Origin of the sequence: Leucobacter sp. NPDC058333 (assembly GCF_042726155.1) — a bacterium.
In the GTDB taxonomy this organism is placed as follows: domain Bacteria; phylum Actinomycetota; class Actinomycetes; order Actinomycetales; family Microbacteriaceae; genus Leucobacter.
Window position 1 is genome coordinate 102,790 of record NZ_JBHXHV010000001.1, and the last position, 57,671, is coordinate 160,460.

General features: G+C 67.3%; 46 protein-coding genes (1 of these 46 running past the window's edge). 22 read left to right on the top strand and 24 right to left on the bottom strand.

Annotation, left to right across the window (positions count from 1 at the left end; genetic code table 11):
* Window positions 1–142: 142 nt before the first annotated feature.
* Entirely contained in the window at window positions 143–1,174 is a 1,032-nt protein-coding gene (locus tag ACFWHR_RS00480) for an LLM class flavin-dependent oxidoreductase (protein ID WP_382446307.1), read from the bottom strand.
* A 212-nt stretch (window positions 1,175–1,386) separates the two neighbouring features.
* Here ACFWHR_RS00480 and ACFWHR_RS00485 point away from each other — a divergent pair, with 212 nt between their 5' ends.
* From ACFWHR_RS00485 to ACFWHR_RS00535, 11 genes are all read left to right on the top strand, one after another.
* Complete coding sequence (locus tag ACFWHR_RS00485; protein ID WP_382446308.1) at window positions 1,387–2,001, top strand: Pr6Pr family membrane protein; 615 nt, start codon at window positions 1,387–1,389, stop codon at window positions 1,999–2,001.
* Window positions 2,002–2,135: 134 nt separating this feature from the next.
* Window positions 2,136–2,348 (top strand): heavy-metal-associated domain-containing protein, encoded by a 213-nt coding sequence (locus ACFWHR_RS00490; protein WP_382446309.1) that lies wholly within the window; start codon window positions 2,136–2,138, stop codon window positions 2,346–2,348.
* A 2-nt stretch (window positions 2,349–2,350) separates the two neighbouring features.
* Entirely contained in the window at window positions 2,351–4,645 is a 2,295-nt protein-coding gene (locus ACFWHR_RS00495) for a heavy metal translocating P-type ATPase (RefSeq protein WP_382446310.1), read from the top strand.
* Between the two features lie 92 nt (window positions 4,646–4,737).
* Entirely contained in the window at window positions 4,738–5,574 is an 837-nt protein-coding gene (locus ACFWHR_RS00500) for a tryptophan synthase subunit alpha (protein WP_382446311.1), read from the top strand.
* Window positions 5,571–6,413: a GntR family transcriptional regulator gene (locus ACFWHR_RS00505; RefSeq protein WP_382446312.1), complete on the top strand. Its 843-nt coding sequence runs from the start codon at window positions 5,571–5,573 to the stop codon at window positions 6,411–6,413. The genes ACFWHR_RS00500 and ACFWHR_RS00505 overlap by 4 nt, the downstream gene beginning before the upstream one ends.
* A gap of 22 nt (window positions 6,414–6,435) precedes the next feature.
* The gene (locus ACFWHR_RS00510; protein WP_382446313.1) at window positions 6,436–7,938 is read left to right on the top strand and encodes a sugar ABC transporter ATP-binding protein; all 1,503 of its coding nucleotides are present in this window, start codon (window positions 6,436–6,438) and stop codon (window positions 7,936–7,938) included.
* Entirely contained in the window at window positions 7,935–8,918 is a 984-nt protein-coding gene (locus tag ACFWHR_RS00515) for an ABC transporter permease (protein WP_382446314.1), read from the top strand. Before ACFWHR_RS00510 ends, ACFWHR_RS00515 begins: the two co-directional genes overlap by 4 nt.
* Window position 8,919: 1 nt before the next feature.
* The gene (locus tag ACFWHR_RS00520; RefSeq protein ID WP_382446315.1) at window positions 8,920–10,410 is read left to right on the top strand and encodes an FGGY family carbohydrate kinase; all 1,491 of its coding nucleotides are present in this window, start codon (window positions 8,920–8,922) and stop codon (window positions 10,408–10,410) included.
* 98 nt (window positions 10,411–10,508) lie between these two features.
* Window positions 10,509–11,450, top strand: a complete 942-nt coding sequence (locus ACFWHR_RS00525; RefSeq protein WP_382446316.1) for a sugar ABC transporter substrate-binding protein — start codon at window positions 10,509–10,511, stop codon at window positions 11,448–11,450.
* 173 nt (window positions 11,451–11,623) lie between these two features.
* On the top strand, window positions 11,624–12,805 hold the full coding sequence (locus ACFWHR_RS00530) for a MarP family serine protease (protein ID WP_382446317.1): 1,182 nt from the start codon (window positions 11,624–11,626) through the stop codon (window positions 12,803–12,805).
* Between the two features lie 161 nt (window positions 12,806–12,966).
* Window positions 12,967–13,980, top strand: coding sequence for a putative FMN-dependent luciferase-like monooxygenase (locus tag ACFWHR_RS00535; protein ID WP_382446318.1), 1,014 nt, complete (start codon window positions 12,967–12,969; stop codon window positions 13,978–13,980).
* A 63-nt stretch (window positions 13,981–14,043) separates the two neighbouring features.
* Here ACFWHR_RS00535 and ACFWHR_RS00540 read toward each other — a convergent pair whose 3' ends face one another.
* Together ACFWHR_RS00540 and ACFWHR_RS00545 are read right to left on the bottom strand one after the other, a co-directional pair.
* Complete coding sequence (locus ACFWHR_RS00540; RefSeq protein ID WP_382446319.1) at window positions 14,044–14,661, bottom strand: TetR family transcriptional regulator; 618 nt, start codon at window positions 14,659–14,661, stop codon at window positions 14,044–14,046.
* Between the two features lie 225 nt (window positions 14,662–14,886).
* Window positions 14,887–15,348 carry a MarR family winged helix-turn-helix transcriptional regulator gene (locus ACFWHR_RS00545; RefSeq protein ID WP_382446320.1) on the bottom strand — a complete coding sequence of 154 codons (462 nt, stop codon included), beginning with the start codon at window positions 15,346–15,348 and terminating at the stop codon, window positions 14,887–14,889.
* Window positions 15,349–15,461: 113 nt separating this feature from the next.
* Here ACFWHR_RS00545 and ACFWHR_RS00550 point away from each other — a divergent pair, with 113 nt between their 5' ends.
* On the top strand, window positions 15,462–16,682 hold the full coding sequence (locus ACFWHR_RS00550) for an MFS transporter (protein WP_382446321.1): 1,221 nt from the start codon (window positions 15,462–15,464) through the stop codon (window positions 16,680–16,682).
* 42 nt (window positions 16,683–16,724) lie between these two features.
* Complete coding sequence (locus ACFWHR_RS00555; protein ID WP_382446322.1) at window positions 16,725–17,552, top strand: aldo/keto reductase; 828 nt, start codon at window positions 16,725–16,727, stop codon at window positions 17,550–17,552.
* Window positions 17,553–17,780: 228 nt separating this feature from the next.
* Here the strand turns inward: ACFWHR_RS00555 and ACFWHR_RS00560 are convergent, their stop codons facing one another.
* Window positions 17,781–18,164, bottom strand: a complete 384-nt coding sequence (locus tag ACFWHR_RS00560; RefSeq protein WP_382446323.1) for a DUF1801 domain-containing protein — start codon at window positions 18,162–18,164, stop codon at window positions 17,781–17,783.
* Between the two features lie 67 nt (window positions 18,165–18,231).
* Between ACFWHR_RS00560 and ACFWHR_RS00565 the strand changes: the two genes are divergently transcribed.
* Together ACFWHR_RS00565 and ACFWHR_RS00570 are read left to right on the top strand one after the other, a co-directional pair.
* Complete coding sequence (locus ACFWHR_RS00565) at window positions 18,232–18,672, top strand: MarR family winged helix-turn-helix transcriptional regulator (RefSeq protein ID WP_382446324.1); 441 nt, start codon at window positions 18,232–18,234, stop codon at window positions 18,670–18,672.
* A gap of 179 nt (window positions 18,673–18,851) precedes the next feature.
* The gene (locus ACFWHR_RS00570; protein WP_382446325.1) at window positions 18,852–20,402 is read left to right on the top strand and encodes an MATE family efflux transporter; all 1,551 of its coding nucleotides are present in this window, start codon (window positions 18,852–18,854) and stop codon (window positions 20,400–20,402) included.
* 212 nt (window positions 20,403–20,614) lie between these two features.
* Here ACFWHR_RS00570 and ACFWHR_RS00575 read toward each other — a convergent pair whose 3' ends face one another.
* From ACFWHR_RS00575 to ACFWHR_RS00585, 3 genes are read right to left on the bottom strand one after another with little or no spacing between them, the layout of a single operon-like run.
* Window positions 20,615–21,934 (bottom strand): P1 family peptidase, encoded by a 1,320-nt coding sequence (locus ACFWHR_RS00575; protein ID WP_382446326.1) that lies wholly within the window; start codon window positions 21,932–21,934, stop codon window positions 20,615–20,617.
* Window positions 21,931–22,560 (bottom strand): TetR/AcrR family transcriptional regulator, encoded by a 630-nt coding sequence (locus ACFWHR_RS00580; RefSeq protein ID WP_382446327.1) that lies wholly within the window; start codon window positions 22,558–22,560, stop codon window positions 21,931–21,933. Before ACFWHR_RS00580 ends, ACFWHR_RS00575 begins: the two co-directional genes overlap by 4 nt.
* Entirely contained in the window at window positions 22,560–24,038 is a 1,479-nt protein-coding gene (locus ACFWHR_RS00585) for an APC family permease (protein WP_382446328.1), read from the bottom strand. Before ACFWHR_RS00585 ends, ACFWHR_RS00580 begins: the two co-directional genes overlap by 1 nt.
* 186 nt (window positions 24,039–24,224) lie before the next feature.
* Between ACFWHR_RS00585 and ACFWHR_RS00590 the strand changes: the two genes are divergently transcribed.
* Entirely contained in the window at window positions 24,225–25,742 is a 1,518-nt protein-coding gene (locus ACFWHR_RS00590; RefSeq protein WP_382446329.1) for an SDR family NAD(P)-dependent oxidoreductase, read from the top strand.
* A gap of 42 nt (window positions 25,743–25,784) precedes the next feature.
* Here the strand turns inward: ACFWHR_RS00590 and ACFWHR_RS00595 are convergent, their stop codons facing one another.
* From ACFWHR_RS00595 to ACFWHR_RS00640, 10 genes are all read right to left on the bottom strand, one after another.
* Window positions 25,785–27,419: an MFS transporter gene (locus ACFWHR_RS00595; RefSeq protein ID WP_382446330.1), complete on the bottom strand. Its 1,635-nt coding sequence runs from the start codon at window positions 27,417–27,419 to the stop codon at window positions 25,785–25,787.
* A gap of 12 nt (window positions 27,420–27,431) precedes the next feature.
* Complete coding sequence (gene glsA, locus ACFWHR_RS00600) at window positions 27,432–28,427, bottom strand: glutaminase A (protein ID WP_382446331.1); 996 nt, start codon at window positions 28,425–28,427, stop codon at window positions 27,432–27,434.
* Window positions 28,428–28,528: 101 nt separating this feature from the next.
* Window positions 28,529–29,596 carry an alanine racemase gene (locus tag ACFWHR_RS00605; RefSeq protein ID WP_382446332.1) on the bottom strand — a complete coding sequence of 356 codons (1,068 nt, stop codon included), beginning with the start codon at window positions 29,594–29,596 and terminating at the stop codon, window positions 28,529–28,531.
* Window positions 29,593–30,363 (bottom strand): hypothetical protein, encoded by a 771-nt coding sequence (locus tag ACFWHR_RS00610; protein ID WP_382446333.1) that lies wholly within the window; start codon window positions 30,361–30,363, stop codon window positions 29,593–29,595. Before ACFWHR_RS00610 ends, ACFWHR_RS00605 begins: the two co-directional genes overlap by 4 nt.
* 188 nt (window positions 30,364–30,551) lie before the next feature.
* The gene (locus tag ACFWHR_RS00615) at window positions 30,552–32,837 is read right to left on the bottom strand and encodes a sigma-70 family RNA polymerase sigma factor (protein ID WP_382446334.1); all 2,286 of its coding nucleotides are present in this window, start codon (window positions 32,835–32,837) and stop codon (window positions 30,552–30,554) included.
* Window positions 32,838–32,903: 66 nt separating this feature from the next.
* The gene (locus ACFWHR_RS00620; protein ID WP_382446335.1) at window positions 32,904–33,740 is read right to left on the bottom strand and encodes a hypothetical protein; all 837 of its coding nucleotides are present in this window, start codon (window positions 33,738–33,740) and stop codon (window positions 32,904–32,906) included.
* A gap of 120 nt (window positions 33,741–33,860) precedes the next feature.
* A complete protein-coding gene (locus ACFWHR_RS00625; protein WP_382446336.1) occupies window positions 33,861–38,150 on the bottom strand; it encodes an SdrD B-like domain-containing protein in 4,290 nt (1,429 codons plus the stop codon).
* A 419-nt stretch (window positions 38,151–38,569) separates the two neighbouring features.
* Window positions 38,570–39,949, bottom strand: coding sequence for a CARDB domain-containing protein (locus ACFWHR_RS00630; RefSeq protein ID WP_382446337.1), 1,380 nt, complete (start codon window positions 39,947–39,949; stop codon window positions 38,570–38,572).
* Between the two features lie 93 nt (window positions 39,950–40,042).
* Window positions 40,043–41,386 (bottom strand): permease, encoded by a 1,344-nt coding sequence (locus tag ACFWHR_RS00635; RefSeq protein ID WP_382446338.1) that lies wholly within the window; start codon window positions 41,384–41,386, stop codon window positions 40,043–40,045.
* Window positions 41,383–42,189 (bottom strand): ABC transporter ATP-binding protein, encoded by an 807-nt coding sequence (locus ACFWHR_RS00640; protein ID WP_382446339.1) that lies wholly within the window; start codon window positions 42,187–42,189, stop codon window positions 41,383–41,385. Before ACFWHR_RS00640 ends, ACFWHR_RS00635 begins: the two co-directional genes overlap by 4 nt.
* 219 nt (window positions 42,190–42,408) lie before the next feature.
* On the opposite strand from ACFWHR_RS00640, the gene ACFWHR_RS00645 reads away from it, so the two are divergent.
* From ACFWHR_RS00645 to ACFWHR_RS00660, 4 genes are all read left to right on the top strand, one after another.
* Entirely contained in the window at window positions 42,409–43,656 is a 1,248-nt protein-coding gene (locus tag ACFWHR_RS00645; protein WP_382446340.1) for a sensor histidine kinase, read from the top strand.
* Entirely contained in the window at window positions 43,649–44,353 is a 705-nt protein-coding gene (locus tag ACFWHR_RS00650; RefSeq protein ID WP_382446341.1) for a response regulator, read from the top strand. Before ACFWHR_RS00645 ends, ACFWHR_RS00650 begins: the two co-directional genes overlap by 8 nt.
* Window positions 44,354–44,477: 124 nt before the next feature.
* The gene (locus tag ACFWHR_RS00655; protein WP_382446342.1) at window positions 44,478–45,056 is read left to right on the top strand and encodes a M12 family metallo-peptidase; all 579 of its coding nucleotides are present in this window, start codon (window positions 44,478–44,480) and stop codon (window positions 45,054–45,056) included.
* A 21-nt stretch (window positions 45,057–45,077) separates the two neighbouring features.
* Window positions 45,078–45,767: a hypothetical protein gene (locus tag ACFWHR_RS00660; RefSeq protein ID WP_382446343.1), complete on the top strand. Its 690-nt coding sequence runs from the start codon at window positions 45,078–45,080 to the stop codon at window positions 45,765–45,767.
* A 113-nt stretch (window positions 45,768–45,880) separates the two neighbouring features.
* Here ACFWHR_RS00660 and ACFWHR_RS00665 read toward each other — a convergent pair whose 3' ends face one another.
* Window positions 45,881–46,876, bottom strand: coding sequence for an NADP-dependent oxidoreductase (locus ACFWHR_RS00665; RefSeq protein ID WP_382446344.1), 996 nt, complete (start codon window positions 46,874–46,876; stop codon window positions 45,881–45,883).
* Between the two features lie 143 nt (window positions 46,877–47,019).
* Between ACFWHR_RS00665 and ACFWHR_RS00670 the strand changes: the two genes are divergently transcribed.
* Window positions 47,020–47,691 carry a TetR/AcrR family transcriptional regulator gene (locus ACFWHR_RS00670; protein ID WP_382446345.1) on the top strand — a complete coding sequence of 224 codons (672 nt, stop codon included), beginning with the start codon at window positions 47,020–47,022 and terminating at the stop codon, window positions 47,689–47,691.
* Between the two features lie 207 nt (window positions 47,692–47,898).
* Here the strand turns inward: ACFWHR_RS00670 and ACFWHR_RS00675 are convergent, their stop codons facing one another.
* Genes ACFWHR_RS00675 through ACFWHR_RS00690 form a run of 4 tightly spaced genes read right to left on the bottom strand, consistent with a single transcriptional unit; the run spans window position 47,899 to window position 53,550 of the window.
* Window positions 47,899–49,689 carry an acetyl/propionyl/methylcrotonyl-CoA carboxylase subunit alpha gene (locus ACFWHR_RS00675; RefSeq protein ID WP_382446346.1) on the bottom strand — a complete coding sequence of 597 codons (1,791 nt, stop codon included), beginning with the start codon at window positions 49,687–49,689 and terminating at the stop codon, window positions 47,899–47,901.
* Window positions 49,686–51,446: a carboxyltransferase domain-containing protein gene (locus ACFWHR_RS00680; protein ID WP_382446347.1), complete on the bottom strand. Its 1,761-nt coding sequence runs from the start codon at window positions 51,444–51,446 to the stop codon at window positions 49,686–49,688. The genes ACFWHR_RS00675 and ACFWHR_RS00680 overlap by 4 nt, the downstream gene beginning before the upstream one ends.
* Window positions 51,443–52,213, bottom strand: coding sequence for a LamB/YcsF family protein (locus ACFWHR_RS00685; RefSeq protein WP_382447733.1), 771 nt, complete (start codon window positions 52,211–52,213; stop codon window positions 51,443–51,445). The genes ACFWHR_RS00680 and ACFWHR_RS00685 overlap by 4 nt, the downstream gene beginning before the upstream one ends.
* 47 nt (window positions 52,214–52,260) lie before the next feature.
* A complete protein-coding gene (locus ACFWHR_RS00690; protein WP_382446348.1) occupies window positions 52,261–53,550 on the bottom strand; it encodes an NRAMP family divalent metal transporter in 1,290 nt (429 codons plus the stop codon).
* 153 nt (window positions 53,551–53,703) lie between these two features.
* On the opposite strand from ACFWHR_RS00690, the gene ACFWHR_RS00695 reads away from it, so the two are divergent.
* Window positions 53,704–54,381, top strand: a complete 678-nt coding sequence (locus ACFWHR_RS00695) for a GntR family transcriptional regulator (RefSeq protein WP_382446349.1) — start codon at window positions 53,704–53,706, stop codon at window positions 54,379–54,381.
* Window positions 54,382–54,713: 332 nt separating this feature from the next.
* Here ACFWHR_RS00695 and ACFWHR_RS00700 read toward each other — a convergent pair whose 3' ends face one another.
* Together ACFWHR_RS00700 and ACFWHR_RS00705 are read right to left on the bottom strand one after the other, a co-directional pair.
* Window positions 54,714–56,507 (bottom strand): FAD-dependent oxidoreductase, encoded by a 1,794-nt coding sequence (locus tag ACFWHR_RS00700; RefSeq protein WP_382446350.1) that lies wholly within the window; start codon window positions 56,505–56,507, stop codon window positions 54,714–54,716.
* Window positions 56,508–56,558: 51 nt separating this feature from the next.
* On the bottom strand, window positions 56,559–57,671 hold the 3' portion of the coding sequence (locus ACFWHR_RS00705; protein WP_382446351.1) for an FAD-dependent oxidoreductase. 588 nt of this gene lie beyond the right edge of the window; only the last 1,113 of its 1,701 coding nucleotides appear in the window; its start codon lies beyond the right edge, outside the window; its stop codon occupies window positions 56,559–56,561.

A 57,671-nucleotide genomic window follows, 5' to 3' on the forward strand; every position in this document is an offset into this window, starting at 1 on the left:
ACCCACCGCCACCCCGCCCCACACCCCCTCCCCCCCCCCACACCCCCCCCCCCCCCGGGGGCGCTTTTATGTTGAAACGACCTACTTGCGACCCACCCCCCCCCCCCCCCCCCCCGGGGGGGTGGAGGGGGAGAGACAGAGGCTAGGGGGTTCTTGGGGTCCAGCCCAGGGCGGGGCCTATACGGGTCGCGAGTTGGTGGAGGATCTGCTTCCAGTCAGCGAGCTCGAACTCGAACGGCAACTCAAACAGGTAGTCGTCGGCCGCCTGGAACGCTGCGTCGCCCTCGATGAAGGCGACGATCTCGTCGAGCGATCCGAGCACGTCGCGCGCGATGATCGTGTTCTTGCCGTGCACCTGCGTGGTGCGCGGGGTGCGCGCCTCGGCGTAGGCCCGGTACTTCGCGGCCTGCTCGTCGCTCGCGCCATCGGTCGGCACGATGACCCTGGCGACCGAAACCCGCGCCGCGTCGCCGCGTGGACTCGCGGCCCGAAACGTGTCGATCTGCGCGCGCTGCGCCGTCGAGAAGTCGGTGATGCCGTTCTCGGACGAGCTGATATTGCTCACCAGCCAGTTCAGGTCGGCCTCGCCCGCCCAGGCCGCTGAGCGAAGCGATCCCCCGCCGTACCAGAGGCGATCCGCCAGCCCCGCGCTGAACGGTTCGACCCGCGACGAGTCGATGTCGCCTCCGATGCCGGCGTATTCGCCGACCTCGCGCACCCGGTCTCCCGCCAGGAACGACCGCAGGCGCTCGATGCGACCGTATCCGTAGTCTTCCTCACGCCAACCCACGTCGTGCACGAGGTCATTTACGGCGTCGTCGCCGTATCCGGGCGGATGCACGCTCAGCCCCGCGTGCACACGACCGCCCGACAATACATCGGCGGTCGCAAGGTCTTCCGCGAGGCGGAACGGGTTCTCATGCCCGACCGGAATCACGGCCGTCCCCAGCGCGATCCGCTCGGTCGCCTGCGCGAGCGCCCCGAAGAGCACGGCGGGCGACGGCAAGCCGCGCTGCAGGTGACGGGTGCGCACCCAGCCGCCGTCGAGCCCCAGCTCCTCTGCGTAGCGAAACAGCTCGATCGCGTCACGAAAGCCCGCGGCTGGCGCATCCGCATCGAAGGGTACGAGGTGAATAAACCCCAGGTGGCGGATCGGGCGGCTGGCGACTGTCATGTGTGGCTCCTTCGGGGCGGCGCGACGTACGCGCCCACTTCACGCTCAGCCTAGGAACCCTCGCCCGCGCGAGCAACGACTCCCGCCGAGAGTGTCAGAGTGTGTCGGGCGGCCCGCCCGCAACCTCGCAGCGGGCGGCGCGGCAGCACCACCCGCACCAGCACCACCCGCTCCCGCAGCGCACCGCCAGGCCGCACTGCGAGAATGCCGACATGCTTTCGCCGACAACTATCGCTTGGACACGCATCGTCGTCGCCACCGCGGTATTGCTCACCCTTGCCAACAATTACCTGCTGGGCACCGCGGGCTTCAACCCGTTCGACTTCTTCGGGTACTTCACGAATCTCACCAGCCTGCTATCGAGCGCACTCCTCGTCACGATCGGGTTGGCGACGCTGCGGCGCGGCGGCGCCGACCTGGGCTCGAGAGTGCCGCTGGCCTACGTGCGCGCGGTCGCGGTCAGCTGCATGCTGATCGTCGGGGTGATTTACACCGTGCTCGTGCCCGGTACCGGTGCAGCGCCCCCCTGGGCGAGCGCGATCTTGCACGTCGTGTTTCCGGCGTACATGCTGCTCGACTGGATCTGCGTCGGCGATCGCCCGCCACTCGCGTGGCGGCGCGTCTGGCTCGTGCTGCCGTACCCGATCGTGTGGCTCGTCGTGGTGCTCGCACGCGGCGCGACAGATGGCTGGGTGCCCTACGGATTCTTGTTGCCGGAGCGCGGGGCCGCCGCCCTCCTCGCGACCGTCGCTGGGTTGCTCGGCGCGCTGGCAGTGAGCGGCGCGATCGTGTGGGGGCTCAGCAGGCGGCCGGTGAGACACACCTGAAAGTACTCGAGCGTCCAAAAGCCCCCAAAAGCCCCCAAAAGCCCCCAAAAATCACCCCTTGCGATATACCCCCCCTGGGTATATATTTGCCGTAGCGGCAACCGCCGTTGACCCACCGCACAAGGAGCATGTTCATGACCACCACTGAGTTCACCGTCACCGGAATGACCTGCGAGCACTGCGAGCGCGCGGTGAAGTCCGAGGTCGGCGAGATCGACGGGGTCACCGCCGTTTCGGTGAGCGCCGCAACCGGCCATCTCGCCGTCACCACCAACGCCGGCCCGGTTGACACTGACGAGGTACTCGCCGCCGTCGACGAGGCCGGCTATAGCGCAGAGGCGGTGTAGTCATGGCGATACCGAGCAGTACCGACGCGAGTTCGTATGAGCTTCAGATCGGCGGCATGACGTGCGCCTCGTGCGCCATGCGCATCGAGAAGAAGCTGAACAAGCTCGAAGGCGTCGAGGCGAGCGTCAACTACGCAACCGAAAAGGCGCGGGTGTCGGCACCGGCCGGGTTTGATCCAGCGCTGTTGATTGCCGAGGTCGAAAAGACCGGGTATTCCGCCGCCCTGCCGCAGCCACCCGCCCCCGCGCGCGGCGCTGCAGCTGGCGAAGCTGGCCGCACTCGAGGCAGCGACGACGGCGAAAGCGGTGACGACCGCGAGCTCACCTCGCTGCGTCAGCGACTCATCGGCTCGATCGTGCTGTCGGTGCCCGTGATTTTGCTCGCCATGATCCCGGCGCTGCAGTTCACATACTGGCAGTGGGCGTCGCTCGCCCTCGCTTCGCCAGTGATCGTGTGGGCGGCATGGCCGTTCCACCGCGCGGCGTGGAAAAATCTGCGCCACGGCGCCGCCACCATGGACACCCTGGTCTCCGTCGGCACCTCGGCGGCGTATCTGTGGTCGCTCTACGCGCTGTTCTTCGGCATGGCCGGCACTCCAGGCATGACGCACCCGTTCGAACTCACCATCACCCCGAGCGACGGCGCTGGCAACATCTACCTCGAGGTCGCCGCCGGCGTCACGATGTTCCTGCTCGCGGGCCGATACTTCGAGAAGCGCTCGAAGCGGCAAGCGGGCGCGGCACTGCGCGCGCTGCTTGAGCTGGGCGCGAAAGAGGTCGCGGTGCTCAGAGGCGGCGAAGAGGTCAGGATCGGGATCGACGAACTCAGCGTCGGCGACGAGTTCATCGTTCGCCCCGGTGAGAAGATCGCGGCCGACGGCGTCATCGTCTCGGGCCACTCGGCCATTGACGCGTCCATGCTCACGGGTGAGTCGGTGCCGGTTGAGGCCGGCCCCGGTGATGCCGTGACCGGGGCAACCGTGAACGCGAGCGGACGACTCGTCGTGCGCGCAACGCGCGTCGGGTCTGACACGCAACTCGCGCAGATGGCACGGCTCGTTGAAGACGCACAGTCGGGCAAGGCCGACGTGCAACGCCTCGCCGACAAGGTTTCGGGCATCTTCGTGCCGATCGTGATCGTGATTGCGCTGGCGACCCTCGCCGCGTGGCTCATCGCGGGTTTCCCCGCGGCGAGCGCGTTTACCGCAGCGGTCGCCGTGCTGATCATCGCGTGCCCGTGTGCACTGGGACTCGCTACGCCCACGGCACTGCTCGTCGGCACGGGCCGCGGGGCTCAGCTCGGAATCCTGATCAAGGGGCCAGAGGTACTCGAATCGACGAAGCGCGTTGACACGGTGGTGCTCGACAAGACGGGCACCGTCACGACGGGGCGCATGACGCTCGTCGACGCGATCGTCGCTGACGGCACCGATCGCGAGACGCTGCTGCGCCTCGCCGGAGCACTCGAAGACGCCTCTGAGCACCCGATCGCGCAGGCGATTGCGGCGGGTGCGACCGCGCAGTTGCAGGCGCGATTGCCCGAGATCGAGAGCTTCGCGAACACCGAGGGACTCGGGGTGTCCGGTGTCGTCGAGGGGCACGCCGTGCTCGTCGGTCGACAGGCGCTCATGGATGACTGGTCGATTCCGGCGGTGCCCGCTCTGCTCGACGCGAAGTCCGCTGCGGAGTCCACTGGCAAGACCGCCGTGCTCGTCGCGTGGGACGGCGAGCTGCGGGGCGTACTCGTCGTCGCCGATACGGTGAAGCCGACGAGCGCCGAGGCGATCCGCCAACTGCGCGATCTCGGTCTCAAGCCCGTGCTGCTGACCGGCGACCATCGCACGGTCGCCGAGCGCATCGCGGCAGAGGTTGGCATCGACGAGGTGATCGCAGAGGTGCTGCCACGCGACAAGGCCGACGTGATCGCGCGCCTGCAGCGCGAGGGCCGCGTCGTCGCGATGGTCGGGGACGGCGTGAACGACGCCGCGGCGCTGGCACAGGCCGATCTCGGCCTCGCAATGGGCACGGGCACAGACGCGGCGATCGAGGCCTCCGACATCACGCTAGTGCGCGGCGACCTCCGCAGCGTAGGAGACGCGATCCGGCTGTCGCGGCGTACGCTCGGCACGATCAAGGGCAACCTGTTCTGGGCGTTTGCGTACAACGTCGCGGCGATTCCGCTTGCCGCGCTTGGCCTGCTGAACCCGATGCTCGCCGGGGCCGCGATGGCGTTCTCAAGCGTATTCGTGGTCGGCAACAGCCTGCGGCTGCGCTCGTTTGCGAGCCGCGCGATGTAAGAAGTGCTTGCACGCCGTTCTCCCCCGACGTATAGTGATCTAGTCTTCTAGAAGACAGCCGCACGATACGCCAGTTCAAGGGAGAACACGCAATGACGACGCGACTGAAGCGCAGGCTCGAGCAACTCGCCGCCGAGCGGCGGGGCATGCTCATGGGGTTTCTCCCGGCCGGCTTCCCAGAACCCCAGGCGTTCACCGCTGCGGCTCGCGCCGCCTTTAACGCGGGGCTCGACGCGCTCGAAGTGAGCATGCCGGGCCCCGCTCCCGCGCTCGATGGCCCACTGATTCAGGCCGCTGCCGACCGGGCCTCCCAGCATCTCGCAGGCATCCCCGACGCCCTGCGGCTGGCCGCCGCGAGCCGCGCCAATGCTGACGACACCATCGTCGCCCTCGCCTACGCCTCGACGTTTGACGGCATCACGCCCGACGCATTCTTCGATGAGCTCGTGGCCGCCGACATCGACGCCTACCTGCTGCCGCAGCACTCGATGGCCGAACAGCTCGAACTCGCCGAGCGCGCAGCACAGCGTGGGCTTGAGGCGGTCATCTTTCTCTACCTGCAAGAGGACCTCGCGCAACTGGCAGCGAGCCCGATCGAGTGCCCCGTCATCTACCTGCAGTCGGCAGCGCTACGCACCGGTGGCACCTTTAACCCTGAGAAGGCCTCCGAGCGGCTCGGTGAACTCGCCGAGGCATTCGGCGATCGGCCCTACTTCGTCTGCGTGGGCTTCGGGGTGCGCGGCCCCGATGAGGTCGAGCTCCTGATGGAGGTCGGCGCGAACGGTGCGATCATCGGCACGCGCCTCGTCACCGCGGCCGAGGAGGGCCCCGACTCCGTCACGGCGCTGGTCGACGCGGTCGCACCGGCGCTCGTTGGGCGCAGCCGCGGGCTCGCGGGAGCCGGTCAACGCGAGGCACCGGTCGCATGACCGCCGCCGCCAGCTGGAGCCCCCAGCGCATCTCGTTCAGCCGCAACGACGGCCTGCCGAAGTACGTCGCCATCGCGCGCGCCATCGCGTCGGCGATCACCGAGGAGCAACTCGGCGCCGGCGACACCCTCCCCGCACAGAAGGAACTCGCCGAGAGCTTCGGTGTCACCCTAATGACCGTGCGGCAGGCCATTCAATCGCTGACTGAGCAGGGCCTGCTGAGTTCGGAGCAGGGCAAGGGCACCTACGTGAACAGCCGCCCGTTCCGCTTGCCGCTCGGCAGACTCGCGAGCCTGGCATCGCAGGTCGAGGCGACCGGGCGCACGCTGCGCACGGAAGTGCTCGGGTTTGCGCCGATCCTCGTCTCCCCCATTGAACAGCAGCGGATGTCGCTCGACACCCTCGAAGCTTACGAACTCGTGCGTCTGCGCTTCGTCGACGGTGACCCGTTCATTCTGCAGACCTCCGTGATCCCGGTCGATCTGGCCGCCGCAATCGACCCAGCCGCGCTCGCCACGGAGTCGCTCTACGACCTGCTGCACGCGACCTCTGGCGTCGTTGTCGAACGCGCGAGTGAGACCGTGCAGGCCACGAGCCTCGACGAAGAATCGGCTCAGTTGCTCGGTCGCCGAGTGGCCGAACCTGCGCTGCTGTCATCGCGCCTCACGTTCAGCGGCAGCGGCCGAGCCGTCGTCGACGATCGCGCCCTCACGGCAGGCGATAGCGTTGTGGTGTCTGCCGATCGCGAAGCCGGAGAAACCGGGCTGTCCCTGCTGCTCTCGAGCGATGCGCCGTCGTTGACAGACAGTTCGCAGCCGTTCATGCGCGGCGGCCGCTGAGAAACGGGATAAGGAGACGACAGTGACGTTCAATCCTTCGGGCCCCGCCCTCGCGACCGACGCCGTCAGCAAGGACTACGGCCCAGTGCGCGTGGTGTCTGACATCACGCTCGAGTTTCACGCCGGGAGCATCCACGCGCTGCTCGGCGAGAACGGCGCGGGCAAGTCCACGCTCATCAATGTGCTCTCTGGCGCCATCACGCCGAGTGCTGGCCGGGTGCTCGTCGCGGGCGAACCGCAGCAGCTGCGCTCGGTGCGCGATGGCCAGGCGCTCGGCATCGTCGCGCTCCCCCAGGAGCTCACGCTGGTGCCGTCGCTGGCCGCGGCCGAAAACATCTTCCTGGGCATGCGTCGCGCGGGATCGCGTGCCCTCGTGCACCGTCGCACGCTCGACCGCGATGCCGCGTTCCAGCTGGAACGGCTGGGCCAGCGCATTCCGCTCGACACCCCGGTCGGCGAGCTCTCGGCCGTGCAGCAGACGATGATCGCCCTGGCACGCGCCCTCGCCCGTGACGCTCGCGTGCTCATACTCGACGAGCCAACGGCCGCCCTCACCGACACGGAGACGGAACAGCTGTTCACCGTGCTGCGCGCGCTGCGCGACGAGGGCACGGCGATTGTGTACGTCTCCCACCGCCTCGAAGAGGTGTTCGCTCTGGCCGACACGGCCACCGTGATGCGCAACGGCCAGCACGTCTGGACGAAACCCATCATCGACACCGATACGGGTGACGTCGTCTCCGCGATGATCGGCCGCGACCACGGCCAGGTGTACCCGCAGCGCGCGGCCGACGCGGGCGAGCCCGTGCTCGAGGTCGAGGCACTCAGTGGCTACACGCTGACCGATGTGAGCCTGACGGCACGCAGCGGGCGCGTGCTCGGTATCGCGGGTCTCGCGGGATCCGGCCGCAGCGAACTGCTCAAACTCGTGGCCGGTGCTCAGCGGGTGCGATCCGGCAGCGTGCGCATCTCCGGGCAAGACGTGACCCGCTCGGGTGTCGGGCGCAGTATGCAGGCCGGCATCGCGCTCGTGCCGGAGGAGCGACGCGGGCAGGGCCTCGTGATGTCCGACACGATCCAGTCGAACATCGCGCTCGCGAACCTCCGGGCGCTCAGCAGCCTGGGCGTGATGAGCGCCGCGCGTGAGCGCGCGACCGCCGAACGATGGGCGGGCGAACTCCAACTGAAAGCGACTTCGGTGCGGCAACCCGTCGCAGAACTCTCCGGCGGCAATCAACAGAAGGTCGTGCTGGCGAAGACGCTTGAGCGCGGCCCGCGCGTGCTGCTGCTTGATGAACCAACGCGCGGCATCGACATCGGCACGAAGGCCGAGATTTACCAGCTGATTCGGCGCCTGGCCGAATCAGGTGTCGCCGTCGTGGTCGTCTCGAGCGAGATCCCCGAGCTGCTCGGCATCGCCGACGAAATCGCCGTGCTGCACGAGGGCCACCTCACCGGCGTTGTGTCGGCGGCCGACTCCACCGAAGAATCCATTCTCCATCTCTGCTACAGGAAGCCCGAATGATGTCAACGACTCCGCAGGCCGTAGTGACCAGCGCCAAGCGACGGGCAGCGTTGCCCGCACGCCTCGCCTCCTTCGGCACCCTCATCGGCCTCATCGGCCTCATCGTGCTCTTCGCCGTGCTCAAGCCGCAGGCGTTTCTCACGCCCGTGAACTTCGTCAACATTCTCGAGCAGCTCGCCGTACTCGCGATGATCGCTTCGGTGCAGACCGTGGTGATGGTGGTCGGCGATTTTGACCTGTCGGTGGGATCGCTCGCGAGCCTCACCGGTGTGATCACCGCGCAGCTGCTCATCAGCGGCATGCACCCGGCGCTCGCGATCTTGCTCGGCCTGCTCGTCGGCATCGCGGCCGGCGCGGTCAACGGCCTGCTCGTGGCGTACCTGGGCTTGTCGGCGTTCATTGCCACGCTCGCCACCATGACCGGGTTCGCGGGCCTCGCACTGCTGCTCGCAAACGGCACCACCGTGTTCGGCCTGCCTGACGCGTTCGTGTGGCTCGGCCAGGGCCGCCTCGGCCCGATCCCGATCCCCGTCATCTTCGCCGTCGTGCTCGCGCTCGTCGTGTGGTTCGTGCTGTCGAAGACGGTCATCGGCCGAAACTGGTACGCGGTGGGTGGCAACGCCGAAGCGGCCCGACTGTCGGGTGTGAAGACGCGATTCGTGCGGTTCTCGGCCTTCCTCGTCTCGGGATTCGGCTCCGCGCTCGCCGGCATCGTACTGATCGCCCGCCTCGCATCGGCCCACCCATCTGCCGCCGACCCGTTCATGCTGTCGTCGATCGCCGCGGTGTTTCTCGGCATCACGCTCTCGCGGGCGGGCCAGCCGACCATCGGCGGCACCGCGGTCGGTCTCGGCATTGTCGGTGTGCTGAGCAACGGGCTCAATCTATTGCAGGTCAACAGCTACGTGCAGCAGATTCTGACCGGCGCGATCATCGTGCTCGCCGTGAGCCTGAGTCGCCTGAGCAAGAAGCGGCGCTGACATGACCGTGATCGCCGCCTTCGATTTCGGCACGTCGAGCGTCAAGCTCGCCGTGGCAACCGCCGACGGCGGTGTGCTCGCTCGGGCGCAGGCCGAATATGCCACGGTGACGGGCCCAGCGGGCGAGGCCGAACAGCGGGCAGATGACTGGTGGGACGCCGCCGCGGCAGCGCTCGCCGAGACCGGGCTCGCCGGGAGCGTTACGGCGATCGGTCTCACGGGACAAATGCAAGATCTCGTCGCCGTCGCAGGCGACCACGCCCTGCGACCGGTGCTGCTCTACTCCGACACGCGCGCGGCGGCGCAGCACGAGCGGCTCGTCGCCGATCTCCCCGATTGGGAGCGACGGACCGGCAACCAGCAGGACGTCACCAACGTCGCCGCGAAGATCGCCTGGCTGCGCGACCGCGAACCCGCCATTCTTGAGCAAGCAGAGCAGCTACTCTTCGGCGCGCCCGGCTACGTTGCCTGGCGGGCGACCGGCGCGGCCGCCTGCGACGTGCTCACGGCGTCGACCACCGGGTTGCTGGGCGTCGCCGAGCGCGCCTGGCTGAACGATGTCGCGAACGCCGCGGGCGCGCGGATCGCGCAGCTGCCGCGCCTGGTCGGCGTCACGCCAGGCGACACCGTTATCGGCCTCGTGACCGCGGCCACCGCGGCCGTGCTCGGCGTGCCCGCCGGAATCCCCGTCGTGCACGCGATGGGCGACGCGGGATCGACGACCGACGGTCTCGTCGGGTCGGCGCCGGGCGACGCGTACCTGTACCTCGGAACGACCGGGTGGCTCGCGGCGGTGACGCCTGCCGGTGCCGATTCACTGGCAGCGGCCGCGGTCTCTCCCATCCACTCTCTCGTTTTGCCCGGCTGGGACGCGCGGCTGCGCATCGGCGCCGTGCAATCGGCGGGGGCGGCCGCTGACTGGTCGCGGCGCACGTTCTTCCCGGGTCACGATTTCGCGGCCATCGAGACGAGGATCGCGGAGCGGCTGGCCGATCCGGCATCGTTTGCCGCTCGTCCACTCTGCCTGCCCGGCATCTCGGGGGAACGCACGCCGGTGCGCGACGCCGACTTCAGAGGCGCATTCGTCGGCGTCACCGAGGCGACCCGCCCCGAAGACCTGCACCTCGCGGTGCTCACGGGAGTGGCCCTGGCGCTGCGGCACGCGGCGGACGAGCTCGGCATTCGACAGCCCCGCATCCCGCTCGTGGGCGGCGCCGCGACGAGTTCGGCGTGGCGGCAGATTCTCGCCGACGTGTTCGACGCAACAATTGTGACGAGGACGACCCACGATCCGGGAACGCACTCGGCCGTGCGCGCCGTGACAGCCGCCCTCGGATTACCCACCCCCGAGCCGCAGTTCGCGCCGAGCGACGCCGATGTATTGTCACGGCCCGCACCCGACCGCGAGCGATTCGAGCCGCTCATTGCCACGCATCGTCGCCTGTACGACGCGCTCACGCCCACGTTTCACGGGCTCGCCCGGGCGCGTTGATCCGGTTTCGGTTTCGATTTCGCGTTATTCCCCGCTTTTCCGATCGCTTCAACTCGCACTCACACCCCCACTCATTCACCCGCACGAAAGGCAACACCATGAAGTTGACCAGGACTATCGCGGCACTCGGCCTCGCCGCCGCCGCGACCCTCGCCCTGAGCTCCTGCTCCGCCTCCGGATCCGGCGACGCTGCCGACAGCTCCGGTTCGGGCGACGGGCTCACCATCGCAGTCGTCACCCCGTACCTCGGTAACGCGACCACCAAAGAGGTGATCGACCTCTTCCAGAAGGAGGGCAAGGACCGCGGCTGGAACGTCAGCGTCGAAGACACCGCTGGTGACATGAACAAGCTCAACAGCGCGTTCCAGAACGCGGCAGCCCAGCAGCCCGACGCCATCGTGCTCGGCATGGGCGACCCGACGCAGATCTCGCTCGGCCTGAAGGCCGCCGCTGACGCCGACATTCCGGTCTTCGCGATCGACGCAGCGACCGATGACGCAATCGCGGCGAACGTGACGAGCGACAACGCCGACCTCGGCGAACAGAGCGCGAACGCGCTCATCGACGCGATCGGCGGATCAGGATCCATCGTCATGCTCACCCACGATCCGCACCCGGGCGTGCGCGCCCGCGCTGAGGGGGCGCGCACGACCTTCGAGAAGGCCGGCATCAAGATTCTCGAGGAGAAGCACGTCAACGTTCCCGGCCCCGTTGACGATGCGCGCAAGTCAGTGCAGGATCTGATCTCGGCCGAGGGCGACAAAATCGACGGCATCTGGGGCGGCTGGGACGAGCCAGCGCTCGGCGCGACGCAAGCGCTCGACGCGGCCAAGGTCACCGACATTCCGGTCGTCGGCGTCGACGGCCAGGACTTCGCGATCGCCGAGATCGACAAGGGCGGTCCGTTCGTCGCCACGATCAAGCAGGACTGGCCCGCGATCGCGACCAAGGTCGCCGATCTCATTCAAGACAACGCCGACGGCACCGCGCCCGATCAGAATCAGTACGAGCTACCGGGCACGCTGTACACAAAGAAGTAACGACCCGCCGGGTGCGCGGTGCGGGACGGGCGGACGGCCCGCTCCTGCGCTGCGCTCCCGGCGCCGTGTGTGATCGGGCCGATTTCTGCGCTGCGCTCCCAGGCCGATTCAGTACAGTTCCCAAAACGCGGCGGGCACCCGGCCCGCGCGCATTCGGGAATTGAGGCCGGGTCTTGCAGATCGCCGACATCATCATTGTGGTCGTGCTCGCCGTGGCCACCATCCTCGGCATTCGAGCCGGACTCTTCTCGTCGCTCGGCACTCTCGCGGGGCTCGTGGTCGGCGCGGCCGTCGCGCCGTGGCTGCTGCCGATCATCGCACGCCAAATCCCGGAGAACGGCTGGCGCAGCGCGGCGGTAATCGCCTCAGCTGTCGTGCTGCTCGCGCTCGGCGCGTGGCTCGGGTCGCTCGTCGGATCCCTGTTTCGGCGCGGCGCAGACCGCCTCAAGCTGCGCGTGTTCGAGCGACTGCTCGGCGGCGTACTCGGACTCGTCGCCTCGGCGACCGCGGTCGCCCTGATCGGTGCTGCAGTCGCGTCATCGGGCGTACCCGCCGTGTCGTCGGCCGCCGCATCGTCGTCGGTGCTGCGCACGCTGCAGCAGTGGACCCCGAAGCCGCTCACCGAGGCGGCTGCGCGGCTGCACGCTGCGGTGCTCGGCGACACCGTGATCCCGACGGTTGATGCACTGCTCGACTCCGATCTGAGCACCGAAACGTCGCCAACGGCCATCGACACCGATGACCCCGCGCTTGCGGCGGCCGCGGGTTCCGTCGCGCGGGTGTCTGGCGTCGCGTACGGCTGCGGAACCATGCCGACCGGCACCGGGTTCGTTGTCGCCGAGGATCGCGTCGTGACGAACGCCCACGTCGTTGCCGGCATCGAATCGCCGCTCGTGGAGCTGCCAGGCGAGCCCGCGCGCGACGGCACGGTTGTGTACTTTGACCCGGTCGATGACCTCGCGGTGATCGCGGTCGACGTCGACGCGGCGCCGCTGCCCATCGACGACTCACTCGTGCCGGGCAGCAGCGGCGCGGTGCAGGGCTTCCCGTACGGCGGGCCGTTCACAACCGTCTCCGCCGGCGTGCTCGCAACCCGCGACGCCCCGATCTCAGACATTTACGGCACCGCAACGTCGCCGCGCTCCATTCACGTGCTGTCCGCCAACGTGCGCCCGGGCAACTCGGGCGGACCACTGCTGACGCCCGCGGGCGGTGTGGCCGGCGTCGTGTTCGCGCGAGACACCGAGCACGCGAACGTCGGCTACGCGATGACGGTCGCTGAGCTGCTGCCGGTGCTCGCCACGCTCGACACGGCAACGTCGCCCGTAGCAACGGGCGACTGCCTCCCGGGCTAGCGCGGCGCCCACGTTTTCCGCTGAGCACGAGGGTTGCCGCCGACCACGAGGGTTTATTACGCGAAAATGCGCTCGATCTCGGCGGCAACCCTCGTGTTCGGCGAAGATTGGAGGCGGCGCGCGCTGCCGCCAACGCCGCACCGCAATCACAGGGGGACCACTTGACCGGAGCTCGGCTCGGACTCTTCACCCGTCTGCTCGAACCCGTCTCGGCGGCGGAGCGGTATCGGTTCGCGCTTGAGCAAATAAGCGCGGCAGAGACGCACGGCTTCGCGTCAGCGTGGGTCGCGCAGCACCACTTCGGTGAGCACGAGGGCGGCCTCCCCTCCCCTTTCGTGCTGCTCGCTGCGGCCGCCCGCGACACGAGCCGAATTGCGCTCGGCACAGCCGTGGTCACGCTCCCAATCGATGATCCCGTGCGGGTCGCCGAAGACGCAGCGGTCCTCGACGCGATCAGCGACGGGCGCGTGCAGCTCGGCATCGCCTCGGGAGGCACCCCATCGTCGTTTGCGCCGTTCGGCCACGATTTCGAGCAGCGCCGCGCAATCTTCGAGGAGCACTTCACAGTGTTGCTCGAGGCCCTTGGCGGCGCGGGCATCCGCGGTACGAGCGCGCGCATGTATCCCACGGGCGGCGACCTCGGGCAACGCATCTGGCAGGGCACCTTCTCGGCCGAGGGCGCGGCGCGGGCCGGGGCTCGCGGTGATGGTCTGATGCTCTCGCGCACGCAGCCGCGCCCTGAGGCACAGCGCGATGCTCCGCTGCACGCTCTCCAATTGCCGATCGTCGAGGCGCATCGCGCCGCGCTACCCGAGGGTAGACCCGAGCGCGTACTCGCTTCGCGCACGATCCTCGTCGTCGATGCTGACCAGCGTGACCACGCGCTGCAGCTCGCCGATGCCGGGCTCCGTCGGCTCGCAGCTCAAATGCACGGTGCCGACGCAGATTCGCTGTCCATTGAGGATCTCGTGCGCATTACAGATACGCACGTCGGCACCCCCGACGAGGTGGTCGCGTCGCTGCGCGCAGACGAAACACTCGCCCACGCGACCGATATCACCGCCCAGGTGCACTCGATTGCCGCAACGCACGAGTTGACGCTGCGCTCAATCGAACTGCTCGCCACCGAGGTGGCCCCGCGACTCGGGTGGCAGGTCGAAACGCACGAGGAATAGTAGCGACCGAGCGCCGCAGCGGCTCAGCTACTCAGCGGCTCAGCTACTTAGCTACTTAGCGGCTCAGCTCTCCGGGCGCAGCAGCATCCGAACGAAGGGCAACGAGCGCTCCATGCGGGCGGGCAACGACGTCCAGCGATCCGCCATTCCCGACATCATCTGCCCGCCGACGTACAGCGCGGTAATGATCTCCGCAAGCAACTCGGGTGTTTCGGTCGAAGTAATGGAACCGTCGCGAACGCCCTGTTCAACGAGCATCTGCGTGCGTTCTTGCCATCGCACGTATGAGTCGTGGCCCCGATCCCGAAGTTCCTCGGGAAGCGAATCCACCAGCTGCAGCCCGGCCTGCACCAGCGGGTCAGTCGCCATGAGGGTCGCGAGCTTCACGAGCATGTGCAGGATCGTGTCGTAGCCCGTACGGCCAAGCGATAGCTCCGCCTCGAGGGTCGTGGCCATGCGCTCCTGCTGAACGTTAAGCACGGCCTCGGCGATGTCGTACTTGTTGCCGAAGTGGAAGTAAATCGATCCCTGGCTGGCATTCGCCTCGTCCGAGATGTCTTTCAGCTTCGCCTGGTCGTAAGTGAGCCTCGAGAAGACTCGGCCCGACGCCTCGAGCAACGCCATGCGTGTCTCGATGCCGCGCTGCTGCTTCGTGCCAGCGCCGTCGACGTGTGGTGCCATGGGTATCTCCTTGAAACGTATTGCCCCGACACTGCGCTGTCGGTCAATCCAACGATATCCCGCCCCCCTCGAGAATAGGCGGTATCGGCCCTGAGCGTCGAAAAACTGTTCAAAACAGGCAGAATTTAGGCGTAAATTGGACACAAATGAGCCAAACCGGACCCATTTAGGCCATTATTAGGCCGGTTCTCCAAACAATTTCACAATCGATTGCGTAACCCAGCTTCACACACCGCCCGGGCTGAGCGCACCCTGCGACTGCAATGCGTGCACCACCGGCGCGAGCTCGGGCTGTTCGGCGGCACCTGCCAACGCTCGCTCAAGTGTTTCGTCGTGCAATGGATGCGCTCGCTCATATAACTCGCGACCAGCAGCGGTGAGCTCCGTGTAGATGCCGCGCCGATCGTCGGCACAGAGTACACGAGTGAGCAGGCCGCGATCTTCGAGCCGCGTCACCAGCCGCGTGGTCGCGCTGGGGCTGAGGGCGGTGGCCCGCGCGAGTTGCTGCATGCGCATATGCCAGCCGTCTTGCCGACTCAGTGCATCAAGCACGGTGTACTCAACGACCGAGAGCTGCACCGATGCGGCGAGCGCGCGCTCGAGCTCCGCCTCGATGAGGGTATGCAAGGCCGCGAGGGTGCGCCATCCGCGAGCACGAATCTCAACGGCGTCGTCTGCAATGCCCATGGCCACTCCCGAAACTAGTTGCTTGCGCTGGTTACTTGCGTGTGCAATTATTATCTGCATCGACGCAATAACCCGCGTCTGCAATTACTTTACCAGGAAATCAGGATCACCTCATGCCTTTGGGACTCATCGCACTCGCCCTCGGAGCATTCGGCATCGGCCTCACCGAATTCGTCATCATGGGCCTGCTCCCCGAGGTCGCCACAGACCTCGGGGTCACCGAGGCCGCCGCTGGCTGGCTCATCTCGGGTTACGCACTCGCCGTGGTCGTCGGCGCACTCGGGTTGACCGCGGCCACCACCCGACTGCCGCGCAAACCCGTGTTGCTCGGCCTCATCGTGCTGTTCATCATCGGCAATGTCGTCACCGCCCTCGCGACCGGGTACGAACTCGCCATGCTCGGCCGCGTGATTGCGGCCCTCAGCCACGGCGCATTCTTCGGTATCGGCGCGGTCGTCGCGGCCAGCCTCGTCGCCCCGGGCAAGCAGGGCAGCGCGATCGCGATTATGTTTACTGGGCTGACCGCCGCGAACGTGTTCGGGGTGCCATTCGGCACGTTCTTGGGCCAGCAGTTCGGTTGGCGGGCAACATTCTGGGTCATCTCGGTCATCGGCGTCGTTGCCTTCGCCGGCATTGCCACGCTTGTCCGCGCACCGCGCGCAACCGGTCCGGTCGTGAGCCTGCGCAGCGAGATGGGCGCTTTCCGCTCAGGTCAAGTGTGGCTGTCGCTCGCGGTCACCGCGCTCGGCTACGGAGGGCTGTTCGGCGCCTTCACGTACATCGCCTACGCACTCACCGACGTCACTGGATTTGCCAGCACCTCGGTGCCGTGGCTGCTCGTGCTCTTCGGCATCGGGCTGGTCATCGGCAACTGGGCGGGCGGCCGCCTCGCCGACCGCTCGATCGACGGCACGCTCATCGGCTTCATCGCGGCGCTCACGATCGTGCTCGCCCTCTTCGGCATCTTCGCCTCGTCTCAGCCCGTCACCATTGTGATTCTCATCGCTATGGGCGGCTTCGGGTTCGGCACCGTGCCGGGCCTCCAGAGCCGCATCATGCGGTACGCGGGCGGCGCCCCGACGCTCGCCTCAGGCGCCAACATCGGCGCGTTCAACGTCGGCAACGCGCTCGGCGCGTGGGCCGGCGGGGTGGGCATCACCATGGGTCTCGGCTACACCTCCCCGATTTGGATCGGCGCGTCACTCACCGCTGTCGCTCTCGTCGTGATGGTATTCGCAGCGGGGGCGGCGCGGGCGAACCGATCCGCGACTCCCTCGAGGCCCACCTGCGCCGTTGATGCAACTGCAGCCGCACCCCATAATCTCGCGGTCTGACCGCGCAACCGACCACCAAGCCCCCGACCAGAGGAGTCTCACATGACCACCAACCCCCAGATCACACTGAATAGCGGCGTCACTATGCCGCAGCTCGGCTTCGGCGTCTTCCAGGTGCCAGACGACGAGACGACGGCCGCGGTTACCGCCGCGCTCGAGACCGGGTATCGCAGCATCGACACCGCAGCCATCTACGGCAACGAGGTCGGTGTCGGCCGCGCTCTCGCCGAGTCGGGCATCGCGCGCGATGAGCTCTTCATCACGTCGAAGGTCTGGATCGCCGACCACGGCTACGACCAGGCCCTCGCCGCCTACGACGCCACGCTTGAGCGACTCGGACTCGAGTACCTCGACCTCTACCTCATTCACTGGCCCGCCCCCGAGCTCGGCACGTTCCCCGACACCTGGCGCGCGCTCGAGCGCCTCGCCGCCGACGGTCGCGTGCGGGCTATCGGCGTCTCGAACTTCGAGCCAGAACACCTCGATCGCATCATTAGCGAGCACGGCATCGTGCCCGCGGTAAACCAGGTCGAACTGCATCCGGCCATGCAAAACCGTGCCGTCGTGGCAGCAAACACAGCGCGCGGGATCGCGACAGAGGCCTGGAGCCCGCTCGCTCAGGGCGCCGTACTCAGCGAGCAGGCGATCGTCGACATCGCTGCCCGCCACGGAAAGACTCCCGCACAGGTCGTGCTCCGCTGGCATCTCCAGCAGGATCGCATCGTCATTCCCAAGTCGACGACGCCCGCGCGCATCGCCGAGAACTTCGACATCTTCGGCTTCACGCTCGACGCCGCGGAGCTCGCGGCAATCGACGGCCTTGAGCGCGACGGCCGCACGGGCCCGCACCCGGCCCAGTTCAACGGGTAGTTCGACGGGTAGTTCGACACGCACCCGTCTCACAGCGCCGAGCCCCTCTGTGGTCGCCGAGCCCCTCTGTGCTCACCGAGCCCCTCTGTGCTCACCGAGCCCCTCTGTGGTTGCCCAACCCCTCCGCGTTCGCCCAACCCCTCCGCGGCAAGCGCCATCGAGCGAGGGGTTCGGCAACTACGGAGGGGTTCGGGAGTGCGAGGGGGGCGGCGTGCAGTTGCACTCGCGCTAGAGGGCGGCCACCCAAGCGCGGATCACTTGCGCCAGCGCTTCTTGCTGCTGAGCAATCGCGTCGCGTGACGTCCAGGTGATTACCGCGCGGTTGTGCCCCGCCCAACGAAACACATCGCCGACGGGTGCAATCTCAGTCTGGGGCAGCTCAGGGCGCAGCGCAGCGCCCGTGTGCAGAATCAGTTGCAGTTGTGCCGGCCGACGCATATTAAACGTTGCAAAGTCACAGCCCTGCCACGTGAAATTGGGCGCCTTCCACTTGATTGATTGCTCGGCCGCGGGCGCTGCACGCAGAATAGTTTCGCGAACAGCCTGAGCGCCAGACACGAACGCGTGATCCTGCGCTGCGAGCCAGACGTCGACTTCTTCAGCTGCGGTCATAACCACAATGATGCACGACAATGCGTTCACGTTGACAGTTCGAGATCTAACAGTTAGAGTTCTGACAATGAACGATCGACCGAACTTTGATACGCCGCTGCAACTCATGCGGTGGATCGGCTGGGCGCAACGCAAAGGCGCCGAAGAGTGGGTTCGCGAGCGCGATTTGTCGCAGGAGCAGAGCTTCGTGCTCGGCTACCTGCTCCGTCAACCGGGTGCAATTCAACGCGATATCGCCGAGGTCACCCGCACCAGCGCCGCGAGCGTGTCGAGCCTGTTGCAGGGGCTCGAACGGCGTGGCCTCGTTGAGCGGCGGGCCGACGCCGGCAACGCCCGAACCAAACGTGTCTACGCGACCCCAGAGGGTATCGCCCTCATTTCCGGATTCGAGGAAGCGATGTACGCCCTCGACGACTCCCTACTCGCATCACTTTCTGACGACGAGCGCGCAACCCTGCACGCGCTTCTGAGAAAAATCACGGCGGACCTCCCCGAACCGATCAGGTAGCCTCGGCCGCCTCCGCAGCTCGGCTCCTGAGTAGCTCCCCGCGTTGCCGCTTGACGCGGCGCCGCTGATCGAACGACCCATTTTCGCGAACCCCTTTTCCGCGTCTCTTCGGCGACCCCGCCGACCGGACTTTTTGTCGCGCCCAAAATTGGGCCGCGGCCCGCCAGAACGGAGCACTCATGCGCACCAAAGCATCCACGAACGTCGCGGACTCGCCCGCAGCCGACTCACCAACCGCCGACTCCACCACCACCGCCAAAACAACCGCGACCATCACGGCAAACACCACCACCGACACCAACACCAACACGGCCGACACCAACACCGACACCGCCGCGGCAAAAAACCGCTGGTTCCTCTCTTCCGCCCCGATCTTCAGCGCGCTCGTGCACCTGTGCGTGCCGATGGCTGCCGCGATGGTGGTGAGCGCCGTCTACAACGTCATCAACTCGGCGTTCATCGGGTCACAGCACGACACGTCGCTCCTCGCAGCGATCACTTTCGGCACACCGCTACTCGGTCTGATCATGGCCGTCGGCGGCGTATTCGGGGTCGGCGGCAGTTCGCTGATCTCACGCACGCTCGGCGCCGCCGAACACGATCCAGCGCGTGCAGCTGACATCAAACGCATCGCCTCGTTCGCCCTCTGGGGCGCGATCGCGGTCGGCGCGGTGCTTGCAGTGCTCGGGCTGATCCTGCTCGATCCCCTGGTCGCGTTGCTCGGCGCCGACGCCGCGGCCGTTTCGGCGACGAGCGCGTATGTCGGGGTGATGCTCGCGTTCGTGCCGGTGCTCGCTGCCGCATTCACGCTCGAACAGATCGTGCGATCCGAGGGCGCCGCGCGCCAGGCGATGATCGGCCTGATGCTCTCCGTCGCCGGAAACCTCGTGTTCGACGTACTGTTCATCCTCGTGCTGCACTGGGGAGTTGCCGGCGCAGCCCTCGCCATCGGTCTCGGAAACGCAATCAGCATCGCATACTGGCTCGTGTGGCTGCAGCGCAACAGCGAACACGTCAGCTTCGCGCCGCGCTGGTTCACGCTGCGCCCCGAGATTATGAAGCAGGTGTTCGGTATTGGCGCGGGCGAGCTGTTGCAGGCCGGCTTCATCATCGTCACGACGCTCGTGCTCAACAACCTCGCGAGCGCTTACGGCGACAACGCTCTGGCAGCCATGGGTGTCGCGGTGCGCATCGCTCAGGTCCCGGAATTCCTCGTCATGGGCGTGACCATCGGCGTGCTGCCGCTGCTCGCCTACGCTTTCGGAAAGGGGGACGCCGCACGCCTCAACGCGGCGCTTCGCGGTGCGGCAATCGCCGTCGGCGCGATCGTACTGGTCTTCTCGGGAACTGTGTTTATCTTCCGCGAGCAGGTGTTCGGGGTGTTCTCCGCCGATCACTCGGTGCTCGCCATTGGCGTGGTGATCCTGACGGCACAGCTTGTCGCGACGATTGTGAACGGGTTCACCGGCCTCATCGTCTCGCTCTTCCAGGCGACCGGCCTCGTCGCCCCCGCGATGGGCATGTCACTCGCGCAGGGTGTGCTGTTCATCCCGATTGTGATCCTCGGAAACCTGTGGTTCGGCCTCGCCGGCATCGTCTGGGCGCTCACCGGCACCGAGGTGCTCGTGTTCCTCGCTGGGATCACGCTGTGGCTCGCGAGCAGGCGCCGGATCGCGCGCGGCCTGGGTGCAGCCACCTCTCAACAGGCGCTCGAACCCCTCGCTTCCTAGCGTCGCGGGATCCCGCGCTGCCCCGCGCGCATCGCCGAGCCCCGCGCGCATCGCCAAGCCCCTCGCACATCGCCGAGCCCCTTGCGCGTCGCCGAACCCCTCCCAGAAATGCGCCGTCTCGGGAGGGGCTCGGCGTTTTGGGAGGGGCTCGGCCGGGCCAGCGGGCGCTCACCGCGGCAGCGCCGGCAGGGGGCGCCGAGCCGGGCGGGCGGTTAGGCGCCCGGCGCGGTGAACGCCTGGCGCACCTCGGCGTGCGGGAGCGCGTAGCTGGCGTGGCCGTCACGGCCGACCATGTCCTCTGCAGCTACGAGGGCGTTGATCACCGCCTCTTCTGTCGCCTCTACGACGGCGGCGTACAGGGCGTCGATCGCTCCCCAGCTGACGTGCTCGAGCGATTCAACGGTGCCCGCTGGTACGCCCATCCGCGAGGCGAGGCCGCCCGCGTTAGCCGTCGAGAATGCCAGAAAGATGTCGCCGGAGAAGTGGCTGCCCGTCGTTCCTGTCCGCGCAAGACCGAGCGGGACGCGGCGGGCGAGGGCGCGGCACTGGTCCGGGAGCAACGGCGCATCTGTCGCCACCACAACGATCACGCTGCCGGCCCCCGGCACGGCGGGGCCCCCGGCACCACCGGCACCACCGGCACCACCGGCACCACCGGCACGACCGGCACCACCGGCAGCCGCACTGCCGCCACCGGCAGCCGCACCGCCACCAGCACCAGCACCAGCACGCCCAGCCTCCGCGACCTCACGCTCGAACCAATCGCTCGTCTCCATGGGGCGGGGAGCCGCCGAATCGCGGCCCAGCGGGCGGCCGAACACGCGCAGTTCGCTGCGCGATCCGAAATTCGCTTGCAGCAGCACCCCTACCGTCCAAAATTGCTCACCCGCGCGCACCCGCCGCGAGGCAGTGCCGGTGCCGCCCTTGAACCCGTAGCAATTCATGCCGGTGCCGCCACCGACGTTGCCCTCGGCAATGGGACCGGGGGCTGCGGCGTCGAGCGCGGCGCGCGCGTGCTCAGGCAGCACCGAGTCGGCATTGATTGAGTTGAGATATCCGTCCCAGGTTTCGCCGACGACGGGCAGCATCCACTGGGCGGCGGTCGCTGGGCTGCGGTCGGCGAGCCACTGGTCGACGCCCCGGTGCACCGCCCCGACGGCGTGTGAATTCGTGATCGTGATCGGGGTCTGCAGCTGGCCCGACTCCTCGATCCAGCTGCGACCGGTCAGTTCACCATTGCCGTTCAGCACGGCAATGCCGGCGGCGCACGGCGATCCAGCGCGATCTGCCCCGCGAGGCAGAATCGCCGTCACCCCGGTGCGCACCGTCTCCGGCGCATCAGCGATCAGGGTCGTATAGCCGACTTCGAGGCCGGGCACGTCCGTGATGGCGTTCCACGGCCCGGGTTCGCCATCGAACGGCACTCCCAGATCACGGGCGCGCGGGCGCTGGGCGGCGGCGGCGGCGGCAGCGGCGCCGCTCACACCCTCACCAGCAGCACCCTCTCGGAATTCAGATTCAGCAGCGTTCACGTGAGTTCCTCGATCGTCGGTTCCGTTGGGGCTTCGATCAACCGGCACCCGAGCGCGATCTCGGCGAACTGCAGCGTATTGCGCAGGTAGCGGTCGCGCTGCCAGTTGTCGGGGTCGAGCAGGTACAGGTCGTACGCATCCTCAAGCGCGACGAGATTCGCGGCGATCGCGCTCACCTCCATGCGCGGCGTGAACGCACCGAGGGCAGACCCCACCTCGATCACGGTGGTGTACAGCGCGACCTGACGTTCGAGCAGCACCGTCATGTCGCGGCGAAAGCGCGCCTGATCTCGCACGACCGCGGATGCCTCGTAGACGACGCGCAGGTCATCGCTGATGTGCTCGGGAATGCCCGCCTCGATGGTCGCCCTGAGGCGTGACACCGGATCAGTGTGCGCCTCGGCGAGCGAGCGCCGGTTGTCAATGAACTCCTCGATCGCGCCGCGCACGGCTGCCTCGACGAGCTGATCGAAGCTCTCGAAGTGGTAGAGCACGCTGCCCGCGCTCACCTCGGCCCGTTCGGCGACAGCGCGCACGCTGACCCCCGAGAGGCCGCGCTCGCTGATGACACTGGCCGTTGCCTCGAGCAAATCGCGTCGGCGCTGTGCGCTCTTCGCTGCGGCCATCAGTCGGTCTCCGTTTCTTCAGCGGGAATCACGCGCACCGACTGCGTCAGCGCCGCGTACTTCTCCGGCGAACGCCGTTTCATCACCATAGCGACAACCACTCCGGCGAGAAACACGATCGGCACGCAGGCGAGCATGATCCCGTTCGCCGGCCCCGTGACGCCCGACACCAGATCGAAGTGGGTCGCGATGACGATAAAAGCGGTGAGCAAACCAATGGCGCCCAGGATCGGCGCGACGACGACCTGCCAGACGCCGTGCCCCCGGCGATCCTTCCAGAAGAACCCGACGACCGAGATCGCCGCGACGCCCTGCGAGAAGACCAGCCCGGCGACGCCGATCGCGTAGCTCCAGAGCCCAATTCCGAGGAACGGGTCAGCGCCCGAGACAATCGCCACCAGCATCGCCACGACGCTGATGGCGGTCAAGGTGAGGCTTGCGATGTACGGCGAGCGCATGCGCGGGTGCGTGCGTGCGAGCGGCGCAGGCAGCAGGCGCTCGCGGCCGAGCGAGAACAGGTAGCGCGAGCACGCGTTGTGAAACGCCAGCGTGCACGCGAAGAAGCTCGTCACAATGAGCACCTCCATCACCACACCGGCCCACGCGCCGAGAGCGTTCTGGCCCGCGATGAACGTCATCTCCTCAAAGTTCTCCGCCTGCGCGAGCTCGATGATCCCGTCGACGCCGAACGCCACCGTCAGCGACCAGAACGTGAACGCGTAGAACACCGCGAGAAAGGCGATCGCGACGTACGTCGCCCGCGGCACGGTGCGCTGCGGGCGCTTGGCCTCCTCGGCATAGATGACGGTGCCCTCGAAGCCGAGAAAGGCGCCGAATCCGAACACGAACAGCGCGCTTGCACCGGACGCGAAGAAGACGTTGCGCGGATCGAACGAGGCAGCCGTCGCCTCGCCGATGGTTGCGCCGTTCTGCACGATCACCGCGATCGCGATCACCAGCAGAATGGCGATCTCGGCAGTGAGCAGTACGGCGAGTACCTTCGCGCCGACGTCGATGCGGCGATACCCGAGAAACCCGATGACGAGGGCCGAGAGGACCGACCACACGCCCCAGTGCACATCGACCCCGAACAGGTGCGAGACGGTGATGTTCGCGAAGAAGCCGAGCAGCGCGTAGAAGCAGATGCACAGAAAGGCGTACGAGACGATCGTGATGAAGGCCACGCCGACTCCCGCGGGCTTGCCGAGGCCGGCTGCAGCGTAGGCGTAGAACGCACCCGTGTTGCGCACAAACCGAGACATCGCAGTGAATCCGATCGCGAACAGGATCAGCACGACGCCGCTCGCCAGCATCGCTCCCGGCGCGCCAATGCCGCCCACGAGAAACGCCAGCGGCGCTGAGCTCACCGCGACGGTCAGCGGTGCGGCTGCCGAGACCACGAAGAAGACGATGTCGAACGTGCCGAGTTTGCCTTTGGCGAGCGTGCCCGGTTCAGCCTGGTGTACGTCTGTTGCCACGAGAAACTCCCTTGTTTCGGTGCAGTGGACGACCGCGCAGTACGGCCTCTTATTTCTGAACGACTGTATCACTTTCTTGATAGAGATCAATAAACACTTAGAATTTATCGCGTTTCTTCACTCTGAGATGTTCAACTTTCAGGGATTGCGCGTTGCAGGGCGACGCGGTCACGTAACATCGACCGAGTGAACGACCCAGCCGACCGTATCGACCCCGCCGAACTCGAGGTCGCGCTGCGCGTCATCGGTCGCGTGCACGAGCTGCCCGCTGATCACCCCGACTTTCTCTCCGTGCGGCGGGCCACGTCCACGATGTACAAAGCGGTGAAAGATCAGCGTCGCCGCCAGAACCGCGAGGTCATTGCGTCGGCAGACCGCGCCGTCATCGCCGCGACAGCGACCGGCGCCCCCGACCGCATTGACGATGAGACCCGGGGAATCCCCCTCTCGACCAGCACCGAGGCACCCATCGCTGGCGAACTCATCAAGCCCCGCAACTGCTACATCTGCAAACAGCCGTACACGCGGGTCGATGCGTTCTATCATCAGCTCTGCCCGAGCTGCGCTCAGTTCAGCCACGCGAAGCGCAGCGCCAGCACTGACCTCACCGGCAAGCGCGCGCTGCTCACGGGCGGGCGGGCAAAGATCGGCATGCACATCGCGCTGCGTCTGCTGCGCGATGGGGCGCACACCACCATCACCACTCGCTTTCCGCGGGATGCGGCCCGCCGCTTCGCGTCACTCCCCGATTCCGGAGACTGGCTGCACCGGCTCAAGATCGTCGGCATCGATCTGCGTGATCCGGCGCAGGTGATCGCGCTTGCCGACTCTGTGGCGGCGAGCGGATCGCTCGACATCCTTATCAACAACGCCGCTCAGACGGTGCGGCGCTCGCCCGGCTCGTACTCGCTGCTCGCCGACGCAGAGGCTGAGCCCCTGCCCGAAATCGCCCTGCCAGAGGTTGAGATCTTCGGCCAGTCAGCGCAGCTGCACCCCCGCGCGCTCGCGGCGTCGGTGGGCCCCAACAGTGAGGTGACCGCACCCGGCAGCGGAGACCAGCCCCGCCTCGACCTCGTCGGAACCGTCGCCGAGGGTCTCGCGCAGCATCTCACGGGTGACGATCTCAGCGCGCTGGCCATGACCGCGGGAGCGTCGTCGCTGACCAAGCACGCCGACGGCTCGGCGATCGACGCCGGCGGGCTCGTGCCCGACGTGAGCCACGTCAACAGCTGGGTGCAGCACGTGCAGCAGGTTGATCCGCTCGAAATGCTTGAGGTTCAGCTCTGCAACACAACCGCGCCGTTCCTGCTCATCAGCAGGTTGCGCGCAGCGATGGTCGCCGCGCCCGCGCGCCGCACCTACGTGGTGAACGTGTCGGCGATGGAGGGCCAGTTCTCGCGGCGCTACAAGGGCCCGGGCCACCCGCACACGAACATGGCGAAGGCCGCGCTCAACATGCTGACGCGCACGAGCTCCGAGGAGATGTTCGAGACCGACGGCATCCTCATGACCGCGGTCGATACCGGCTGGATCACCGACGAGCGCCCCCACTTCACGAAGGTTCGGCTCGCCGAGGAGGGCTTCCACGCCCCGCTCGACCTCGTCGACGGCGCGGCGCGCGTCTACGACCCGATCGTGCGCGGCGAGGCCGGCGAAGACCTCTACGGCTGCTTCCTCAAGGACTACGAACCGAGCCCCTGGTAGCGCTCATGTTCAGCGGCCGAGCCCGAGCCGCCCGGCCGCCCGCTACGCCGCCGCTTCCGGGTCCGGGATTTCCTCTCGGGAGTAGCGCGGCAGCCGCGACGCTGGGAGCGCAGCGACGGCGCTGATGCCGGCGAGGATCAGCAGGCCGAGCTTGAGCGTGCGCAACCGCTGTTCCTCATTGAGCTCGACTGCCGTATCGATCTGTTCGGGCGTCGCCGTCGTCTCTTCGAGTACCCCGCGCAGCTCATCGTTACCGATGAAGTTGACCGTGTCGAGATCTACCTGGGCGACGAGCTCTGGCGGCAACTCGGGGTGATCCTCGGCTGCTGAGGTGACGCCGACCGACAGGAGCGTCACGAGCACCGCCCCCATGACCGCCGTGCCCACTGCGGACGCGAGATTCTGCGTCGTACCGCGAATCGATCCGACATCACCCGCGAGCTCCTTCGGCGCCGCGGTGACGAGCACGTTGAACACGAGCGTGACGAGCGCACCCTGCCCGACACCGAACACGATGAGTCCGAGAATCGTCGGCAGGGTCTCCCAGTTGTTCGTCACGACGAACGCGAGCCAGAGCAGCGCGACGGTCGTCAGGCCGAACGAGAACAGCGCGATTGTGCGGGGCGCAAAGCGCGTGTAAAAGCGCACGATGAGCGTCGCAGTGATGAACACCGTCAGGTTGAACGGCATCATCGCGAGCGAGGTATCGAACGGCGTGCGCCCCTGCACCACCTGAATGTACGTCGGCAGGGTGAAGTTCACCGCAGCCTCCATCAGCACGATGATGAACATCGCGTAGATCGCGGCGCGCTCCTCTGGGCGCTCCAGCACGCTGAGGTTCACGAGCGGCGTCTTGCCGATGCGCGTGCGCCGCTTCGTCCACAGGAAGAACAGCTGGCCGAATACAACTCCGAGCACCACGAGCACCGGCGCGGGCGACAGCCCCAAGATCGAGAACGGCGCGGAGTCGCGGGCGACGACTATCCCCCATCCGTTCAGGTTGTTGAAACCGAGCGTGAGCATGACGATTGCCGCGCCAATGAGCACGGAAGCAACGAGGTCGATGCGCACGCTGCGATTTCCGCGGTCGGATCGCAGCCCGAAGCTCAGCGCGAACACGGCGACCGCGAGGCCGAGCGTGATCATGAACACCGGTCGCCAACCGACCAGCGTGCCGAGCGTGCCGCCGATCAGGAAGGCGCTCATCCCCGAGAACGCGCGCGCTGAGCCAAGCGATCCGACCGCCGTCGCCTGCTGGTCGCCGCGGTAGTTTTCCGCGATGAGGGCAACGAGCGCTGGCACAATGATCGCGGCGGAGGCGCCCGCGAGCACCTGACCGGCGATGGCCCACTCAATGCTCTGCGAGAAGATCATGAGCAGTGAGGATCCGGCGAACAGCACGACCACGACTCGGAAGATCAGCACCCACCCGATCCGTTGGCCGAGCTTCGCGCCGGTCATCACGAGCGCCGCCACGGCGAGGCCGTAGACCACGATTGTCGTGCTCGCGGTCGTGGGCGGCACTCCGAAGTCTTCGACCATGCCCCCAAGCGAGATAGGGAGCGCTGCGACGTTGAAAGACATCAACACCTGAGCGAGGAATAGGCCCACCATCGGGGCCCACGAACGACGCTCCTCGGCAGCTTGCCCGCGCGCCGCGGTCTGCGATGTACTCATGGGGTTCTCTTTTCAGGGTGCGGTGCTTGAGGCGAACAGGTTGAGCCCGAGTGAGCGGGAGAGATACGCGCAGGCGCGCTGACCACGCACGCTGTTGCCGGCAGGGTCGAGGGGCGGCGCGAACGAGCCGAGGGCGCCCTTGCCGGGAGATATGGCGACGATGCCGCCAGCGACCCCAGACTTCGCTGGCAGTCCAATCTCGTAGAGCCACTCGCCCGATCGCTCGTACATGCCGCACGACGCGAGCACGGCGAGGGTGTCGCGCGCGACCTCGGCGGAGACGACACGCTCCCCCGTGACGGGGTTCACGCCGCCGTCGGCGAGTGTCGCTCCCATCACCGCGAGGTCGTGTGCGGTCACGAGCAGCGCGCACTGCCGGGTGTAGATATCGACCACTGCCTCTGGGTCTTCGTCGAGGCGACCATACCCCTCGAGCAGACGCCCAATAGCGCGATTGCGAGTGTTCGTGAGCATCTCGGATTCGTACACCACGTCGTCGACCACGAGCTCGCGACCGGCAAACCGTGACAGGCCGCTCCGGATCCGCTCCCACCGGTGCTCAACGGAATCGGCCGGCATCATTGCCGTCGTCGCAATGGCGCCCGCGTTCACCATCGGGTTCATCGGGCTGCCGAGGTTGAGTTCGAGCGCCATCACCGAGTTGAACGGTAGGCCGGTGTTGTTTACACCGACGCGCGCGTGCACCGCCTCGTGCCCGATCTCTTCGCAGACGAGCGCGAACACAAACGCCTTCGATATCGACTGAATCGAGAACTCGATCGCGGCGTCACCCGCCTCGTGCGCCACCCCCGTGACGTCGACCAGCGACAGGCCAAACCAGGCGGCGTCAGCGACAGCGAGCTCGGGAATGTAGTCGGCGACCTCACCGTCTGGCGTATCAACGTAGCGAGCGTGAGCCTCGCGCACGAGATCATCGATGTGCCCGGCCGACGGCAGCGCGCCCGTGAACGCGCGCTGCGGCACGCCCTCCAAATCAACTTCGAACATCGAGGCCTCCCCCGGTCTGGCGCGACACTTCGCGTTGGGTCAAGTAAACCGCTCCCGGTGCCGCCAGCACAATGCAATGACGCGGTGCGACAGCCGCGCTCCTACGCATTGCAGCCGCGCGCGTCGATCGGCCAGAAGGCCACGTCGCCGTCGCGAGTGGTCACAGCGTAGGCGTCACTCAGATTGACGGCGACGCAGGCGTGGTTCGGCACGATGCGCACGCGCGTGCCAACCGGCAGATCGAGGTGCGTGATCGTCGCATGATGCTCGGAGAGGGCCTCGATGCGCGCGTCGGGGTGGTCGAGCAGCCGCCCGAAGCCCGTCGAGAATGCGCCGCGATCCGAAGACAGCAGCTTGCTGCCCGCGTCGACGATCAGGTGATTTGCTCCGCGCGACACGACCGTCGCGAGCACCTGCAGAGCGAGCTGCTCGGATGTCGCAGAGCCGAGCTCCCACTGCTGTGCGTCGCCGAGGGCGTAGACCCCGGGCCGCAACTCGGTCAGCACGTCGGCATCGGCGAACTCGGCCGAGGGTGAGGATCCGCCGCTCACCACCGACACCGCGACGCCCCGCGCGGTCAGCGCTTCGGCGGCGGTGTGCAGCGCGGCTGCCTCGTCACGCGCGGCCTCAGCCCGGCCGTCGGGCCGATAGCTGTGCCCCGGAAACGTGAATACCCCGACAACCCGCAGCCCCAGCGCCTGCGCCTCAGCCGCGAGTTCGCCAGCCCGCTCGGGCTGCACGCCGCTGCGATGATGGCCGGAATCGATCTCGATGAGCACACTGAGCCGGTCCCGCTCCGGCGGCGGGATCGCGCCTGCGAGCTGTCGCGCTGCGGCCACCGAGTCGACGCCAATGCGTACCCGGGCAAGCTGCAATAGCTCACGGAGCCGGATCGCCTTCTCGTCATCGACCCAGACGGTGTAGGCAATGAAGAGATCGTCGATCCCGGCCCTCGCGAACACGAGCGCCTCGGAAATCGTGGCGACAGTCAGCCCAGTGGCGCCAGCCGCGATTTGGCGGCGACCGATCTCGACGGACTTGTGCGTCTTCGCGTGCGGACGCAGCGCAATGCCCCGGCGCGCGGCCCACTCGGCCATGCGCGCGATATTGCGGTCGACGACCGCTTCGTCGATTGTGAGTGCCGGGGTGGGGATCGGGGTCGGGGTCACGCTGCCAGCCGCTCAACAATCGTGTTCACGAGCGGCACGAGAACCTTTTCACGCGCCATCGGGATGAAGTCATCATTCTTACTCGAATACACGATCTCTTCGCCGTCTACGATCACGGGGCTTTCACCTTCGCCGAAGTATTGACCGTGCGGGCGGGCGTCAAGAACTACGGCGAAGGCGATGTTCTGCAGCTCGCAGTCGAACCGCAGACTGTCGTCGTCCGAGGTACAAGCGGCGTCACCAACCTGCACTGGGGCCGCACCCTTCGGCGTGGTGTTCTGGGACACGAACCCTTCGCCGCCGGCCGCTTCAATGCTCGTCGTGATGTTTACGACGACACTCGGATCAGCGACCGCGAGCCCCTCGAACGGAAACCCGACGGCCGTTGTGCAGTCGGCGTCGACAACGGTGACGCGCCGAGGTCCATCGGCACCGAGACTCAGCACGCTCACTTGGCGGTCGCTCCCCTCGTGCACCACCTCGTCAGCCTGAGGGAACATGGCCGTAAGAGTTTTTTCATCGGCGAGATCACAGGCCGACGGCCATTGATCGTAGGCGAACGCTCCTGAGTCGTCGAGTGGCAGATCAAGACTTATCGGATCGCCCACCGCCTCGGGCTGAGACACGATCTCGAGGGAGGGAACCCCCTCGACCGAAGACTCGGCGCCTGCGTCGGGGGCAGAGCCGCCACCCGTTGAGCACGCGGTTACTCCAACAACACACAGCACGGCACCAATTGACCAGATCCGAGATCGCGAAGAAGTCATAGGTAAAGCCTAGCAACCGACGGCCCCCGCGCTCGGCGGCCTCGCGCGGCGCCCGCGCCCGCGACCGCGCCGCCCCGCTGACCATGAGGGTTCGCGCCGAGAACGAGCGGTTTTTGGCCGAGAAAACCCTCGCGGTCAGCGCAAACCCTCGCGGTCAGCGGCGCTCCAGCGGACCGGCGCCCGGCGCGCTAGCCCGCGCCGTCCGGCCACTGGAACGGGACCGACGCCGACGTCGTGATCGCGCCCGACGGCGTTTGTCTCGTGCTCGTGACCGCGCACGGGCCGGCGAACTGCGCCGTGCGGGCCGGATCGGTGAGCAGCAGCGCATCCCCCGATTGTGCCACCGCGGGCTGCGGCACAAGCGACAGCGAAAAGCCGCGGTTCGCTTCGACGGGGGTATACGCGAGTGTGACGACCGAGTCAGAGCACGACTCGACCCGCATGCCGAGCGGGTCACCCGATCCGGCGACGTATTCCGAGGCTGATGCGGTATTCGCGCCGTACTGGTACCTCGGCCCATTGGCCCTGATCGCACCGCAGTTGAACGTCATGTTCGGCTGCGAAACCGCGTCAACGGTAAAGCTGAGCGTCTGCGGCACGCCCACTTCGAGCGCCGTCAACAGGCCGCTCGAGTAGCGGTACGCGAGGTCGTTTTGCCCGCTGCTACGCTGCTGAATGAGCGATGTGCCCTCGGTAAAGAGGAGCTCTGGCGCATAGTCGAGGGTCAGGGCGCCGGCCGTAGCCGAGGCCCCCGCCCCTGCCCCCGCCACGGTGATGGTCTGCGCGCTGCCGTTTGGCCACATTTCCACCACGGGCGCGAGCTGCATCTCGACGGCGCCCTCCAGCTCCCGGCTCGACGTGACCCCACCGGGCAGCGTCAGCGTGAATTCGCTGCCCGAGCCGTTGAGCGTACCGAGCACGGTGCCATCGGCGGAGGTCGCCGGGAGATTCGTGACTCGTGCGGCGAGAAATCCGGGAACGGCCACGGGCACACTGCCACCTTCGCGCAGCAGTGCGGACGAAGCGCGAAAAGTCCAGCGGACACCGACCGCGTCGGTCGGGCTGATGTGTGCGCCGCTTGCCGGCGCCGTCAGCGCGGCCGACGTGAGCACGAAGCCGCCGGGCGCCGATTCAGCCGATTGCTCAGCTCGCTTCGACTTCTTCGACGTCGGGGCGCCCGGCTCGAGCACCTCAAAGCTCAGCTTCCGCCGCGACACGTCGCGCTTGAATGCCTGCTTCACGGTGAGCTCGTGGACTCCGACACCGGTGGTCGTCTCGACCGCCCACCCGCCATCGGCGCCGACCATTGCACGCACGATCGATGCCTCATCGATGCGAACACTCACCTGCGCGCGTGGCTGGCCCGTCCCCGAGATGACGGTCAGGGGTTCTGCCAACTGCTCGCCGTCGCTGAGCGAGGTGATCACCACGTCAGCCACCTCCGCAGGATGAGTGGATGCGGCGACCGCCTCAACTCGGGAATCGACGCGAGCACTCGCGCCGGGGCCGGTCGGTGAACCCGGCACCAGCGTGCTGGCGACGAGCGCTCCCACGGCCAGCGCACTCACTCCGGCCACCGTCGTCAGCGTCGGATGGGTCATGAACCAGCGACGTACACCGTGACCGATGAGAGAGCTCGCCGCCGCGGCGCTCGCCGAGGCATCGGGCTGCATCAACCAGACTCCGCCCGAGGCGCCCGTTGCGACCAGCGGCACGAGCACTGCGCGCAGTCGCGAGAACACCTGGCCGACCTCGCGGCTCCGCTGCCCGCAATCACTGCACCGTTCCAGGTGCGCGGTCGCACGCGCGGCGTGCGCGTCACTGAGCTTGCCCTTTGAGAGCGGCACAAGCCGCCCGAGCACCCACTCACACTCTGCCTCGGGGAATGTACCGCCGAGGTGCGCCCGTACCCAAGCCTCGCGCAACCCCTCCCGCGCACGCAGGGTGAGCTGCGCGACGGCGTTGGCCTTCATCTTGAGGGTTCCCGATATCTCGGAGGTCGATAGGCCCTCGACATCTTTCAGCCACAGCACCTCCTGCCACCGCAGCGGGAGCGATTTGAACGCCGTCGCTACGGCGTGGTCGTCGAACGCTTGCACCACCGGGTCGACGAGGGTGCGCGGATCCTCCACGAGGTCGAAATCGTCGACGTCGATGTCGCGGGTCTTCGTGGTGCGGATGCCGAGGTTGCGCACCGTCGAGGTGAGATACGGCCGGAAGGCGAAGGTCGGCCCCTTCCCGTCTTGCACGGCCTTCAGTACCCGCAGGAACGCCTCGGAGACGAGCTCCTCGGCATCGCGGCCCGTCCGCTCAAGACCGAACTGATGAGCAACCTTGTACGCGGCCCCGAGATGGCGTTGCCAGAGCACGCCATAGGCAGCGCGAACGCCCGCTCGCGTGAGATCGATCAGCTCGCGATCGGTCAGCTCACCGAGTTTGGCGCGCTCCCTGTTTCTGACACCCGTTATCGACACCGACGATCTCCAAGTTGTAGGGCAGTGACGGGTATGGGATTCCGATCGACCGCAACTCGATCTCGACTATCTCGGCAGTGCATAGACACCGAACCGATCCCGAACTTCGGCCAGTGAGAGCAACTCCTGAGTGCCATCGATGATCGGTAGCCCGAAGATGTGCGCGTCACCGTCATAGAAGTCATCGTCGAACAGATCAACGCCGAGCCGCCGCCCGTACGCCTCGATAGTGTTCGGGGTAAGCCGGTCGGCAACCCGCTTTGCCCGGTACAGCTGCTCGTCTTCGAACGGGAGCGCAGTGCCGCGCTGGTCAAACAGCCACCGCCGCCCAGAGTGCCGCGCGAGGTACAGCGAGCGCGTGTGCTCGACGGCCAGCCCGCCCGGGCCCCTGCCGGGGTAGCGCAGCGTAAACATCCGCGCCCCAAATCGCTCCGGGGCGTACGGCCACGAGGTGGGCACCCCACGCGGCAAGTAGGCGTTCAGGCGGCACACGACCGAGAGACCGACGGTGGCGAGCCGCGAACTCACATCGAGCGTTGGGTGCAGATGCCCGTTCCCGACCGCGCGATTCGCGAAGATCGCTGTCCACCCACGGCTGCGAGTGGACAGGAGCGCGATTTTGGTCGCGCGGTAAAGCGGGTAGGGCGCCAGCGAATCGAGGATCTCGTCAAGCGTCCCATGAGTCTGCGTCACACTGGCGACCGGGACCACCGCGCGAAGCGCCTCCGACACCCGCTCGAGCGGCGCCTTCACCAGTTGCAGGGTCTCCGTCAACGGCGCATAGCGGCTGCGCAGCAGGGCTGGCCCCTGCTCGGCAATCACGGCGTAGTCGCTGCGCAGCGCCTCGTCTGACGCGGCGGTCGACGGATACGGCCGCGCCTTCGTGAATCCCTCGACCAACACCCTGTCTCCTTTGAATATTCATACTGCACGCGCTGAGTACGCGCGCTGCCTCACGCGCGCGTCTCCCCTTCAGCCGCCGTGCTTGGCAGACCGAAGGGGAGACGTAAGAACGCGTGCGCCTTACCTACTCACGCGTACCGCCCGACGACGCAGCACGAGCAAGCCCGCGCCGGTCAGCACCGCGCCCAGTGCGGCCCAGACGCCGAACCCGACGGCCGCACCGGTCAACGACAACATCGCGGGAGGTACCGCCCCGACGATCGGCAAGACTGGCTGAGCCGCGTCAGTGATCGTGGGCTCGGTCGGCGTGGTCGGCGGGACGGGCACCTCACCGCACCCGGTATCGACCACGGTGGTCACCCCGTCCACGGTGAGCGACGCCTGGTTGAGGAACCCGCCGCCCTGCTCGTTCGTCGTAACCACGCACTCGGTCTCGGCGATGTCGATCGTCGTCGCCACGGTGGTGTCGACAGTCACGAGGTAGGTGTGCGTCGCTCCGGCGGGCAGCGCGACCTGCTGGGCAATCGTGGTGTGATCGGCTCCGTCGTAGTTGGGATCCGTGGCCACGTCACCGGCCGTGTTTTCGACGCGCACGTCGTCGACGTGAATGCTTCCGCCGTACATCAGCGTGTCATTCAGTTCGTAGGTGCCCTCGGCCGTGCCGTTGTTCGTCACGTTGAGCTCGTACGTCACGGTCGACCCGTTCTTTTCGTCGAGCTCGGTCGCAGCCAAGAACTTCTTATCGAGCACGATCGCCACGTTCCGATCGATCACGAGTCCCGCGTCGAGCGTGAGGTCGTCACTGTCAACGCCCAGGGTGAACTCCTGCGTTTGACCCGTTGCCGCGTCAGCATCAGAATCAAGCGCGGGATCGCCCCCGGTGTGATCCGTGGTGAACGTGGTGTTCGAGTTCAAGCCGTTCGGGTCGAAGGTCACGCGATAGGTACCAGACACGACCTCGTCGAACCGGTAATTGCCGTCGGCGTCGGTGACGGTCGTGCGATCCACCGCGTTGCCGTCGACGTCGGTGCCGGTGAGGCGAACGGAGAATCCGGCAATGCCGGGCTCGCCGTCGTCTTGGAGACCGTTCTTGTTCGTGTCTTCCCAGACGCGGTCGCCGACCGAAGACGCGACAACCGTCACGGTGCGGGCCGCGGGGCCAACGCCCTGCGAGACACCGTCGACCCGGCCGGAGGTGATATTCCGGTAGACGTCGCCCGAAACGTTGCCGACCGGGGTCATCGCGATATCGATCTGGAATTCGTCGTCGGGTGTAAAGGCGTCGGGGCGCTGGAATCGGAGACCCGTCACCTCCGCCGCTGTCTGCGGACAGTCAGCGGCGGTACCCGAGCCCGAGACCACTGCTCCCGAGACCGCGTCACACCACACCGTCGCACCGGCGGCGGCATTGGAGGCGTCTTCAGGGTCAGAGCTGAGAGCGGTCGAGGCCGACTTCGTGTACAGGATAGTGATGTTGGTCCCCGCTGCGACCGAGGCAGTATCAAAGCTCAGTTCACCAGAGAAGGCGCTACCGTGCTGACCCGTCGCCGGGAGCGCGTCGATCACGTCGACGTTGGCGACGTTCGCTGGCGCGTCGATGTTCGCGAAGTAGACGCTCCACAGCATGGTGCGCGGCTTCGTCACGCCCTCGGGATTGACCTCGATTTCCGGCTTGTTCACCGTCTTCGAGATCTTGATCCCGGTCGGCACCACGAGCTGCATCTGCACGTCATCCGTACGCAGTGCGGCAGCACTGTCGTCGGCCGGAGACGACACGAGCACCTCGTTGGTGTAGACGCCGTTACGGGCCACATCCAGAATCTCGGCGGTGACCACGATCGGTTCGATCGGCTCGCCAATCGCTACCGACCCGAGGCCCCACCGCACGTACTGTCGGTCCGCAGCACAGCTCAATTCGGAGCCAGCAGGGGCACCCATCTGGACAAGTTCCGGAGTGATGGCCGTGCCGCCCTGCTCGGACGCCTGGAATACCTGGAATTTCGGCAGGCAATCCTCAATAATGAACTCCGCATTGCTGCCCGCTACTGGGACGGACGTGGACAGTGAGGGGTTCAGACGGTAACGCACGGTTGCACCCGAGGTGTACTGAGGCACAGCTGAGTCTTCAAATTCGCCCGTCGTCGGGTTCTCGACATACTTCTTAACCCGAGCAGTTGCCTCGCCCTGAATCAGCCGGTCGCCGAGCGTGCCCTTGTGGGTCTCGGGATCGTAGGTCGGAACGCGATCGGTCCGATCGGCGTCCGCAATGACCTCTGCCGCCGCGTGGACGCCATCGGAGAGCATCTGCGAGCCCCAGTTGCCAATGGGCGAGGTGTCAGCCGAGTCGAGGACGACCTGACCGATCGCCATCGACAAGGACACCCCGTCGAAGGTCGCGCCAGCCGGCCACTGCGTGTTGAAAGACACGCGGACTCGATTGACACCGTTCCAAATGGTCCGCCCTTCGTTATCGGTACTGACACTCGCACCGGCTACGTCTGCGGGATCGGTGGACCAGGTTCCGCTTGAGCAGTCCGAATCGGCGCCGGGGCCTGCCGGACCAGAGCTATATTCAATTACCAGATTTTGCACTGCTGCGGATGCGGTACCGATCTTGCTGCTCGGAGTATTGGTTGTGCCCTCGCGGTACTCGACGGCGTACACCGGCTCTCCATTGCTCGGGTACATGCCAGCGTCGTAACCGTGCCAATTGGGATGAGCGGCGAGCGCGAGGCGCGATGAATCCCAGACGTCACAGGTCACGAAGCTCTGCGAAGCAGCGTTACCGCTGCCTGCCGGCCCGTTCGCATTCACCCGCAGATTGCTCTGCACAGCCTGACCCGGCATCACAACTGTGTTGCCGTCTTTCGCGACACCGGAACCGGGTGACCCCTGGAAAATGTATCCGCCACCAGTGAAGTCACTCGTCGACGTATTGCCGTGCTGGCCGTAGATGCCACTGAACATCTTGTCGAAACCGCTGCCGGTCTGCAGCCGAATCGACGCATCGCGCGAGTTGTTATCCGGATTCTCACCCGTGTTCTCGCTCCCGTCAATACCGGTCATCTTGATGTCGGTGAACTCATTGTGCGTATCGAGCGTGTAGGTGCCATCCCCGTTGTCACCGAACTCAAGCACCGCATCCATCGGCACCTCAACGGTGAACTCGATCGACACAACGAAGCCAGAGTCGGCAGGGAGCGCTGCTCCGGTTCCGGTCGTCGTCGGCACGGTAGCAGCACTCGTGTCCGCGTCTGTCAGCGTCATCTGCCCGTTGTCACCGGGCGCCTGGGGAGGGCAAGTCAATGTGCCCGAATCCCTCACAGCGTTTGTCGTGTTGGCATACGACCCCACTTCGGTGCCACCGTAGGGCAGGCTCCCGCGAAAACCGCTTCCGTTTACGACCGGGTTACATCGCGCGAACGTCGGCGCATACGCAGCGCGTGCTGCCGCGTCTGATCCAGCTTCAGCAACCATTTGTGCCCAGACTGCCGCCCCATAGAAGGAGGCCGGGTCGAGGTTGTCTGTGAACTCTATTGGCGACGACAGCGGCATACTGCCTTTTCCGCCGGATGGCACAGAGACGATCGCTGAGTACCACATGTACCGGCAGGTCTTTGAGGGATCGGTCGCCAAACACGGGCCCGTGCCCTGGGAGTGCGGACCCTGATTAGCCTGCGTCGCGAACCCGCGCTTGGACAAGTCATACCGTGCCGCCGACGAAACGGTCTGGGTGAGCGGGTCGGATACCACCGGTTCCGTCACCTGGTCGCTCGTGACATCGAACACCACAGGGTCCATAACGGTGCCGTTCGGCACCTCGGAGCGCACCTTCGTGAGGAAGGGGTAGTCGAGCGAGGTGCCGGCGGACTCATCTTTGAGCACGCATGTCACCTCCTGCTGCGGCAGTGACTCCCACGACGTCGCCGTCAGCGGCACCTCGGGATCAGGCAGTGCGGCGGGGGTCACGGAAGACGCGTCGGCGAGACAAAATGGCGGCAGGCTGACGAGTTCCTGGCCACGCGGAAGTGTGAAGCGCACGGTGGGCGCGGTCTGATCTTCGCCCTCGTAGCGAATGCCGAGGTTGTAGGTCACCGTGTCATTCGTGCGCACGATGTCGTTATCGGCGCCCGAATCGTTACCCGCGCTGTCATCCGCTTGGAAGGGTTCGGTGCCGGTCTGCTGGGACACGGTGAGTGACACGCTCGCTTCGCCCGCGGCGCGAACCACGGTGGGTGCGGTGGCGGTCTTCGCCGGCTCCGGTGTGCTCGTGACCTCGGAGTCGCTCGTCGTCGGCGCCGCAGGGGTTTCTTCGGCCTGGGCCGGTGAGACCGTCAGAAGACCGGCGAGCAGCGCGGTCACCCCCAACGACGCGCCTGCGGCAAGCAGCGCGCTATTCCTCTTGCGCACGCTGTGCTTCACTCTTCTCACGGTGTTCCTCCCTGATATCCGTTACCTCTGCACCTCCCCAAATAGCCGCACGGGCTAGATCGCAGAACTGCTACACAATAAAGACACCCTTTGGGGCATTCCATTACGCGCGTTTTCAGAAACTTCGCGAACTTTATTGGGGAGTGCGCGCGGCGGTGATGAGCGGGATCGTCAAAGGATCGGTGAGAAAGCGGTTGGAGCCGGCCCGAGGGGGTGGGGGGAACAGGCGCGGCTCCAACCGCTAGCGGATCGTTACAGAACAGACAGATGCTGGAAGTACACACTGTCGCTGTTGACGTTCCGCACCTAAAGGAGCGCCTCACCGCGAACCCATTACGCGAACGCGGCACTTTTCTTTACGGGCGCGCGGGCGCGGGCGCGGCGCGGGCGCCGCCGCGCTACTCGGCCAGGGCGCCGTAGGGCCAGTAGGCGTTGCCCGGCGATCCGCGCTCGGCGGTGTCGTTGTCGACGACGTCCTGGATGCCATCGCGATCGATGTCTGCGCCGGGCACGATAAAGCCGTAACCGAAGAGGTCGAGGCTGTCGTTGCCGGCAAGGTAGAGGTCGAAGTCGACGCCATTGCTGTTGAGGTCGTAGAAATCCATCTTGTCGTCGCCGTCGGCGTTGCGAACGTTGGCGAGCTCAGGCAACAGCACTCCCGAGTCGGGCGACGTCTCAAGCGCGTCGAGCAGTCCGTTCGTTCCGAATGACAGCCCGCTGTCGAAGATGCCGTTGTGGTCGGCATCGAACGCGTTGACCTGGGCCTGCGTGAACGGACGGCCCTCGACGAGATCGAACACGCTGTCGTTGTCGGAATCGAGGTCGAGGTAGGTCGGAACACCGTCGCCCAGTGTGGCCACTGCGCCAAATACGCCCTCGGTGTCATCATTTTCAAACAGCAGGTTGAGGTCCGTGTCCTCCTCGAGATCAACGATCCCGTCATTGTCGGAGTCGAGGTCACACGCGTCAACCACGCCGTCGCCGTCCGTGTCGACCGTGGTCGACTTGTCGGTGATGCCCTCACACAGCGGCTGGGGTTCGGCCGCGGCAGCGCGCAGCGGCGCCGTCGCCGTGTTGTTGGTCGTGGGCGTTTCGCCGCCGCCGGTGCCACCGATGATCTGCAGCGTCGCTGAACTCTCAGCGGCCGTCTCGGCGCTGGGTGCGGTCACCGTGAAGGTCACCGAGAGCGATTCGCCGGGAGCCAGCACCACGTCGCTACTGAGGAGGAACGGATCTGCTGCGGTGCCCGAGCCGGTCACCGTCACTGCCGCATCCGAGACCGCCGACAGCGAGAAGGTCGAATCTGCCGCGAGTGCGACCGACGCAGCGATCGGCGCGGTCGTCGCGCCCTCGCCAACGTTGCGAATCGTGAACACGATCGTCGACTCGCTGCCCGCGGCGAGCTCGTCGCCCGACGCGGTGGTCGATGCTTCGAGGTCGGGCGTCTTCACCTCAGGAGGTGTCGTGGGAGGCGTGACGGGAGGCGTCACCGGCGGCGTGACGGGCGGGCTCACTGGCGGCGTAGCCGGCTCGGTCGGAGCGCTCTGCTGAGGGCACGCCCCGTCCCCGGTTGCTGCGAGCGCGGGAGCCGTCGGAAGGCTGAGGGTCGCAACGAACAGCATGCCAATCGCGGCGGCAGCGAGCGCGGCGCGACGGCGACGCGACATCACGAGCAGCACGACAACACCGGCGACGAGCAACGCTCCGCCGATCATGAGCAGCGGTGCCGCCGTAGTGACCGCTCCGGTCACCGCGAGCACGCAATCTTGCGGGTTCATTCAGACTCCCTCGTCAACACCGCTCACCAGAGTGCGGCTTGAGTAGCATAAGCCATTCGAACGCTCGCTCAACCCCAATCCACTTATGTCACGTTATTCCCCGCGCGCTGGTGCGGCGAGTACCCGCCGCAGAGCGGGTGCCGTCGCCGCAACTCCGGCGCGAATGAGCGACAGTCCGAGCGCCAACACCACGCAGATTGCGACGGTGAATAGCGGCGCCACGACGGCCGCGGCCACGACAACGAAGAATGCGAGGCCGATCGCAGCGGCCGCCGCACCGATCACGGCGATGTTCGCCGAAGTCGTCACGCGCAGCCGACGCGCCCGATTCATGGTGGCGAGGGGCATCCCGACTCTGTCGAGGGCAATGTACAGCTCGCGGTTCTCGACGATTGCGGCCGTCTGCGTGATCGCGACCTGACAGGCGACAACGAAAAATGAGATGGCTACGAGCGCGAGCAGCATCGTGCGGGCGTCTGCGAACATCAGCAGTTGGTCCGTCGTCATGACTTGCCTGCTCGCGCTGCGGCTGATCGTATCGAGGTAGCCGAGCAGCGACCCCGCCGGAATGAGAATGAAACTCGCGAGCGCCAACGCCGAAACGCTGCGCCACGCAGCGCGCGGGTCCTCTTGTATGCCGCGCGCCGCAACGAGTCTGGCCGGGTCGGCGGTGCGCACCGCGATCCGCCGCGAGGCCACCGCGATTGCGAACGGACCGACGATCCCGAGTACGGCCATCACCGCGAGCACGACCGCGGCGAGCGCGCCCACGATCACCACGACTCCCCATCCGGGCGACACCATCTGCACGACCAACACTGCGACCATCACCACGGCCACGCCGATGACGACGCGCAGCCAGCTCAGCCGTGGCGCGTCCTGCCGCATCCGCACGCCGAGCGGCGAAAGCACCACCCGCCGCAGTCCGAGCAGCGCGCTCACCGCCGCAATTGCCACGAGGCACGGCGGAATCGTCGCGGCTAGCCACCACGGCAGCCAGAGCTCGGTCGCACTGAGTCGCTCACCGTGCACCGTCAGTGCGCTGAGCGAGAACGGCAGGAACGCAGCGACCGCGGCACCGATGATCACGCCGCCCGCAGCGACCAGGGTGACCTCCGCAACAGCGATGAGGCGCACACGAGCGGCGGCAACTCCGAGCAGGCGGAGCGTCGCTAAGCGATCGTCGCGACTGCGTGCGGCAAGTCGCGCGGCAGCCGTGCCGAGGGTAATGAGCGGCACCAGCAGCAGCGCAACGAGTCCGGTCGCGAGTACGGGGTAGCCGACCTCCGCGGAGTCGACACTCCATAGCGCCCTCGCCAGCATTGTGACCGCGAACGCCAACAGCGTCGTCACGGCAGAGGCCGCGAGCTGCAGCGAGGTGATGGCCGCCGACTGAGCTCGGGGCCTGATCAATAACAGCGCCGCAGTCGGATTCATGCGCGCGACTCGATCCTGCCGTCGCGCAACCGCACCGTGCGATCGCAGCGGGAAGCAACGTGCTCGTCGTGGGTGACCACCACCAGCGCCCGCTGCCCGTCGCGCCCCGCCGCGAGCAGCGCGTCGAGCACGCCGTCGGCCGCGCGTGAGTCGAGAGCGCCGGTGGGTTCATCGGCAAAAATCAGACTGGGATCGGGAGCCAGCGCCCGTGCAATTGCGACGCGCTGGGCCTGCCCACCCGAGAGCTGGCCAATGCGGCGCACACCGAGGCCCGCGAGCCCGAGCCGCGAAAGCTCCGCCTCCGCCCGCGCCGCCGCCTCGCCTCGTCCGTAGCCGGCGAGGAGCAGTGGCAGTGAGATATTCTCTGCGGCGGTCAGCTCGGGCAGCAGCAGGCCCTGCTGAAACACGAACCCGAAGCGACGCAGCCGAAAGGCCGACCGATCGTCGTCACCCAGCTCGGTCAAGTCGTCAACGCCGGCGTCGTCAACTCCGCCGACGCCGCCGCCGGGGCGACGCAGCAACACCTCGCCGGCGTCCGGCCGCAGAATTCCGGCGAGCACGTGCAGCAGCGTGGACTTGCCCGAGCCGCTCGGCCCCATGATTGCGACCGCTTCACCCGGGGCGATTGTGAGACTCGCGTCGATCAACGCGGGCGTCTCGCCGAAAGTCTTGCTGATTCGCTCTGCGCGCATGAGCCAGCGCATGGGCGAGCGATCGGTTGTGTGCCCGTCTGCGCGCACATCTGCGCGCGCGTCTGTGTGAGCGTCGACCCGCGGTGCAGGCGTCTCGGGGGCAGGGAACATAGCGTCTCCTTATTGGTCTGGGCTCGGCGCTCACCACGCTACGAACTCGCGCCCGGTCAGCAATACCCACTACGGGTCGAACGTGCGCACCCCCGATCCGGCGCTGTTCCACCCGTGGTGGGTGGTCGAAGCGGCCGCGACTCCGTATCGTCGACACCACACGCGGGGTAACTGCGGCGCGAGGCGCGAGCGCGCGAAAACCATCACGAGAGGGGCGCTATGGCGAGTGCCAGCGGCAGGCTCGACGAGCCGGTGCTGCAGCGACCCCGGATCGTGCGCTGGTTCGCCGACCGGCCCCGGGTCGCCGATGTGCTCGTGATATTGGCCTGCACGGCCCCGACCGTCGCGGCGCTACTGCTCGCGCCGCCCGCTCACGCCTGGCTCGGCTACGTCTGCACCATCGGTATCGTGGCGTCGCTGTGGTGGCGTCGCGCCCACCCACTCTCCGTGCTGTTGGTGGTGGTTTCACTCGCGACGCTGACCCCCGTGGCGTGGCACAGCCCGTCGCCGGCGTTCTTCGAGGGCGCGTTCGCGCTGTTCGCACTTGCGGCACACGCGCGCCTGCGCACTGCGGTACTCGGCTACGTGCTGAGCGAGGCGGTGATTCTCGCGGTGGCCGGCGTCACCATCCTCCTCGGGGTGCGTGAGGATTGGCCCGCCGTGCTCTTGCAGCCCGCGTCGCTCATCGCATTCGCGCTCGGCGTCGCGGTGCGAGCAAGCCGCTCCCGCCGTGCCGCTACTGAGCAGCTCGTCGTGCTGCGGGAAGACCGGGCCGCCGCCGCCGAACGCGCGCGCATCACCGCCGAGATGCACGACGTCGTCGCGCACTCGGTGACCGTCATGGTCGCCCTCGCCGGGGGCGCGGCGGCTGGCTGGGAGAAGCACCCCGAGCGCGCGCGGCTCGCGCTCGATCAACTGGGAACCGTCGGCGCGCAGGCACTCGACGAGATGCAGCGGATACTGCGGGTGCTGCGCGTCAACGACGGCGAACTTGACCAGAATCTCGAGGCGTCTGGCCACAATCTGCCGTCGCTCGACGAGCTCGTAGGCGTGTTTCGCAGCGCCGGATTGCCCGTCACGCTCACCGTCAGCGCACCGCCGCTCACCGACGCGGCGCTGCAGACAACGGTCTACCGCATCGTGCAAGAATCGCTCACCAATGCGCTCCGGCACGCGGCGACCGCGACCCGGGTCGAGGTGGCGGTGACCTCGCACGACGGCCGGCTCACGGTCTGCGTGACGGACGATGGGCGGGGTGAGCGAGGTGGGCGCGGTGCCGGGGTTGGTGCCGGGGTTGGTGCCGGAGTCGGGCTGCGCGCCATGCGGGAGCGCGCTGCCGCGTTCGGCGGCGAATTCACCGCGGGCCCAGACACCGCGGGTGACAACGGTGACGCCGGTGGCGCCGAACCCCGCCCCGGTTGGCGCACGCGCGTATCAATTCCACTGACGGAGACCCCCCATGCCTGAGCCGACGCCCGAAGCCATCTATCCCGCCCGTACCCCCGTCCGCGTGCTCGTGGTCGACGACCAACCTCTCGAGCGCACTGGAATCGCCCTTATTCTCGACTCAGACGACCACATCAGTGTTGTCGGCGAGGCAGGCAATGGTCTCGAGGCGCTCGCCGCGGTGAGCGCGCAGCATCCCGACGTCGTGCTCATGGATATGCGCATGCCGATCATGGATGGGATCGAGGCCACCAGGATCATCGCGGAGCGCTATCCAGATACACGCGTTATCGCGCTCACCACGTTCGATCTCGACGAGTACGCGTTCGGCAGCCTGCAGGCGGGCGCCAGCGCGTTCCTCCTCAAGAGCACCAAACCGGCCGCGCTCGTCGACGCGGTGCAAACGGTCGCTTCAGGATCGGCGGTCGCCGCTCCGCGACTCACCGCCCGGCTTATCGAGCACTACCTCGCACCGACGCGTGCGCCAGCTACAGCAAGCACCGACCCCTCGCTGCTCGAACTGCTCAGCCCGCGGGAGCGCGACGTATTTATCGGGATTGTTCGGGGCCTGAGCAACGCTGAGCTCAGTGCCGAACTCGTGCTCGCCCAGTCGACGATCAAGTCGCACGTGAATGCAATCTTCACGAAGCTCGGGGTGCGCGACCGCGTGCACGCGGTCATTCTCGGCTATGAGCTGGGTCTCGTCCCCGGTCGGTAGACGGGCGACCGCCTGATCCGCAATCGCGATCCGGCCATAAATTCGCCACACACTGTTACTTCCCTGGCTAAACCAAACTATGTATATTTATGGTGGGTGTTTCAATATTTTCACAGGAGATAATATGAAGCTCAATAAATTTCTCTCTGGGAGCCTCTTCGTCATCGCACTGAGCGCCGGCGCAGCGCTGCTTCCGACCGCGGCGTCAGCCGACGCGTTCGGCACGTGCCCCGAGAATTCCGGGGGCAATACTGGCTGTCGCGCCGATGACGCCAAGATGGACTACTGCACCGCCTACCCGTGGCCGTCTGCGTGGGGCAACCAGTTCGGGCCCGCGATGATCAACCTCAGCACCCAGACCGACATGTACGAGGAGTACGCCGCGAACTGTCAGGTGCACACGGATATCGGTGGTTACCTGTCGTCGTCGCCGGAGTTTCCGAGTGGGCTCGCGTCGGACGTTCGCGGCGTTTCCATCTGCACCAAGAAGGTTAGCGCTTCCGTCTGCGACCAGGGTTCACTCGTGCTCAACACGAATCTGCTGCAAGACACTGCCCAGCGCCGCAAGACGCTCTGCCACGAGATCGGCCACTTTGCCGGCCTGACGCACGGGTCGACTTACGGCGGCTGCATGGTGTCGGGCACGTCGACAAACAACACCTACGCGAGCCACCACGTGGCCCACATCAACGCCGCGTACTAGCGACTTCGGAGGAGCCAGCACATGTTGAAATCACCCACCGCCGCCGCACTTCTCTGCGTCGCTGCGTTCGCGCTCGCGGCCTGCGCCACGCCATCCACATCGGGCGCCGCTCCCGTGTACGCGGACGCCGATACCATCTCGGCGGCCGGAGATTCGGTGTCATTCGACTACGAGCCGGTGACGTCGACCAAGGAACTCGCCGCCATGGCCGACGTGGTGACCACGGGAACGGTCGTCGGCGTGCAAGACGGCCCGAAGTACGGCCGCTTCGACGACGAAATGAACGATATCTCTTCGGTCGTCATCGAGGTGCGCGTCGACAAGACCGTGCAGGGAGAGGTCGCCGGCTCGTCCGTGTACCTGTCGATGCTCTCACCAGACGCCACCACCCTCGACGACTGGAACCGCGCGTACCCCACTGGCGTCGGGGTCGTCGCCTACGCGACCCGCTCACCCGAGGGCGCGCAGGGCGCAACCGGGGAAATCGACACCGAGAAGTGGCAGGCCGGTCGCCCCGAGGGTGCCGCGCTCCATGTTCCACTCGTGCAGGGCTTCGCCGTGCAGGTCGACGAGAAGCACCTGCTCTGGCCGCTCACAGGCGTGACTCGTGAGGCAACGCTCCGGGACGCCCTCCCCGACGGCCCCGCAGTCGGCACCCAGCTCCCCGGCGAAGAGCCGACCAACCCCGCCGAACGCGAGGGTTCTCGCTGAACACGAGGCCCAATCAGGCGTAAAACCCCTCGCGCTCAGCGGGAACCCTCGTCTTCGGGGGGGGGTGGCCGGGCGCGGCGCGGCGCGGCCGGCCGGCCGGGGCGCCGCCGCCCCTACTCCCGCCGCACCACGACCTTCCCCGCCCGCCCGCCCGCGGCGAGCGCCGCCACGGCAGCGGGCGTGTTGTCGAACGAGAACACCTCGCCAACGAGTGGGCGGATCACGCCGCGGTCGACCAGCGTGGCGATCTGCTCGAGCTGCTGCCCACTGGCGCGCATCCAGAGGAAGTCGTAATTGACGTCCAGCTTTCTGGCCTGCCTGCGGACCTTCGCGCTGAGCGCCGCGATCGCGGTCTTCACGATCACGTTCGCACCGATACTCCGCGCGAACTCTGGCGTCGGCGGTCCCGCGATGCCCACCGCTCGCCCGCCGGGGCGCAATACGCGCAGTGACTTCTGCAGGCTTTCGCCGCCAACGCCGTCGAGCACGAAGTCGTAGTCGCTCAGTTCGGACTCGAAGTCTTGGCTGCGATAGTCGATCACGATATCCGCTCCCAGACTGCGTACGAGTTCTTCGTTGCGCGCGCTCGCGGTGGTCGCGACCGTCGCACCGAGATGCTTGGCGATTTGGATCGCGATCGAACCCACTCCACCCGCTCCCGCGTGGATGAGCACACGCTGCCCGGGCTGCACCTTGCCGACGTCGACGAGCGCCTGCCACGCGGTCAGCGCGACGAGCGGAAGTGACGCCGCGTCTTCCCACGTGCTCGCTGTCGGGACGAGCGCGAGGTCGTTTTCGTGGACCGCAATGCGCTCCGCAAAAGTGCCGATGCGACCGTCACGGGGTCGCCCAAAGACGCGGTCGCCGGCGGCGAATCGCGTAACCTTCGATCCGGCACCGATGACCGTTCCAGCCGTGTCGTGCCCGAGTGTGAGCGGGAAGTCGAACGACATCAGGCTCTTGAACTCACCCTCAGCGATCTTGATGTCGAGCTGGTTCACGCTCGCGGCGCGCACATCGATGAGCACATCGTGGTCACCAACGGTGGGCTCACTGGTCTCGGTGAGCTGAAGCGCTTGCCCGTAGCCACCAATGCTGAATGCCTGCATCTCGTCTTCTCTCTGCGCCTGAACGCACCTGGTAATGCCGGTTGGAAGTATCGTGGTGATCCGAGTGCGGAGTCACGCACCTGTCAATCACTACCGACTAAACTCATAACTGAGTGTAGTCATGTTTTATTCCGAGGGAAGCGATGTCCGGTTTCAGCGAAGCGCCGCAGGGGCGTCGCGAGCGCAACAAGCAGCAGAAGCTCGCGCGCATCACCGCAGCCGCCATCGCACTCTTCGCGGCGCGCGGCATCGACGAGGTCACGACGCAGGAGATCGCGGATGCCGCCGATATCGGCACGGGTACGCTCTTTCTCTATGCCAAGAACAAGGGCGAGTTGCTGCTGCTCGTGCAGAATGCGCTGTATATAGAAGCGCTGGATCGCGGCGAAGCCGCCGCATCGGAGGCGCGCTCTCCGCTGGATTCAGTGATGGCGTACGTTCGGCCGATCGTCGAGTGCAATCGGAAGCACATCGCCAACGGTCGCACCTATCTGCGGGAGATGGTGTTCGGCGATCCCACCGAGCCACACCACGCGGCGGCCCGAGAAATCGCGGCCGAAACCGAGTCACGCATCGCTGCGGCGCTGCGGTCGCACGACGGTTTCGACGCGCACCGCGCGGCGGCCGTCGCGCAGATCACGTCGGCGGTCATGCTGCTCGCGCTGGGCGCGGGCGCTGCGGCAGCGAGCGCTACGGCGAGCGCGGCGAGCGTGAGCGGTACGGTGAGCGCCCCGAGCGACGCAGAAGTCACCGCGCACATTGAGCACCAACTCGCGGTGGTTCTCGGCGACGCCGCCTCGGCTGGCCCGCACTAGCCCACCCGATGGCCCTGCGGGCCCCGCTGACCCAGCTGACCCCGCTGACCCCGCTGACCCCGCTGACCACGAGGGTTTCCGCCGAACGCGAGGGTTAATCGTGCGAAAAAGCCCTCCGTTTCACGGGAAACCCTCGTGCTCGGCGGGGTTTGCGGGCGGGCGGCGGGGCGGGTGGGCCGCGGGCGGGCACCGCCCGGCGGCCCGCCGCTACGCCGCGATCGAGCCGAGCGGGGCGTTGGCTGCGAGCGGTTCGCCGGGTTGGGCCAGGTGGGTGAGGGTTCCTGCGCGCGGAGCCTTGATGGGGACCTCCATTTTCATGGCTTCGAGCACCGCTACGGTCTCGCCTTCAGAGACAGCAGCCCCGTTCTCCACCTTCCAGGCGCTCAGTGTGCCAGCGAACGGGGCGACGAGCTGGCCAGCGTCGGCACCAGCACCAGCGCCAACCCCGACCCCAACACCCAGATCGGCAAACTCACCCCCACCATCGACGCCCCCACCACCGCCGCCGACGCCACCACCCCCACCCAACAACCCCAGCAACTCCTCGGGCAACCCGAGCTGCACCATCCGCCCGTCGAGTTCGATGCGGGCGCGCTTGAGTCGCGGCTCGGCCGGGGCCGACACTGCCGGAGCGGGGTCGAAGGTCGCGGTGCACTCCTCCTCGATCCAGCGGGTGTGCACCTGAAAATCCCCGGTCGGGGCCGTGAACGCCGGGTCCGTGACGATGTATCGCGCAAACGGCAGCACCGTCGCCACGCCCTCGACCTCGAACTCGCCGAGCGCGCGTCGGGCGCGGGCGAGCGCCTGCTCGCGGTCACTGCCCCACACGATGAGTTTCGCGAGCATGGAGTCGAAGCTGCCGGGCACGGCGTACCCGGCATCCACGCCGGAATCGAGTCGCACCCCCTGGCCGCTGGGCACGTCAAAGCGCTCGATCATGCCGGGGGTCGGCAGGAAGCCGAGCCCCGGATCCTCCGCGTTGATGCGAAACTCAATCGCGTGACCGAACGTCGGCAGCGTCTCGGGAACCGACATCGGCTCCCCCGCCGCGATGCGAAACTGTTCTTGGACGAGGTCGACACCCGTGACCTGCTCGGTGACCGGGTGCTCCACCTGCAGCCGCGTATTCACTTCAAGGAACGAGAGCGTGCCGTCGTCGCCGAGCAGAAATTCGACCGTGCCCGCGCTGACGTAGCCGGCTGCGCCGCAGACATCGGCCGCGGCCCGGTGGATGCGCTCGCGCAGCGCATCGCTGAGAAACGGCGCGGGCGCCTCCTCCACAAGCTTCTGATTGCGCCGCTGCAGCGAGCAGTCGCGCGTTCCGATGACGGCGATGCGTCCGTGGCGATCGCCGAGCACCTGGGCCTCAATGTGCCGCGGCCTGTCGAGAAACCGCTCGACCAGGCACTCACCCTGCCCGAACGCGGCGACCGCCTCGCGCACGGCGGCGTCGTAGGCCTCCCGGATCTCCGCGCGGTCGCGGACCACGCGCATGCCGCGCCCGCCGCCGCCGAACACGGCCTTGATCACGATCGGCATTCCGTGCTGATCGGCGAAGGCGAGCACGTCGTCGACGTCGCGCACGGCCCCCTGCGTGCCGGGCACGAGCGGCGCACCCACCTCCGCCGCGAGCGTGCGCGCCCGCGCCTTGTTGCCGAGCAGCTCAATGGTGCCGGGGTCGGGTCCGATCCACGCGAGACCGGCGTCAATCACCGCCTGCGCAAAGTCGGCTCGCTCAGAAAGAAAGCCATAGCCGGGATGGATCGCGTCGACCCCGGCGCGCTCCGCCACCGCGAGCAGCTTCGCGATGTTCAGGTAGCTGTCGGCTGGCAACCGCCCGTCGAGTGAGTACGCCTCGTCAGCGAGTCGCACGTGCAGCGCGTCGGCGTCTTCGTCGGCGTAGACCGCGACGCTCGCGATCCCGGCCTCCTTCGCCGCGCGGATCACCCGCACCGCAATCTCGCCCCGGTTGGCAATGAGAATCTTTGTCAGCGTCATGAGTCTGCGTCCTGCACGTTGTCGTGGGCCTGAGCCCGGTGAATCGAAGTTGCGTCGATGCTCGGCACGGCCAGCACTGGCGTCACAGCCGGAACTGCCCGCACGAACCGCACGAAACTGCCCGGCGGAAGTTGCGCGGCAAGTTCGAGGTCGTCGTCGTGCACAACGGCGATCACGGGATACCCGCCGGTCAGCGGCCGATCCGCAAGGAACAGCACTGGCTGACCGTCGGGCGGCACCTGAATCGCGCCGAGCACCATCCCCTCACTCGGCAGCTCGCGCCCCTGATACTCCGAGGCGCGCGCCACCGCCCGCCCAGCGAGGCGAACACCGACGCGGTCGCTGCGGGGCGTGACCTCCCAGCGCTCGTCGGTGAAGGCGGCGAGCGCCTGCGGGTCAAACCAGTCATCACGGGGGCCGAAGACGACGCGCAGCTCGGTGGTTTCGCCGGAGACGGGAAGCGGTGCCGGATCGCCGAGGCCGGATGCAGCGCCGGGCTCCTCGACCGGCGAGCGCGTGCCAACCACCGCGAGCTCGTTGCCGACTTCGAGGGGCTCGGGCCCCAGCCCCGCGAGCGTGTCGCGGGATCTACTGCCGAGCACGGGTGGCGCGTCAATGCCGCCGCGAACACCGACAATCGTGCGGAGTCCCCGAGCCGGAGCCTGCAGCGTCACAAGCTCCCCCGCGCTCAGCCGGAACGGCACCGCGTGGGGCGCCCGTCGCGATCCGAACGGGCCCGTGATCTGATTCGCTCGCTCAGCACCCGTGATCGCGAGCACAGTCGCCGCGATGGCCTCAAGCGCGAAGCCGCCGTGGCTCAATTCAATGGCTGCCGCGCCCGGTTCATTGCCGACGAGGCGGTTGGCCTCGCGATACGCACCGCGGATGGCCGTGCCAGACTCGCCGACGCCCATCCCCGAGGCGCCGTGGCGGCCACCGTCTTCAATCAGCGACTGCAGCCCGGCGTCGAGCACGCGCAGAACGGAAACCGATTGATCCGGCATCTCCGCTGGAGCTAGCTCCGCGGTCGGCGCTTCCGGGGGCGCGCTTCTCCCGGACCCCACCACGGATTCCCGCGCGACCTCGAAACGCACGGTGCCACCAGCGACCAGGGCCGCGGGGTGCTCGCGGGTGAGGTCCCACATCTTGTGTTCGGTGAGGCCGATGATCTGCCATCCGCCGGGGCTTTCGCGCGGGTAGACGCCCGAGAACGGCCCGGCCAGGCCGACCGAGCCGGGCTGGATGCGAGGTCGCGGTGTCGCGCGGCGCGGTACCTCGAGCAGCGGATCGCCGCCAGAGAGATAGGCGAAGCCGGGCGCGAAACCGGTGAAGGCGACCGTGTACTCGGCCGCGACGTGCCGGTCGATCACCGCCTGCTGACTCATACCGGTGAGCGCGGCGACCTCTGCGAGATCTTCGCCCGTGTAGTGCACGGGGATCACGGTCGCGGGCGATGCGTCGGCGACGGTCCCGGCGCTGCTGGGGTCGCCGACACCGGAGTCCGCACCGGCACCATCACCGGCCAAGAGCCGCCGCAGCTTTGCGGCGAGCGCTCGCGCGTCGCGCGCCTCACCGCCGGCGACGAGCACGGTCGCGGCAGCGGGCACGAGGTCGTCGACGACGAGCTCGCCGCGATCCCGCGCCTGGACGAGCAGCGCGAACGCGCGCAGCGCGGCGTCGAGGTTGCCGAGGTCCAGCAGCACCGCCGCCGATCCAGCCGCACGGATCGTGGGCTCCAGAGTTTCTCGGCCCGTCATGCTGCCCCGATCGCGGCGAAGCCTGCGAGGGTGACCCCGGCGGACACGAGGCGATCCCGCACCGCCCGCGCCATTTCGACCGCCGCCGGGCTGTCACCGTGCACGCAGATGGATTCGGCCGCGACCGCGACGCTGCTGCCGTCGCGCGCGACGACCGTGCCCGTCTGCACGAGGCGCAGCATGCGCTCGGCGACCTCGTTCGGGTCACTCAGCACCGCCCCGGCTTCGCCGCGTGACACGAGTGCGCCGGTCGGCTCGTAGGCGCGATCCGCGAATGCTTCTGGCACCGCCCGGAGGCCCGCGGCCTCAGCCTGCTGCACGAGTGGCGATGACGCGAGGCAGACGAGGGCGAGCGCGGGGTCAACGGCCCGGATCGCGGCAATCACCGCTTCGGCCTCGGCCTCGTTGAAGGCGATGCTGTTGTAGAGCGCACCGTGGGGTTTGACGTACGTGACGGTGGTTCCGGCGACCTCCGCGAGGCCCCGCAGTGCGCCGATCTGATAGGCGACATCGGCGAAGAGCTCGTCCCGCGACAGTTTCATTGGGCGGCGTCCGAACCCGACGAGATCGGGGTACGCGACGTGCGCCCCCACGGCCACGCCGCGCTCGGCAGCGAGCCGCAGCGTGCCAAGGATCGACTTGGGATCGCCCGCGTGAAATCCGCACGCCACGTTCGCGCTCGTGACGACCTCGAGCATCGCGGCGTCGTCGCCCATGTGCCACGAGCCGAAGTGCTCGCCCAGGTCGCTGTTGAGATCTACGTGCATCGTCACAGTGTGCTCCTTGTATGCGTGTGAAACTCGCGCCGCCGGGGCTACGCCGAGAGAAACTCGAAGATCTGGGCGAACGACATGACGCCCATGTACCAGGTGAGCGCCGTCACGATCACGCCGAGCGCCACCAGCCAGAGCCTGATGCGGTGGCCTCCCAGCAGGTCCCGTCGGAACAGCGCGATGTACATAAAGACGGTGAGCCCGATGGGCAGGATCAAACCGTTGAAGCCGCCCGCAAAGACCAGCAGCGCGACCGGCGTCGTGCCCATGATCAAGTATGCCGCGAGGCCCACAGCGATAAACGCGACCGTCACGAGGTTGCGTCGCCGCTGGTTGAGCTTCGCGCTGAACACCGTCATGAACGAAACCGACGTGAACGCCGCGCCGATCACGCTCGAGATGCCGGCGGCCCAAAGCACGAGACCGAAGGCGCGCATGCCCCACTCGCCCGCGGCCGATTCGAACGCCTGTGCGGCGGGGTTCGCCGAGAGGTCGAGCACGACGCCGCTCGCCGTGACGCCGAGGAACGCCAAGAAGAGTACGTAGCGCATCACACCAGTGATTGCGATGCCGGTGAACGCCGATCGCGTGACCTCTCTGATGTTCTCGGGGCCCGCGGTGCCGGAATCCAGCAGCTTGTGCGCGCCTGCGTAGGTGATGTAGCCACCGACGGTGCCGCCGACGATCGTCGTGATCGCGGCGAAGTCGATGTTGTCGGGCAGTACCGTCTGGCGCAGCGCCTCGCCCACGGGCGGGTTCGCGATGATCGCGACAATGACAACGAGCAGGATCATCAGCACGCCGAACGCGATCATCGCCCGATCGAGCAGGAATCCCGCCCGCCGCGAGAGGAAGATGCCGACCGCGAGCAGCGCGCTGATGGCGCCGCCAATCTTCGGATCGAGTCCGAGCATGGCGTTGAGTCCGAGCCCGGCGCCCGCGATATTGCCGATGTTGAAGACCAGGCCGCCAATGATGACGAGCACCGAGAGCAGGAATCCGCTGTAGGGAATCGCGGCGTTGGCGAGCTCCGCGGCCCGCTTGCCCGAGAGCGTGATGACCTGCCAGATGTTCGCCTGCACCACGAAGTCGATCAAGATCGAGGCGAGGATGCCGAACGCGAAGGCGGCTCCGAGGGTCGCCGTGAACGTGGCGGTCTGGGTGATGAATCCGGGGCCGATAGCCGATGTCGCCATCATGAAGATGGCCCCGATCAGCGATGCTCGGCGCGACTTCGCGAAACCGCCGACCGTGCCGCTGACGACCGTCGCCGGCCCGGGAACCGAGACTTGGTCGTCCGTCCCATTCTGAGATGAGGTGTGATCGTTCATGCCTGGTACTTCCCCTTCGCATCTTTGCGGATCGAGCACGTGGCCCTCACACTACGTCGTATTGTTGAACAATGCAATTATTCTAGTTGAACATTTAGCCGCGGTTGGATGGGAACTCGTGGGCGATTGTTGACTGTCGGGTACGCTCGCACCATGGCAACCGACTCCGACGCCTCCGCGTCTTCGAGCAGCGAGAGCACGTCCCGCTCGGTCGAGGCAGCGAATGAGATCCGCGCCCGCATTGCGAACGGTGACCTGAAACCGGGTGAGCGCGCGCCGGAGGCAAAGCTTGCCGAGTCCCTGCGCATCTCGCGCAATACGCTGCGGGAGGCCTTCAAGTCGCTCAGCCAGGAAGGCCTGCTCACGCAGATCCCGAATAAGGGAACCTATGTCGCGGTGCCCAGCATCAGCACGATCATCGACGTCTACCGGGTGCGGCGGCTCGTCGAGGTGCAGGCCGTCGCGCAGGCGATCCCGAGGCACCCCGCCATCGCGCGCATGCGCGCGGCGTTCGAGTCGGCCATCGATGCGCGCGATCGTGATGAGTGGCCCGACGTCGCCACCGCCAACATCGCGTTTCACCGCGCGATCTTTGAGCTCACCGACAGCCCGCGGCTCAGCCAGCTGCACGAGCGGCTCGCCACCGAGTTGCGGCTCGCCTTCGGATTGATCGCCGACCCTGAGTACCTGCACGCCCCGTTTGTGGAGCGCAACCGCGAGATCCTCGAACTGCTCGAGGCCGGCCAGGCGGACGAAGCTGCTGCCCGCCTCGAGGAGTACCTGTTGCTCGCCGAACGCATCTTGCTCGCCGGGTACGAGCGCATTCGATAAGTGGTGGTGGTAGAGGCGGCGGCGTCGCTGCGTCGCCCTCTCCGAGCCCTCGGTTCTCGCCGAACCCCTTTGTGCTTGCCGAGCCCCTCTCTAGTCGCCGATTCCCTACCCAATAACGCGATGACCCGGAGGGGCTCGGTAACTAGAGAGGGGCTCGGCAGCACGAGAGGGGCTCGGCAGCACGAGAGGGGCACGACGGTCGGTGACGCGGGAGGGGCTCGGCGACTAAAGAGGGGCACGGCGACTCAAGAGGGGCACGGCGACTCAAGAGGGGCTCGGCAGCCGGCGAGGGGCTCAGCACACGCCTACAACGCCCACCCCACGCCTCCCGCCTACCCCGCAGCCCTGCGGGCCGCGATGTCGCGCACCGCGGCGTACGCGAACACGAGGCCGGGGCCGATCGTGATTCCAGGCGCGGGGTAGGTACCGCCCATCACCGACTGCATGTCGTTGCCGACCGCGTAGATGCCCCCGATGGGTCCGCCATCGGCGCCCAGCACGGCGGCGGTCTCATCGGTGACATATCCGGTCGCCGCCCCGATGTCGCCTGGGAAGATCTGCACCGCGTAGTAGGGCGCGCCGTCGACCGGGGCCACGTTCGGGTGCCCGGTTTCCGAGGCGGGGTCGCCGTTGAAACGTTCGTATGCGTTGCTGCCCCGGTGAAAGTCGGGGTCCTCGCCGCGCGCGGCCGCCGAGTTTGTGCGCGCGATCGTGGTTTCGAGCGTCTCGCCCGGCACGTTGAGCTGTTCCGCGAGCGCTGCAACTGACTCGGCCCGGAAGAGATAGCCCTCCGCGATGTACTGTGCCAGCACGCGCTCGCGCTGGAACGGGCGCACTACGCCGAGGCCGTAGCGCCGCATTCCCTCGGCGTCAGTAATGAGGAACGACGGCGTACTCGCGCCCGGATTCTCGTGATTCTGCTGCACCATACGGGCCCCGAACAGGTGGTAGCTCGTCGCCTCGTTGAGGTAGCGCCGCCCCGCCTGGTCGACGACGATCATGTGCGGTTTGGCCCGATCCATCACGAAGTGCGGGAACACGGCCCAGCTCCCGTCGTCCCGTTGCCTGCGCGAGACGGGCGCGTAGTAGGTGTGCGCAAACGCAGCTCGACCGTACCTGCCCCCGAGGGCGTCAACGATCGCGTGCGCCTGCCCGGTGTGCCCGGGGGCTCCGGGGCACCAGTCGACGGGGTGCCCCGGGAGCAGCTCCGCTCGGCGCAGCGGGTCGCGATTGAACCCGCCCGTCGCGAACACGATATTGCGCGCCAGCACCTCGATCTCGCCGTCGGCGGTGCGAATCGACACCCAGTACCCGCCCACTGCCGGGTCAGCCGAGCTTGCTTCGCTCACCGACGCGACTTCGCTTTGCGTCAGCACCGGCACCCCGCGCTCATCGAGCGTGTGCAGCAGGCCGGCGATCAACGCGTTGCCCATCGTTCGGCGCGCATCCCGGCCGTGATCCCGAACCGAGTCGCGGTACGTGCGCCGCAGCGCGAGGAGGTGACTGCGCGACTCGTCTTCGGGGTGCGCGCCGAGCAGGTGCGCGATGTCGTCGCGCTCGAGCGACATCCCACCGAACGCGGTGAACTCGGGCAGCGGTGGCCGCACGAGCGCGAGTCGTTCACCCAACTGCGCGCCGTCGAATGCGTAGGGCTCAAGCGCGCGACCGGAGAGACGGGCGCCCGGCAGCTGAGTCAAGTAGTCCGGGTGCACGCTGCGCGCGCGGTAGCTCACGTGCGAGCCCTGCTCCATGGCGGCGACCGCCTCGGGCCCGAGCGCCAAGAACGCGTCGCGCAGTGACTTCGGGGAGTGCGGCCCCACGGCGGCGTCGAGAAACTCCCCCGCCTCGGCGATACTGTCGGCCGGTTCAGCCTCGGCCGCGACCTCCGCGGCGTGGGTTGTGCCGGGCACCCACGTGGTGCCCGCGGTATAAGCCGTTGTGCCACCCACGTACTCGGTGCGTTCGACGACGGCGGTCGCGAGGCCCGCGAGCGCCCCGTACACGGCCGCCGACAGACCCGCGCCGCCGGCACCGACGACGAGCAGATCGATTTCATCGCCGTGCACGAGCGTGGCTGGCGCAGCGCCGGTGCTGAGCGGGATGCTCGTGGCTGGGGAGACAGTCATGCCGTTTCTCTCAATTCTGGCCGGGCTGGCTGACGCCCTGGCCGGTCGGGTTCACAGGGTCGCAGGGTTCACAGTGCTCGCAGGTTTCACAGTGCTCGCAGGTTTCACGGGGCTGGCGGGTGTCGCATCAGAGCCCGCCGCCACTCGCGAGTGATCGTTCGCCAGCTGTTCGCCGACGCAGAATGCCCGCACGACCGCTGAGCCGAGGGTCGCTCCGCCACCCGGGTACGCCCCGCGGAACACCGAAGCCGAGGCGTTTCCCGCGGCAAACAGGCCCGGGATCGCGCGGCCGTCGTGCCCCAGCACGCGCCCCGCAGTGTCGGTTGCAATCCCGCCACTCGTGCCGAGCGTGCCGCAGTGCACGCGCACCGCATAGAAGGGCGCGGTGTCGAGTGGGCGCAGGCACGGGTTCGGCGTGACGCGCCCGTCGCCGAGGAATCGATCCTGCGGGGTGTCGCCGCGGCCGAACGCCGTGTCGACGCCGAGAGCAGCGTCCGTATTGAACTCAGCGATCTGCTCGGCGAGCCCCTGCGGGTCAACGCCGATGAGCTCGGCGAGCTGCTCCGGCGTGGGGGCGCTCACGATCCAGTCAACACCCGTGTCACTCGCGATGCCCGCCACCGGATAGTTGTCGCGGTAGCGCTGATCGAAGACCAGCCACGCTGGCTCCCCCACAGCGCTGAGTCGCCGCGGGTCAATGCCGCCGAACACGCGGCTGACGTCGTGATAGTTGAGCGCCTCGTTCACGAAGCGTCGCCCGCTCGCCGACACAGTGATGGACCCGGGGAGCGTCATCTCGACGTTTCCCATGCGGCCCGACTGCTTGCCCTCGAGCGTTTGCGACGGCGGCGTGATGACCGGCACACCCCAGAACGTGGTCATCTCGGCGACCGCGGCGCCGACCGCGAGCCCGAGCCGCAGCCCGTCGCCCTCGTTTGACGGAGCCGAGATCGGCACGATGGGGTGGGGCAAGAAGGCGGCCTGCAACTCGGGGCTCCACTCGAAACCGCCGGACGCGATCACCACCGAGCGTGCCCGCAGCTCACGGCCGTCGACCGTGAGCAGCCAGCCGTCGTCGGCCTCGCGCTCGAGCCCGGTCACCCGGGCTCCCGCTGTGACGGTGACGCCACGATCCAGCGCTGAGACCAGCAGGCTGGCGACGAG

What these genes read in the sequence shown, in the direction of transcription:
- ACFWHR_RS00580 (WP_382446327.1), bottom strand. Translation starts at nt 22,560, where the DNA reads ATGGCCGCAGCGAAGAGCGCACAGCGCCGACGCGATTTGCTCGAGGCA.
- ACFWHR_RS00495 (WP_382446310.1), top strand. Translation starts at nt 2,351, where the DNA reads ATGGCGATACCGAGCAGTACCGACGCGAGTTCGTATGAGCTTCAGATC.
- ACFWHR_RS00490 (WP_382446309.1), top strand. Translation starts at nt 2,136, where the DNA reads ATGACCACCACTGAGTTCACCGTCACCGGAATGACCTGCGAGCACTGC.
- ACFWHR_RS00675 (WP_382446346.1), bottom strand. Translation starts at nt 49,689, where the DNA reads ATGACGCTGACAAAGATTCTCATTGCCAACCGGGGCGAGATTGCGGTG.
- ACFWHR_RS00645 (WP_382446340.1), top strand. Translation starts at nt 42,409, where the DNA reads ATGGCGAGTGCCAGCGGCAGGCTCGACGAGCCGGTGCTGCAGCGACCC.
- ACFWHR_RS00610 (WP_382446333.1), bottom strand. Translation starts at nt 30,363, where the DNA reads ATGACTTCTTCGCGATCTCGGATCTGGTCAATTGGTGCCGTGCTGTGT.
- ACFWHR_RS00500 (WP_382446311.1), top strand. Translation starts at nt 4,738, where the DNA reads ATGACGACGCGACTGAAGCGCAGGCTCGAGCAACTCGCCGCCGAGCGG.
- ACFWHR_RS00670 (WP_382446345.1), top strand. Translation starts at nt 47,020, where the DNA reads ATGTCCGGTTTCAGCGAAGCGCCGCAGGGGCGTCGCGAGCGCAACAAG.
- ACFWHR_RS00520 (WP_382446315.1), top strand. Translation starts at nt 8,920, where the DNA reads ATGACCGTGATCGCCGCCTTCGATTTCGGCACGTCGAGCGTCAAGCTC.
- ACFWHR_RS00505 (WP_382446312.1), top strand. Translation starts at nt 5,571, where the DNA reads ATGACCGCCGCCGCCAGCTGGAGCCCCCAGCGCATCTCGTTCAGCCGC.
- ACFWHR_RS00630 (WP_382446337.1), bottom strand. Translation starts at nt 39,949, where the DNA reads ATGAACCCGCAAGATTGCGTGCTCGCGGTGACCGGAGCGGTCACTACG.
- ACFWHR_RS00595 (WP_382446330.1), bottom strand. Translation starts at nt 27,419, where the DNA reads ATGAGTACATCGCAGACCGCGGCGCGCGGGCAAGCTGCCGAGGAGCGT.
- ACFWHR_RS00545 (WP_382446320.1), bottom strand. Translation starts at nt 15,348, where the DNA reads ATGGGCATTGCAGACGACGCCGTTGAGATTCGTGCTCGCGGATGGCGC.
- glsA (WP_382446331.1), bottom strand. Translation starts at nt 28,427, where the DNA reads ATGTTCGAAGTTGATTTGGAGGGCGTGCCGCAGCGCGCGTTCACGGGC.
- ACFWHR_RS00680 (WP_382446347.1), bottom strand. Translation starts at nt 51,446, where the DNA reads ATGACGGGCCGAGAAACTCTGGAGCCCACGATCCGTGCGGCTGGATCG.
- ACFWHR_RS00660 (WP_382446343.1), top strand. Translation starts at nt 45,078, where the DNA reads ATGTTGAAATCACCCACCGCCGCCGCACTTCTCTGCGTCGCTGCGTTC.
- ACFWHR_RS00525 (WP_382446316.1), top strand. Translation starts at nt 10,509, where the DNA reads ATGAAGTTGACCAGGACTATCGCGGCACTCGGCCTCGCCGCCGCCGCG.
- ACFWHR_RS00540 (WP_382446319.1), bottom strand. Translation starts at nt 14,661, where the DNA reads ATGGCACCACACGTCGACGGCGCTGGCACGAAGCAGCAGCGCGGCATC.
- ACFWHR_RS00555 (WP_382446322.1), top strand. Translation starts at nt 16,725, where the DNA reads ATGACCACCAACCCCCAGATCACACTGAATAGCGGCGTCACTATGCCG.
- ACFWHR_RS00700 (WP_382446350.1), bottom strand. Translation starts at nt 56,507, where the DNA reads ATGACTGTCTCCCCAGCCACGAGCATCCCGCTCAGCACCGGCGCTGCG.
- ACFWHR_RS00685 (WP_382447733.1), bottom strand. Translation starts at nt 52,213, where the DNA reads ATGCACGTAGATCTCAACAGCGACCTGGGCGAGCACTTCGGCTCGTGG.
- ACFWHR_RS00640 (WP_382446339.1), bottom strand. Translation starts at nt 42,189, where the DNA reads ATGTTCCCTGCCCCCGAGACGCCTGCACCGCGGGTCGACGCTCACACA.
- ACFWHR_RS00570 (WP_382446325.1), top strand. Translation starts at nt 18,852, where the DNA reads ATGCGCACCAAAGCATCCACGAACGTCGCGGACTCGCCCGCAGCCGAC.
- ACFWHR_RS00635 (WP_382446338.1), bottom strand. Translation starts at nt 41,386, where the DNA reads ATGAATCCGACTGCGGCGCTGTTATTGATCAGGCCCCGAGCTCAGTCG.
- ACFWHR_RS00655 (WP_382446342.1), top strand. Translation starts at nt 44,478, where the DNA reads ATGAAGCTCAATAAATTTCTCTCTGGGAGCCTCTTCGTCATCGCACTG.
- ACFWHR_RS00690 (WP_382446348.1), bottom strand. Translation starts at nt 53,550, where the DNA reads ATGAACGATCACACCTCATCTCAGAATGGGACGGACGACCAAGTCTCG.
- ACFWHR_RS00695 (WP_382446349.1), top strand. Translation starts at nt 53,704, where the DNA reads ATGGCAACCGACTCCGACGCCTCCGCGTCTTCGAGCAGCGAGAGCACG.
- ACFWHR_RS00565 (WP_382446324.1), top strand. Translation starts at nt 18,232, where the DNA reads ATGAACGATCGACCGAACTTTGATACGCCGCTGCAACTCATGCGGTGG.
- ACFWHR_RS00515 (WP_382446314.1), top strand. Translation starts at nt 7,935, where the DNA reads ATGATGTCAACGACTCCGCAGGCCGTAGTGACCAGCGCCAAGCGACGG.
- ACFWHR_RS00650 (WP_382446341.1), top strand. Translation starts at nt 43,649, where the DNA reads ATGCCTGAGCCGACGCCCGAAGCCATCTATCCCGCCCGTACCCCCGTC.
- ACFWHR_RS00560 (WP_382446323.1), bottom strand. Translation starts at nt 18,164, where the DNA reads ATGACCGCAGCTGAAGAAGTCGACGTCTGGCTCGCAGCGCAGGATCAC.
- ACFWHR_RS00485 (WP_382446308.1), top strand. Translation starts at nt 1,387, where the DNA reads ATGCTTTCGCCGACAACTATCGCTTGGACACGCATCGTCGTCGCCACC.
- ACFWHR_RS00550 (WP_382446321.1), top strand. Translation starts at nt 15,462, where the DNA reads ATGCCTTTGGGACTCATCGCACTCGCCCTCGGAGCATTCGGCATCGGC.
- ACFWHR_RS00480 (WP_382446307.1), bottom strand. Translation starts at nt 1,174, where the DNA reads ATGACAGTCGCCAGCCGCCCGATCCGCCACCTGGGGTTTATTCACCTC.
- ACFWHR_RS00665 (WP_382446344.1), bottom strand. Translation starts at nt 46,876, where the DNA reads ATGCAGGCATTCAGCATTGGTGGCTACGGGCAAGCGCTTCAGCTCACC.